The sequence below is a fragment of the Delftia sp. K82 genome, assembly GCF_002193035.1.
Taxonomy (GTDB): Bacteria; Pseudomonadota; Gammaproteobacteria; order Burkholderiales; family Burkholderiaceae_C; genus Comamonas; species Comamonas acidovorans.
In genome coordinates, this window is the sequence record NZ_MYFL01000003.1 from 655,029 (window position 1) to 710,923 (window position 55,895).

Below are 55,895 nucleotides of genomic sequence, written 5' to 3' on the forward strand. Positions count from 1 at the left end.
CGCGGCGGGGGCGCCCAGCCGAAGGCGTCGTCCCCCTCCGCGAAGCGAGAAGGGGGAAGCGGCGCAGCCGCTCAGGGGGTCAGATCAGCGATTTAGCGTTGTCCAGCACGAAGTCGCATGCCTTTTCCTTGAGGTCGCCCTTGAGCTTGTCGATGCTGAAGCTCTTGCCGTTGGAGCCGGTGACCAGGCCGCCCAGGCCGTTCTGGAATCCCGTGTCCTTGGGCTCTTCCTGCTTTTGCATGCCCAGCTTGCCCAGCAACTGGTCCTTGACCTGGGCCGCCTTGTCGGCATTGAGGTAGTTGTTCTTCATGCAGTAGGAGATGACGCCTGCCGCATTGCCGGCCGTGGCCGAGGGGCTCAGGCCCAGGGCGGACAGCGCACCCGCACCGCCTGCCCCCGCACCCAGCATGCCGCCGAGGCCGGAGCCGGCGCCTTCGCTGCTGGCCGCCTTGTCACCGCCCAGCCCGGAGGCCTGGCGCAGCGAGTCGCCCAGGCCCGACGCCTGGGCAGGCAGGGCGCCCAGGCCCAGCATGGCGCACAGCAGTGCGCTGGCAATGGATGTCTTCATGGATGCTTCCTTTCCGCGGCAACCCGCAGGCTCGATACAGGGCCTGAAATTAGCACGCCGTGCGGCGCAGACCTGTGCCCGATTGCAAACCTTTGCCAGAGCGGGCCGTGGCGGTCTTTCGCGTTTTCACTAGCTGTCAAAGCCGTTGGCCTGTCCATGATGGCCGCACGCCAATGGCGGGCCGCAGGCGGCGGTCTTGTTATTTGGAAATGGCTTTTAAGTATAAAAATCAATTCAACAAGCTGTAAAAGTTATTTACAGTGGGGCGCACCTATATGGCCCGCTTCTTGCGGCGTCCGGGCTGCTGCGTCGCATGACCGCCGCCATTCCAATCAATCCACAGGGGAGCAGACAAATGATCATGAAGATTCTGGGCAGTTCTTTGCTGGCCGCAGGCCTGTTGACCTCGGCCGCGCTGGCCCAGGCCGAGACCGTGCGCTGGGCGCGGGGCTCCGATCCGACTTCGCTGGACCCGCATGCCTTCAACGTGGGCACCAATTTCGTGCTGCTGCACCAGATCTACGAAACCCTGGTCATCCGCTCGGCCGACGGCAAGCTGGTGCCCACGCTGGCCACCTCGTGGAAGATGACCTCCGACCCGTCGGTCTGGGAGTTCAAGCTGCGTCCCAACGTCAAGTTCCATGACGGCACGCCGTTCACGGCGCGCGACGTGGTCTTCTCGCTGAACCGCGCCAAGGGCGAGAACGCCCAGGTCAAGTCCCTGCTGTCCTCGATGGAGGAGGCCAAGGCCGTGGACGATCTCACGGTGCAGGTGAAGACCAAGGGCCCGAACCTGATCTTCCCCGACAACCTGACCAACCTCTTCATCATGAGTGAGAAGTGGTCCAAGGCCAACGGCGCCGAGACCACGCAGGACACGGCCAGCAAGACCGAGAACGGCGCCACGCGCGCGGCCAACGGCACGGGCGCCTATGTGCTGGCCAGCCGCGAGGTCGATTCGAAGACGGTGATGAAGCTCAACCCCGACTACTGGGGCAAGGGCCAGTTCCCGCTGCAGGTGACCGAGCTGATCTACCTGCCCATCAAGTCCCCGGCCACGCGCGTGGCGGCCCTGCTGTCGGGCGAGGTGGATTTCGCCCAGGACATTCCCGCGCAGGACGTGGCGCGCCTGAAGCAGGACAAGCGCCTGCGCATCAATGAAGGCCCCGAGAACCGTTCCATCTTCCTGGGCCTGAACGTGGGTGCGGCCGAGCTCAAGAGCAGCAACGTCAAGGGCAAGAATCCGCTGGCCGATCCCAAGGTGCGCCAGGCCATTGAGCTGGCCATCGACCGCGATGCGATCAAGCGCTCGGTGATGCGCGGCCTGTCGATTCCCACGGGCGTGATCGCGCCGTCGTTCGTCAATGGCTACGACAAGGCCTTTGCGGCCTATCCCAAGGCGGATGCCGCCAAGGCCAAGCAGCTGCTGGCCGAGGCGGGCTACCCCAACGGCTTCACCATCACGCTGAACACGCCCAATGACCGCTATGTGAACGACGAAGCGATTGCCACAGCGGTGGCGGGCTTCCTGGGCCGCATCGGCATCAAGACCGAAGTCTCGGCCCGGCCGATCGCCATGCACAGCGTCTCGCTCACCAAGGCGGACAGCGACTTCTACCTTTACGGCTGGGGCGTGCCCACCTATGACTCGGCCTACATCTTCGACTTCCTGGTGCATACGCGCGGCAAGGACAGCCGTGGCGCGCAGAACGCGACGCACTACAGCAATGCCGATGTGGATGCCAAGATCCTGTCCCTGTCCTCGGAGAGCGACAAGGCAAAGCGCGATGCCACCATCAAGAGCATCTGGGAGACGGTGCAAAAGGAGCGCTTCTACATTGCGCTGCATGACCAGGTGATCCACTTCGCGTCCGTGCCCCGGATCAATGTGCCCGTGCACCCGGACAACGCGCTGCACTTCAAGTTCGTCAAGTTCGAGAAGAAGTAAGCACCGATGCTGGTCCATCTGCTGCGCCGGCTGGGCCAGTCCGCCCTGGTCCTGCTGGCCGTTTCCTTTGTCTCGTTCATGGTGTTCCGCCATATCGGCGATCCCACGATCAGCCTGCTGGGCGAGGACGCGACGGTTGCCGAGCGCGAGGCGCTGACGGAAAGCCTGGGCTTCAACAAGCCCGTGCCCCTGCAGTACCTGGGCTACGTGGGCAAGGTGCTGCAGGGCGACCTGGGCATCTCCTACCGGCTCAAGCGCCCCGTGACCGAGATCATTGCCGAGCGCCTGCCCGCCACGCTGGAGCTGGCGATGACGGCGGCGCTGTTCGCCCTGGTCATCGGCGTGGCGCTGGGCGTGTATACGGCCATACGGCGCGAGGGCTGGCTGAGCCGCTCGATCATGACGGTGTCGCTGGTGGGCGTGTCCCTGCCCACCTTCCTGATCGGCATCGCCCTGATCTACCTGTTTGCCGTGGAGCTGCGCTGGCTGCCGTCCTTCGGGCGCGGCGAGACGGTGAAGCTGGGCGGCTGGGAGACCGGGCTGCTGACGGCTTCGGGGTGGTCGGCGCTGATCCTGCCGGCCATCACATTGGGCTTCTACAACATGACGCTGATCATGCGCCTGGTGCGCGCCGAGATGCTGGAGGTGCTGCGCGCCGACTACATGCGCTTCGGCCGTGCGCGCGGGCTGCGCGAGCGCGACCTGTACTTTGGCCATGCGCTGCGCAATACCCTGATTCCCGTGATCACCATCGCGGGCCTGCAGATCGGCTCGCTGATCGCCTTTGCCATCGTCACCGAGACCGTGTTCCAGTGGCCCGGCGTGGGCCTGCTGTTCATCTCCTCCATCCAGGGCGTGGACGTGCCGCTGATCGCCGCCTACCTGATGTTCATCGCGCTGCTGTACGTGGGCATCAACCTGCTCGTCGATTTCCTGTACGTGATCGTGGACCCCCGCTTGAGAAACCGATGACCGATTCCGCCAAACAAGCAATCCCTCCCACGGGCTGGCGCGCCAGCGACTCGCCGGTCAAGCGCGCCTTTGCACGCTCGCGCCTGGTGCAGGCGGCGGCGCTGGTGCTGGCGCTGATCGTGGCGGCCACGCTGCTGTCGCCCTGGCTGGCCTGGCAGAACCCCTTCGATCCGGCCAATCTGGACCTGATGGATGCCTTCACGCCGCCGGGCCAGGCGGGCACCAGCGGCACGCTGTACGCGCTGGGATCGGACGACCAGGGCCGCGATGTCTGGAGCGCCATCCTCTACGGGCTGCGCATGTCGGTGCTGGTGGGCGTGTCGGCCGTGGGGCTGTCCCTGCTGATCGGCGTGCCGCTGGGCCTGATCTGCGGCTATGCGGGCGGCTGGTTCGACACGCTGATGATGCGCATCGCCGATGTGCAGCTGACCTTTCCTGTGATCCTGGTGGCGCTGCTGGTCTTCGGCATCGCACGCGGCCTGCTGCCCGAGGGCTACCGCGACGACATGGCGGTCTTCGTGATCATCGTGGCCATCGGCCTGTCCGACTGGGTGCAGTACGCACGCACCGTGCGCGGCGCGGTGATGGTGGAAAAGCACAAGGACTACGTGCTGGCGGCCCAGCTCATAGGCCGCAGCCGCGTGGCCATCCTGGTGCGCCACATCCTGCCCAACTTGCTGGCGCCCATCCTGGTGATCGCCACCATCAGCTTCGCGCATGCCATCGTGGCCGAGTCCACGCTGTCCTACCTGGGCGTGGGCCTGCCGCCCACCCAGCCTTCGCTGGGCACGCTGATCCGCATCGGCCAGGGCTTCCTGTTCTCGGGCGAGTGGTGGATATTGCTGTTCCCGTCGCTGGTGCTGCTGGCGCTGGCGCTGTCCGTCAACCTCGTCGGCGACTGGCTGCGCGACGCACTGAACCCCAAGCTGCAATGAGCACGACACAAGAATCCGGGCAGCCCCCTGCACACCCTCCGGTGCTGAGCGTTCGCGGCCTGTCCGTCACCTTCGACACCTACAAGGGCCCCGTGCAGGTGCTGGACGATGTGTCCTTCGACATCGCGCCCGGCGAGATCCTGGGCGTGGTCGGCGAGTCGGGCGCGGGCAAGTCCATGACGGGCGCCGCCGTGATCGGCCTGATCGAGCCGCCGGGCCGCATCTCGGCCGGCACGGTGCAGCTGCGCGGCGAGCGCATCGACATGCTGCGCGGCGAGGACCTGCGGCGCATACGCGGCCGGCGCATAGGCTCCATCTTCCAGGACCCGCTGACCAGCCTGAACCCGGTCTACACCGTGGGCCGGCACCTGGTGGAGACCATCCGCACGCACCTGCCCGTCTCCGAGAAGGAGGCTGAAGCCCGCGCGCTGGCCCTGCTCGAAGAGGTGGAGATCCCGCAGGCGCGCGAGCGCATGGCCCAGTATCCGCACCAGTTCTCGGGCGGCATGCGCCAGCGCGTGGCCATCGCCCTGGCGCTGTGCGCCGAGCCCGAACTCATCATTGCCGACGAGCCCACCACGGCGCTGGACGTATCCGTGCAGGCGCAGATCATTGCCCTGCTGCGCCGTGTGTGCAAGGAGCGCGGCGCGGCCGCCATGCTGATCACCCACGACATGGGCGTCATCGCCGAGACGGCCGACCGCGTCATGGTCATGTACCAGGGTCGCGTGCTGGAAACCGGCCCCGTGCGCCAGGTGCTGGACGCGCCGCAGCAGCCCTACACCCAGGTGCTGATGGGCGCCATTCCCAGCGTGCACCACCGCGTGCAGCGCCTGCCCGTGCCCGAGGTGGGCGGCGGCCCGGCCGCGCCCGCCGTGCCCTGGCAGCCCGGGGCCGGTGCGCAGGAGCCCGCGGCTGCCCTGCTGGAGGTCAGGGATCTGTGCAAGGAGTTCGACCTGTCCAGCGGCTGGCTGGCCCGTCTGCTGGTGCGTGAGGACAAAAAGATCCTCAAGGCCGTGGACGGCGTCGGCTTTTCGATCCGCAGGGGCTCCACCTTCGGCCTGGTCGGTGAGTCCGGCTCGGGCAAATCCACGGTGGCGCGCATGGTGGCCGGGCTGACGCCGCCCACCAGCGGCACCGTGCTGTTCGACGGCGTGGACAAGTGGAGCCCGGCCGCCCAGACCGTGGCCATGCGCCGGCGCTTCCAGATGATCTTCCAGGATCCGTATGCCAGCCTGAACCCGCGCTGGACCGTGCAGGAACTGATTGCCGAGCCCCTGCAGGTGCTGGCCCTCACGGCCGGCAAGGACGAGACGGCCGAGCGCGTGCAGGAGGCGCTGCGCCGCGTGCGCATGAAGCCCGATGATGCGCGCAAGTACCCGCACCAGTTCTCGGGCGGGCAGCGCCAGCGCATCGCCATCGCGCGCGCCCTGGCCAGCCGGCCCGAATTCATCATCTGCGACGAGCCCACCTCGGCGCTGGACGTCTCGGTCCAGGCCCAGGTGCTCAACCTCATGCGCGACCTGCAGGAGGAGTTCGGCCTGACCTATCTGCTGATCAGCCACAACCTGGCCGTGATCCGCCACATGTGCGACGACATCGGCGTCATGCAGCGCGGCCGCTTGGTCGAGGCCGGAGAGGCCGGCGCCGTGCTCGATGCACCGCAGCATGCATACACGCGCGCGCTGATGGCTGCCGTGCCGGATATGGAGCATGTGCACTGAGGCACTGCTTCAAGCGCCGTCACCATGCAAAAAAGGCCTGCGGATGCAGGCCTTTGCTTTGGGGGCGCGATGGCTTACCGGGCGGGTGCTGGCGTGGCCGGCACGGCCTGCGCTGCAGGTGCCGCCTGGGCCGGCTGCTGCGCCGGCGCGCCACCCTGCTGCACCGGTCCGATGGTGGTGCGCACCACGCGCGAGCCCTTGGGCGGGTTGGGGAAGCCGGTCAGCGCGGCGTCGAACAGGATGCCGAAGATGGCCGGGTCGTCGGTCCACACATCCTGGCGCTGGGCCGAGGTCTCGTAGACGATCTGCTGCGTGGTGGCGTTGCGCATCACGATGCTGACGGCGCGGTAGTACTCCAGCGGCGGGCCGTCGAACATGAAGCTGCCGCCAAAGCCCATGCCCCAGCCGCGCCCGTAGCCCACGCCCCAACCCCAGCGCGGGCCGCCCCAGCGGTCGTAGTAGGGCCAGGCGGCGTAGTCGCGCGCATAGCGTGCGTCGGCACCGATCTGCACGATCAGGCTGGCCCGGGAGTCGTCGCGCTGCAGGCCCACGCGGCCCAGGGCCTGCTGGGCCTGGGATTCGATGGCCGCGAAGTGCGTCTGCGCCTCGCGTTGCGAGGGCAGCACTTCCAGGCGGTAGGTGGGCGGCGCGGGCAGGGCGCCCAGCGTGGAATAGCTCTGGACGGTGCTCTGGACTTCGCGCACGCTGGCGCAGCCCGTGAGCAAGGCCGTGGCCACGATGGCCAGGACATGGATGCAGCGCAGCTTCATGGTGTACTCCTTGGTCGAAAAAAGGCCCGTTTGCACGGGCCTTGGTTGGAGTGGGGCGATTGTTATAGGTTCAGCCGTCAGGACGACAGTTGTACCACCTGCAGGCCGGGCAGTGATGCGGAGACGGGCATCTCTTCATGGTCGAAGGCCATGTCGCCGTTGGGGTCGGCAATGCCGGTGGCCTTGGCGTTCTTGAAGTCGTGCAGCTCGGGGTCCATCATGTGCGTGGTCACGATGTGGCCCATGGCGCGGAACATGCTTTCCACGCGGCCCGGGAATTTCTTGTCCCATTCGCGCAGCAGCTCGCCCACGGCCACGCGCTGCAGGCCGTCCTGGCTGCCGCAGAGGTTGCAGGGGATGATGGGGAAGTTCTGGTACTGGGCCCAGCGGACGGTGTCCTTCTCGGGCACGTAGCACAGCGGGCGGATCACCACATGCTTGCCGTCGTCCGAGACCAGCTTCGGGGGCATGCCCTTCATGCGGCCGCCGTAGAACATGTTGAGCATCAGCGTCTGCACGATGTCGTCGCGGTGGTGGCCCAGGGCCACCTTGGTGCAGCCCAGCTCGTCGGCCACCTTGTACAGGATGGCGCGGCGCAGGCGCGAGCACAGGCCGCAGGTGGTCTTGCCCTCGGGCACGACGCGCTTGACCACGCTGTAGGTGTCCTGCGTTTCGATGTGGTAGTCCACGCCGATGCTCTTGAAGTACTCGGGCAGCACATGGTCGGGAAAACCGGGCTGCTTCTGGTCGAGGTTCACAGCCACCAGCTCGAACTTCACGGGCGCGCGCTTTTGCAGCTTGCGCAGCACGTCCAGCATCGTGTAGCTGTCCTTGCCGCCCGACATGCAGACCATGATCTTGTCGCCTTCCTCGATCATGTTGAAGTCGGTGATGGCGCGGCCCACCTCGCGGCACAGGCGCTTTTCCAGCTTGACCTGCTCGCGCTCGATCTTGATGCTGTTCTTGGGTTCCTCTAAATCGGAGGTAGCGATGTCAGAAAAATCTGGATTATTGAACATGGTGGGTATCCTTTAGTCAATCGCTTCATGAGGTTTTGCTGCTTCTCGAGGAATAGATTTGCGCTCACTAAGAACTATAGGCCATGGAAGCAGCAACGCCCAGCTACGGATGTGTGATAGGCCGGAAATTCCGGTGACCGGAAACTCTTCTGGGCTCGGAAGGTGGCGTGTGAGGAAAATACGATCCCACATCTGAGTGAAGACGCCAAAATTTCTATCGTAGTGATGCTCTTCAATGGAGTGGTGAATTCTGTGGTATGCAGGTGTGATAATGATTTTTTCCAGCATTCCGAATCTGAAAGATACATTCCAGTGCATGAATATTCCATTGAGTGACATTAATATGGCGACCCACAATGGCATATTCTTGGTACCTCCCATCAGGAATATCAGCGGAGCAGTGATGATGAAAAATCGAAAACCCTCTTCAAGCCAGTGATGGCGTCCTACTGTGGTAGCTGAGGTGTTGACATCCGAGTGATGCACCATGTGGTAGCGCCACAGAAATGGAATCTGGTGCTGTGCTCTATGTAGCCAGTAGTAAAGGAAGTCAAAAAATGCGATATATGCAATCCATAGCAGGATTTGTCTGATTGGAGTGTGAGCCCATTTTCTGGCTTGGAGGATATCTGTTGGAATATAAGCTTCCAAAAATGGAATAACGGAGCTGAGAGCCGTAGCTCCGATGGCTAAGCCTAGTGGTAGGTAAATAATATTGGAGAGAATGGTGGGCCAATGCGATTTCTTCCCAGGTTTTAGGATTTCAAGAAATGTGGCAACAGCAAGTACGGGCCACCATGCTTTCAGGGCAGATAGTACGTTATTAAAATCATTTAAGAAATCTGTAAGCATATCCATGGTGGCATTTTATTTGGTATTTGATTGGTTGCCATTTGGGAAGATTCTGAAAAATCGACCTGCAAGAAAATTTATCTGTCTTTGGTCGCTATCCCACACAGCGGCAGACGGCCATCACGCCAGATGGGGGCATGAAACAACTACCATTGTCCGGTTTCGATGCGAATGGCCACTTCGCAGTCTTCAAAGATTTCCAGCTTGGCGATTTTCACGCGCACGCCCAGCACGCCGGGCAGCTGCATCAGGCGCTGGGCCAGCTTGCCGATCAGGCTCTCCAGCAGGTTGACGTGCTCGGCCGTGCATTCATCGATGATGATCTGGCGCACCTTGCGGTAGTCCAGCACATGCAGGATGTCGTCGTCGCGCGGCGCCAGCGGTTGGGTGCCCAGGCTCAGCTCGGCATCGACCTGGATGGGCTGGGGCATCTGTTTTTCGTGGGCGAGGATGCCCAGGTTGGCGTCGAAGCGCAAACCCGTGAGCGTCAGGATCTGTTGTCCGGTGGCGGAGTGCATGGGGAAAAGCCGTGGAGTGTTTGGGGTGGCGCGCGCGGGCGCCTACATCATGGAAAAGTCGCGTTCGAAGCGCTGCAGGTGCTGGCCGCCATCGACCAGCAAGGTGGTGCCGGTGATGGACTGGTTGTCCAGCGCAAAGCACACGGTGGCAGCCACGTCGGCCGCGCTGGACGAGCGGCCCAGCGGGCTGAGGCGGTGCAGCGACTCGAAGCGCTCCTGGCTCAGCATGTGGCTGGTCAGCGTCAGGCCCGGGGCCACGCCGACGACGCGCACGCGCGGTGCCAGCGCCAGCGCCAGCATGGTGCCGGCGGCCTCGAGAGCCGCCTTGGACAGCGTGTAGCTGAGGAAATCGGGGTTCTGGTTCCAGAGCTTCTGGTCCAGCATGTTGATCACGGCGCCGCTGGCATGCTCCTCTCCGGCGGCCACGCGCTCTTCGATATGGGCATGCAGCGCCTGGGCCAGCAGGATGGGCGCGCCAGTATTGCTGCGCAGATGCGCTTCCAGCGCCACGTAGCTGAAGCTGCCGGCGTCGTCATGCTCGAACAGCGAGGCGTTGTTGACCACGGCGTCCAGGTGGCCGAAGTGCGCCACGGCGCGCGGCACCAGCGAGCGCACCGAATCCTCGTTGAAGAAATCGGCATCCAGGGCGGCGCTGTCGCCGGCCAGTTCAGCGCAGGCGGCGGCCGTCTCCAGCGCCTCGTCGTGCGAGTCGCGGTAGTGCACGGCCACTTGCCAGCCGGCGCTGGCAAGCGCGAGCGCGATGTCGCGCCCCAGGCGGCGGGCCGCGCCGGTCACCAAAACGGTGCGTGTTCGGGCAGGTGTGGACATTCGAGGACAATGTACGGATCGTGACGACAGAACCCTCAATTTTAACGGCCGCCCTGCAATCCCGTGTTGCGCAAGAGATTGCGTCCTCTGGAGGCTGGCTGGCTTTCGACCGTTTCATGGCCCTGGCACTGTACGAGCCGGGCCTGGGCTACTACGCCAATGACACCGCCAAGTTCGGGCTGATGCCATCGTCGGGCAGCGATTTCGTGACCGCGCCCGAGATGTCCCCGGTCTTCGGCCAGTTGCTGGCCGCCCAGGTGGCCGAGGCGCTGCAGCGCACGCATACCCGCGAAGTCTGGGAGTTTGGTGCCGGCACGGGCGCGCTGGCGCTGCAGGTGCTGGACGAGCTGGCCGCCCTGGGCGTGCGGCCGGACCGCTACACCATCGTCGATCTGTCGGGCACGCTGCGCGCGCGCCAGCAGCTCAGGCTGGTGAAGTACGAAGGACTGGTGCACTGGGCTGATGCCCTGCCCGAGCGGCTCGAAGGCGTGGTCATCGGCAACGAGGTGCTGGATGCCATGCCCGTGCAGTTGCTGGTGCGCAAGGCAGGTGTCTGGCACGAGCGCGGCGTGGTGCTGCAGCCGGACGGCAGCCTGGGCTGGGAAGACCGGCCCACGCAGCTGCGCACGCCCATGGAGATCGAGGGCGAGCACGACTACCTGACCGAGATCCATCTGCAGGGCGAGGCCTTCATCCGCACGCTGGGCGAGCGCATGGCGCGCGGCGCTGCCTTCTTCATCGATTACGGCTTCGGCGAGTCCGAGTACTTCCATCCGCAGCGCCACATGGGCACCCTGGTCTGCCACCGCCTGCACAAGGTGGACGACGACCCGCTGGCCGAGGTCGGCCTCAAGGACATCACGGCCCACGTGAACTTCACGGGCACGGCCGTGGCCGCGCAGGAGGCGGGCTTCGAGGTGCTGGGCTATACCTCGCAGGCCCATTTCCTCATCAACTGCGGCCTGGGACCCAAGCTCGACGCCCTGGCCCAGGGCCCGCGCGCCATGGCCACCAAGCTGATGATGGAGCACGAGATGGGCGAGCTGTTCAAGGTCATCGGCCTGGCCAAGGGCGTGGAGCCCTGGGACGCCATGGGCTTTGTGCGCGGCGACCGCACGCACCGCCTGTAGCCGCCGGCCAGAGCTCCGCCCCGGGCCTCAGCGCTGGACGCTGCGGCCGTTGCTCACCTCGTAGGCCGTCTGGTCCTTGAGGTTGATGCGGTAGATCTCGCGCGTGACGTTGCCCGAGAAACCCAGCTCCACGATGGACAGGTTCTCGAACGTGGTCGTGAAGCCGCCGGGCAGGATGCGGTTCAGGCGCGCGGCGGTCTCGCCCATGGCGCGCTCGATCTCGGGCGTGAAGGTGGCTTCGCTGTAGACCAGGGTGTTGTGCGGGTTGTGGCTGCGCACCTCCTTGCCGGCCTGCACCTGGTTGATGCCGCTGACGCCCACGCTTTGCACCATGGCCTTGGCCGAATCGTTCATGCGGGCATAGACGGGCCCCGTCACGCGCGGCAGCGGGCCGTCGCGCAGCGGTGCCATGGCGGCGGTGGCGCGGGTGTTGAAGTCCATCATGGCTTCGTAGGCCGGGCCGGACTTGACGATGCCCAGGTCCAGCCACCACGGCTTGCCGGCGCCCTTGGCGGCCTCGGTGGTGTAGAAATTCTTCAGGTGCACGTCCTGCAGCACGGGCGGCAATGCCGGCAGGGCGGCCAGCATCTTGCGCGGCGTGGTCGGGTCGGCGCTGTGGATATGCACCACGGTGACATGGGGCAGGTTGAAGGTGTTGGCCTCGGCCACCAGCTTCAGGCGCAGCAACTGCTCGTGCACCACGGGCGTGACCTGGCTGTCCATGATGGCCGTGGCATCGGCCGGCAGTCGGTAGACTAGGCCATAGGTGGCCTGGTGGGCGCGGAAATCGCTGCGCTGCAGGGCGCTGTTGTCGATGGCGCCCGACGCTGCGGCTGCCGTGGTGGGGGCCGGAGCGCTGGCGCAGGCCGCCAGCAGGGCGGCAGGCAGGATGGCGATAAGAAGGCGCCTGGATGTGTGTTGCATGGTGGGGTTGTCTTGTTGCGGCATGGAGCCATGGAAGAAGGGGGCTTGTCGCGAATGGTCCCGAAGCCTCCCGCCACGGGACTTTCCCAATGTAGGACGCTCATGTGTCCCGCCCATGACGCGCCGCCGCCGTACACTCGGCGCCATGATCCGCTGGCTCCTCGTCATCTTCCTGGCCCTGCTGCTGTTCAATGGCCTGCACGCCTGGCTGGAGCGCATAGGCCTGGGCCGCCTGCCGGGCGACTTCCGCTTTCGCCTGTTCGGCCGCGTGATTTTTCTGCCCATTGCCAGCACCGTGTTGCTCAGCGTGATTGCCGCCCTGATCGCCAAGCTGGTCTGAGCATGGCTTGAAGCATGGGCGCAGCGCCCGTATATGCATGCAATTGCCCCCATGACTCGCCAACAAGAGGCCGCCCATGTCCGACAAGCTGCATTTCGTCTGCCCCCATTGCCACACCACCAACCGCATTGCGGCCGACCAGCTCGGCAGCGCGCCTGACTGCGGCAGCTGCCACCAGCCGCTGGTCACCGGCCAGCCCGTGGCGCTGGATGCGCAAAGCTTTGCCAGGCATGTGGGGCGCAGCCAGGCGCCGGTGGTGGTCGATTTCTGGGCGCCCTGGTGCGGCCCCTGCCGCATGATGGCGCCGGCCTTCGAGCAGGCGGCGCAGGCGCTGGCGCCCGGCGTGCAGCTGGCCAAGCTCGATACCGAAGCCCATCCCCAGGCTGCCGCGCCCTGGAACATCCGCAGCATCCCGACCATGGTGGTGTTCAAGGAAGGGCGCGAGATCGCCCGTGTCTCCGGTGCTTTGCCGGCCGGCGAGATCGTGCGGTGGGTGCGTTCGGTCGTCTGATTTCTCTGCGGGCCCAAGGTCGGGTGCCTTCAGGCCCGTCCTCAGGCCTGCACTTCGCCCGCTTGGTAGAAGCAATAGCCGCTGTTGCGCAGCGTCTTGACGGGTAGTTGCTGGCCGCTGGCCTCCTCCACCTTGCGGCGCAGCCGGCGCATCTGGGTGTCCAGGCGGCGCTGGTCGTAGACCAGGTAGTCGCCGCCCAGGGCCTGCACGATCTTTCGGCGGCTCACCTCGGTGCCTGCCTGGCCCATGAGGCACTGCAGCACCAGCAGGTCCTGCTGGGAGAGCGCCACTGGCGGGGCCGATGGGGGCAGCAGTCGGCTCGGACCCAGCTGCAACAGCCAGCGCGCCTGGCGCTGCTGCAGGCCCAGGCGGCGCACCAGCGCGGCCAGCGTGGCCTCCAGCTCGTCCAGATCACAGCCTTTGCCCAGATAGTGGTCGGCTCCGTTTTCCAGGCCGTCGATGCGGTTGGCGCTGGTGTTGTGCGCGCTGAACACGATGATGCCCAGTTGCTGACCCTGCTGGCGCAGGCGCTGGATTAGGGCCAGGCCGCTGCCATCGGGCAGGCCGATGTCGATGATGGCCAGGCGGTGGCGCCGGGCGTCGAAGTGGCGGTCGAACTCCTGCAGGCTGGCAACGCATTGCGGCGCGTAGCCCAGGCCCTCCAGGAATTCACCCAGTTCATGGCGCAGCACGGGCTCGTCTTCGAGCAGGATCACATCAAGCATGGGGGAAGGGGGCTGAGCGGCGAGGCCGGGAGGCTGGTGTACGCTGGCGGCCCTGTGGTGGACCTCCGATGCGATATTACCGTGCAACCCTCCTGCTGCTGGCCTGGCTGCTGTGTCCGCTGCTGACCCAGGCCCAGGCGCTCCTGCTGAACCCCGATGTGCCCATGCTGGAGACCGCCGGTCAGTGGCAGCGGCTCGATGACGCTGCTGGCCTGCTCGACGCCGGGCAGGCCGACGCCGCCCCTGGATGGCAGCCGCTGCCCGGTCACCTGAACGCCAGCTTCACGCAGGCTGCGGTCTGGCTGCGCATGCCGCTGCAGGTGGAGCAGCCCGGCAGCTGGATGCTGCTGCTGGGCAATGCCCTGCTGGATGAGGTGGAGGTCCACGTGCGCAGATCCGGTGGCCCCTGGCAGCTGCTGGGGCGCAGCGGCGAAGAAGTGCCGCGCCACGCCTGGCCGGTGGACTACCGCAGTCCGGCATTCCAGTTCGAGCCCCCTGCTGCCGGGTCTTACGAGTTGCTGGTGCGCCTGCGCGCGCGCAACGCGCTCGTCACCCGCATCGATCTGTGGCAGCGACTGGCGTTCGACAACCACACGCGGCGCGAGGCCCTGTCTTTCGGCCTGTATTTCGGGCTGTACCTGCTGTTGATCGGCGTGCAGCTGGTGTTCTGGCTGGGCACGCGGGCCCCCTTGAGCGGCCTGTTCCTGGCCTATCTCAGTGTCTGCGTGCTCAATGAGGTGGTATCGCTGGGGCTGGTGCAGCAGTTGACGGGCCTGCCCGGGTTCTGGAGCGACCGCCTGCTGGGATGCGGCATTGCCGCCGCCCTGGCGATCTCCATGCAACTGGCCTGCAGGCAGCTGGACCTGGCGTCGCTGTATCCGCGGCTGGTGCGCCAGATCGTGCCGCTGCTGTGGCTGTTCAGCCTGTGCTGCATGCTGCTGGTGGTGTCGGGGCACTACTCGGCGGGCATGATCCCGGTGCAGGCCATGACCCTGCCGCTGGCCCTGGGCTTTCTCGCGTTCGCCTTTTGGCTGTGGCGGCGCGGCCATGCCCCGGCACGGTTCTTCATGCTGGCGTTCGGCATCTTCTATGCCGGCGTGCTGATCTCTTTTCTGCGCAACCTGGGCTGGCTGCCCATGAATGCGCTGACCGCGCTGGTGTCCACGCATGCGTCCGCGCTGGGCACCATGGCGCACATGCTGCTGCTCAGCGGCTGGATCATCGGCGGATACGAGCACAGGCGCCGCGTTCGAGAGCGGGAGCAGGTGCTGCTGGAGGCCGAGCTTGTGCAGCGCCAGTTGCGCGAGAGTGAACTCAGCGAGGCGCTGGTGCTGGAGCGCAGGGTCCGCCAGGAGCAGCGCGACTTTGTCGCCATGGTCTCGCACGAACTGCGCACACCGCTGGCCATCATCCTGACCAGTGCGCAGCAACTGGCGCGCAATCTGGCGGCACCGCCCGACAAGACGCTGGCACGCAGCCGCAACATCCGCGAAGCCGCCCAGCGCCTGCTGGCGCTGGTAGACGACTGCCTGGCCGACGACCGCATGGCCGACCCGCAGCCCCATGCCGAGCCACGCCTGCAGCCCTGCGACCTGCATGCGCTGGTAGATGGCTTGTGCCTGGACTTTGCGCCCGGCCGCATCGTCTGCCACCTGGGCGGGGGCACGCAGCAACTGATCACCGATGCCGGCCTGCTGCGCATCGCGCTGCGCAATCTGCTGGCCAATGCAGACCGCCACACGCCCGAGGGCGAATCGGTCCGCCTGGACGTGACCAAGCAGGGTGAGGGTCTGGAGATCCAGGTCTCGAATCCCTCCGAGCCCATTGCCCAGGCGGACCAGGACCAGTTGTTCGAAAGGTATTACCGTGGCCTCAACGCCCAGCACCGGCCCGGCGCCGGGCTGGGGCTTTACCTGGTGCGGCGCATCGCCGAGCGGCTGGGCGGCAGCGTGGCCTTGTTGACGGCAGGAGGCGAGCAGCCCGTGTGCCTGCGACTGGTCCTGCCCGTGGCGCGAGCCTGATTCCCGTGTGTGGTGGCCTTTGCGCTCAGGCCGCCTGCGCCAGCCAATCGGCCACGGCCTGCGCGCGGGCTGCCTGCACAGCCTCGCCTATGGCCTTGCCCTGTTTGCCGCGCGCGGCGGCCTGGGCCGCGATGTCCGAGGTGGAGATGGACAGCGCGGCAGCCAGCGCATCGCGCAGGCGGGCGCGCTGGGGGTAGGGCCGGTCCTCGAAACCCAGGCGCCCCCGCGCATCGCATTCACAGGCTGCAAGGGCCTGCTCGAAGCGCGCGGGCTTGCGGATGGCGTCGCAGCGCTCCAGCAGGCGCACGATGGCGGCGCCGTTGAGCTCGCCGCTGCGGTGGATGTTGCCGTGCTCGCGCGCCACCACGTCGCCCAGTTCGCGGCAGTCGGTGGGCACGCGCAGCCGCTCGCCCACCTTTTCGGCCAGGCGGGCGCTGCGGTGCTCGTGTCCTATGTGGCGCGGCAGCACATCGGCCGGGGTCGTGCCCTTGCCCAGGTCGTGCACCAGGCAGGCGTAGCGCACGGGCAGCGGGGTGTCCAGCTGCGCGGCCATGTCCAGCACCATCATGGCGTGCACGCCGGTATCGACCTCGGGGTGGTATTCGGCGCGCTGGGGCACGCCCCACAGGCGCTCCAGCTCGGGCAGCAGCACGGCCAGCGCGCCGCATTCGCGCAGCAGCTCGAACATGCGCGAGGGCTGGCGCTCCATCAGGCCCCGGCTGATCTCCTGCCAGACGCGTTCGGGCACCAGGGCATCCACCTCGCCGGCGGCCACCATCTCTTGCATCAGGGCCATGGTTTCAGGTGCCACCGTGAATTCGTGGAACCGTGCCGCAAAGCGCGCCACGCGCAGGATGCGCACCGGGTCTTCGCGAAAGGCATCGGTCACATGGCGCAGCACCCGGGCCTGCAGATCGGCCTGGCCGCCGTAGGGGTCGTCGATGGCGCCTTTGCCATCCCAGTCCGGGGGGGCGGCCATGGCGTTGATGGTCAAGTCGCGCCGGGCCAGGTCCTGCTCCAGCGTGACGTCGGGCGCCGCCTGGACGACGAAGCCGCGGTAGCCCGGCCCGCTCTTGCGCTCGGTGCGCGCCAGGGCGTACTCCTCGTGGGTTTCGGGATGCAGGAAGACGGGGAAGTCCCGCCCCACGGGCATGAAGCCACGCTCGGCCATCTGCTCGGGCGTGGCGCCGACCACGACCCAGTCGCGGTCATGCACGGCCCGCCCCAGAAGGCGGTCGCGCACCGCGCCGCCCACCATGTACACCTGAAATTCGCTCATCCCGCAATGGTACGGCCTGGGCGGTGACATGATGGCGGGCTGCACCGGGCGCCGAGGGGCGCCGCATGCCCATTTTCCATTTGGAGACAAAACCATGGCTTGGTCCTTTAGACCGCGTGTTCCCGCCCTGATCCTGGGCCTGGCGGCTGCCGGCCTGCTGTCCGCAGCCGGCGCCGCACCGCTGGCCGACACCACCCGGCAGGCGGCCCGTGCCAGCCTGCATGAATGGGTAGAGGTGCTGGCCCTGCCCAACGACGCCAGTGTGCCGGCCGACATCCAGAAGAACGTGGCCTGGTTTGCCAAGGCCTTCGAGCGGCGGGGCTTCGAGGTAAGGCAACTGGCCAATGGCGACAAGCCCATGCTCATGGCCACGTTGCCGTCGGCTGGGCCCGGGCGCAAGACCGTGCTGTTCTATGCCCACCTTGACGGCCAGGCCGTCAAGCCCGAGGAGTGGCAGCAGGCCAGCCCCTGGCAGGCCACGCTCAAGCAGCGCCAGCCGGACGGCCGCTGGGCCGCACTGCAGCTGGAGCAGCTGTACGGCGAGCAGCCCGATCCGCAGTGGCGCGTTTTTGCGCGCTCGTCATCGGACGACAAGGCGCCCATCGTCATGCTGCTGGCGGCGCTGGATGCGCTCAAGGCCCAGGGCAAGCAGCCGGGCGTGGACATCAAGGTGCTGCTGGATTCCGAAGAGGAAAAGGGCTCTCCCACGCTGGGCCGCGTGATCGGCGAGAACCTGGGCGCGCTGAAGTCCGACGCCATGGTGGTGCTCGACGGCCCCATGCACGCCAGCAACCGGCCCACCCTGGTGTTCGGCAACCGGGGCATTGCCCAGGCCACGCTCACTGTCTATGGAGCCAGCCAGGAACTGCACAGCGGCCACTACGGCAACTACGCGGCCAATCCGGCCCAGACCCTGGCGCGCCTGCTGGCCAGCATGAAGGGCGATGACGGCAAGGTGCTGATCCAGGGCTACTACGACGGCATCGAGTTCGATGCGCAGGCACGCGAGGTGATGCAGGCCGTGCCCGACGACGAGGCCGCCCTGCGCAAGCGCCTGGGCATTGCGAAGGCCGAGGCCGTGGGACGCAACTACCAGGAGTCCATGCAGTACCCCTCGCTGAACGTGCGCGGCCTGCAAAGCGCCGAGGTGGGCAGCAAGGCCCGCACCGTGGTGCCCTCCGTGGCCGTGGCCGAGATCGACATGCGCACCGTGCCCGAGACGCCTCCCGAGCGGCTGGAGAAGCTGTTGCGCACCCATATCGAGGCGCAGGGCTTCCATCTGGTCGATGGCCCGCCCACGGCCGAGCAGCGTGCCAGCCACCCCAAGCTGGCCACCCTCAGGCTGGGCGGTGTATCAGCCTCCGGCTCTGCCGTTCGCACACCGCTGGACGCCCCTGTCGGCCAGTGGCTGCGCAAGGGCATGAACAAGGCCTGGGACAGCGACCCGGTGCAGATCCGCATGATGGGCGGCACCGTGCCCACGGGCGCGGCCGTGCAGGCGTTGAAGATTCCCTTCGTCATCGTGCCCCTGGTCAATGCCGACAACAACCAGCACAGCTTTGACGAGAACATGCGCCTGGGCAACTACTTCGATGGCGTGCACAGCCTGGTGCATCTGCTGGTCGAGCCTTTCTGACAGGCGGCAGACTGGCAGCAGACAGGAGGCACTCAGCCCGCTGCAGCCGTGCGGTACGGCTCCTCGAACGGCCGGAAATCATGCTCGGCCAGTGCGCCCTGCACCCAGTCCTGCACGCCCGGCAGGGCGCGCACGCGGCGCACATAGGCGTCGATGGCCGGTGCCACGGGCAGCTCATAGGTCGCCAGGCGCATGCACACGGGGGCGAAGAAGGCATCGACGATGCTGAACTGGTCGTACAGCATGGGGCCGCTGGCCGTGGACAGCAGCGGTTGCCACAGCTCGGACAGGTGCTGCACATCGTCGCGCAGTGCGACGTTTTCTGCCCATAGCCGCGCGCCGACCTCGGGCAGCTGGGCCTCGATGTTCATCGGGCACAGCGAGCGCAGGGCGCCGAAGCCGCTGTGCATCTCGGCGCAGAGGCTGCGCGCGCGGGCGCGGTTCAGCGCCAGCGTGGGCCACAGGTGCTTTTCGGGGAATTTCTCGGCCAGGTACTCGCAGATGGCCAGGCTGTCCCAGATGGCCATGCCTTCATCCATGAGCACAGGCACGCGGCCCGAGGGCGAGAGCGCGCGGGCGCGCTGCTTGAAGGCGGACTGCTCCTCGAAGCTGTCAAAGCGCAGCATGACCTCTTCGAAAGCGATGCCGGCCTGGCGCATCAGCACCCAGGGGCGCATGGACCAGGACGAATAATTCTTGTTGCCGATATAGAGCGTGAGCATGGCCGCAACCTCCGCGATAGGCCCTACAGCTTAGCAAGCATGGCAGGAAAACCCATGTAGGAGCCGGGCGCTGCCTGGGCGCGCTCTAATGCGTGCCATGCAAAACGATAGCTCTTCTCCCCAGGCGCCAGCGGCGCGCCACACGGCTGCGCTGGTCCTGTTTTCCGGCGGCCAGGATTCGACCACCTGCCTGGCGCAGGCGCTGTCGCTGTACGAGCGCGTCGAGACCCTCGGTTTTGACTACGGCCAGCGCCACAGCGTGGAAATGCAGGTGCGCCAGCAGGTGCGCGAGCGGCTGGCCAGGGACTTTCCCCAATGGGCTCCGCGCCTGGGCGATGACCATGTCCTCTCGCTGGACGTGCTGCAACAGATCGGCGGCTCTTCCCTGACCGAGGACGTGGCCTTCGCCATGCAGGCCGACGGCCTGCCCAACACCTTCGTGCCCGGGCGCAACCTGCTGTTCCTGACCCTGGCCGGCGCGCTGGCCTACCGGCGCGGCCTGTCGGTGATCGTCACCGGCGTCTGCGAGACCGACTACTCTGGCTACCCCGACTGCCGAGACGACACCATGAAGGCCATGCAGCTCGCCCTGAACCTGGGCCTGGAGCGGCGCCTGCGCATCGAAACGCCCCTGATGTGGATAGACAAGGCCCAAACCTGGCAAATGGCCCACGACCTGGGCGGCGACACCCTGGTGGACCTCATCCAGCGCGACACCCACACCTGCTACCAGGGCACGCGCGAGACACTGCACGACTGGGGCTACGGCTGCGGCACCTGCCCCGCCTGCGACCTGCGCGCCCGCGGCTGGACCCAATGGCGGGCTGCCTGCTCCCCCTGAGCGGCTTACGCCGCTTCCCCCTCTCTCGCACGCGGGAGGGGGACGACACCCTCGGTGCGGGGCGGCCCTTCCTCGGTGTCTCTGGTTCGGGTCGCGCCAGTTTTATCCGCCGCAGTTAAATCGGCCAGACGACTCCGTGGTCGTTCAAGATGGCGTCCAGGGGCAGGTCGTGCGGCTCGGGCTCGAACTCGTCCACATAGCCGCAGCCGTAGCCCAGGCCCACGGTGAAGGGCTTGGGCTGCAGTTCGGCCAGGGTGCGGTCATAGAACCCCCCGCCATAGCCCAGGCGGTAGCCGCCGGCCGCGTAGCCCACGCAGGGCACGAACAGCAGGGTGGGGGTCAGGGTTTCGGTGTCCTTGGGCTTGGGAATGCCGTAGGCATCCTCTTCCATGGGACAGCCCGGGTACCAGGCGTGAAAGCTGAGTGTCTTACGCTGCTTGTCAATCACCGGCAGTCCGATTCGGCGCCTTTGTGGGGTACCCTGTAGCTCGCCATCTTCCTTCCAGCGGTGAAGCGCGGGCAGCGGATCGAACTCTCCCTTGATCGGCCAATAGGCGCCGATCACGGTGTCGGGCCGCTGGATCAGCCAAAAGCGCATGACCTGTTGCAGCGCGTCGGCGCGCTGCAGTCGGTCGGGAAGATTGAGGCGCTGGTCTATCAAGCTGCGGCGCAGGGCTGCTTTGTCCATCAGATAATTTCCTCCATGCACTGGCTGAAGATTTTGACACCGCTTTTGGCGGCTTCCCTCTGGACCACCGCAGCCACGCCTGCGCTGGCGCAAAACCGTGGCGACGATGTCTTGCTGGAAATGCAGCAGGCCTTCCGCAAAGGCGACAAGGCCAAGCTCACGCAGCTGCTGCCTTCTGCGCGTGGCCATGTGCTCGAACCTTGGGCCGCGTACTGGGAACTCAAGGCCCGGCTGGATGAAGCCAGTGCCGATGAGATTCTGGGGTTTTTCAAGCGCTGGCCCGGCACCTACCAGGAAGACAGGCTGCGCAACGACTGGCTGCTGCTGCTGGGGCAGCGCCGCGACTGGGGCATGTTCGACCAGGTGCATGGTGCGTTTCGCATGCGCGATGACCGCTCCGTCAGCTGCTACGCCCTGCTGATCGACAGCATCAAGGGCCAGCCTGCTGCCAACCTGGGCCAGCAGGTGCGCGACCTGTGGTGGGCCCAGCGCGACGCCGACGACGGCTGCACCTACGCCGCCGGCGAGCTGTACGCGGCCAAGCAGATCAGCGAACCCGAAGTCTGGCGCAAGGCGCGCCAGGCGGCCGAGGCCAATCGCCAAAAGGCCACGCGCGATGCGGTGGCCATCGTCGCTCCCGAGGCCTTGCCCCAGGTGGCACAGGTCTTTGCCTCGCCCGCCAAGTACCTGGCCGGGCAGACGCGCGTGCGCGGTGCCGTGCCCAAGGAGCTGGCGCTGCTGGCGTTGATCCGCATGGCCTCCAGCGACCCGGCGGCGGCGGCCACCCAGCTGGAAGGCGGCTGGGGTGCCCGGCTGACCGCCGAGGAGAACAACTGGGCCTGGGGCGTGATCGGCAAGCAGGCAGCACTCAAGCTGCAGCCCGAGGCGGCGACCTATTTCGGCAAGGTGCGCAAGGACGGCGATCTCAGCGACGAACTGCTGGGCTGGAAGGTGCGTTCCGCGCTGCGCGCCGGCGACTGGCGCACGGTGCGCCGCGCCATCGACGCCATGGGTGCCGAGCGTACCGATCCCACCTGGACCTACTGGAAGGCGCGTGCCCTGCTGTCAGGCCGCCCCAGCGAGCAGGAGCGCTCCGAGGCGCGCCAACTGCTGGAGGACATGGCCGGCCCCGGCAGTTTCTACGAGCAGCTGGCGCTGGAGGATATCGGCCAGCGCGTGGCGGCGCCACCTCCGCCTGCGCCGCCCACGGCACAGGAGAAGGCCGCCGCCCGCGCCAACCCCAGCCTGGTGCGCGGCCTCTACGCCATCCAGAACGGCCTGCGCAGCGAAGGCGTGCGCGAATGGAACTACGCCACCAACCTGCACCAGGCCGGCGGCATGAGCGACCGCGAACTGCTGGCCGCCGCCGATCTGGCCTGCCAGCAGCAGGTCTGGGACCGCTGCATCAACACCAGCGAGCGCACCCGCAGCTTTGCCGACTGGAATCAGCGCTTTCCCATGCCTTTCCACGACACGGTGCTGGCGCGCTCGCGCTCCATCGGCCTGGACCCGGCCTACGTCTATGGCCTGATCCGCCAGGAAAGCCGCTTCATCATGGATGCCCGCTCGGGCGTGGGCGCCTCGGGCCTGATGCAGGTCATGCCGGCCACGGCCCGCTGGACGGCGCGCAAGATCGGCATGACGGACTTTTCCCCGTCCATGATCAATGACCGCGAGGTGAACATCACCATCGGCACCGCCTATCTGAAGTTGGCGCTGGACGATTTCGACGGTTCCATGGCGCTGGCTGCGGCCGGCTACAACGCCGGTCCCGGCCGCCCGCGCAACTGGCGCAACGGCCCGGTGCTCGACGCCGCCATCTGGGCCGAGAACGTGCCCTTCACCGAGACGCGCGACTACGTGAAGAAGGTGCTGTCCAACACCACCAACTACGCGGCGCTCATCACGGGCCAGCCCCAGTCGCTCAAGAGCCGCCTGGGCACCATCGGCCCCCGCGACGCAGCCACGCCCGACCCCAGCAAGGACCTGCCCTGAGCCGCACTTGACATTCCTGCGGGGTGTAGCGTTGCCTGGCGTTGCTACACTTGGTTACCGACAGGCGGGCCGCATGCCGCGGCCCCGGATACCGCAGGGGTTTCAACAATGACAACAACATGGAGCCGCACGGCCTGGGCCGCGCTGGGTCTTGCATGGGCGTGCACGGCGGCAGCGCAGCCGGTCTACAAATGGGTGGATGCCGAAGGGCGCACGCATTACGGATCGCAGCTGCCCACCGACCAGGCCGATGCCGGCCAGATCAAGGTATCGCCCAATGGCAGCTCGGGCGCAGGCTCGGGCCGGTTTGGCGAGGAGCGCAATCCCGACGGCACGAAGAAGCTGCCCAAGCAGGTGCGCGAGATGGCGGACGGCGTGGCCAAGGGCCTGAGCAAGGTCGACTCCAAGGAGGTGCCGCTGAACTGCGCCGCCGCCGTGGACAACATCCGCAGCCAAGTGGACACCATGGTCGAGAACGGGCAGAAGAACGTCAAGGGCGGCTACATCACCCAGGCGCAGTTCGATGCAACCGCGGGCAAGTTCCGCGAGGCGCGCACGCACGCCACCGTGGCCGACTGCCAGGCCTCCACGGGCCGCTCCAAGGCCATGTACCAGTGCATGTCCAACAGCTACAACCACCTGATCGGCTGTGCCGAAAAGCACAAGCCCTGAAGCGATCCGATCCCTCAGGTCTCCGCCCACATGCGCAGCAGGTTGTGATATTGGCCCGCGAGGCTGAGGGTTTCATCGGTCTCGCCCAGTTTTTCGCGCAGGCGCTGGATGGTCTGGTCCATCTCGAACAGCATGGCGCGGCGTGTGTCGTCGCGCACCATGCTCTGCGCCCAGAAGAAGGAGCACACGCGCTCGCCCCGGGTGACGGGCTCCACGCGGTGCAGGCTGGTGGAGGGATAGAGGATCAGGTCGCCGGCCGGCAGCTTGACCTCGTGCGTGCCGTAGGTGTCCACCACGACCAGCTCGCCGCCGTCGTAGTCCTCGGGATCGCAGAGGAAGAGGGTGCAGGACACATCGGTGCGCATCCACTGCTGCGCGCCTGGCAGGCGCCGCGCCGCACCGTCCACGTGCAGGCCATAGGTTTCACTGTCCGCATAGCGGTTGAACAGCGGCGACATGGTGCGTGCGGGCAGGGCGGCACTGAAGTACAGCGCATTGGCCGCCAGCGCCTGCTCGATGATGCGGCCCTGCTCCAGTGCCACGGGCGAGTCTTCGGGCAACTGGCGGTTGCGCTTGACCCGGGCGCCCTGGCTGCCTGCCGTGGCACGGCCATCCACCCAGTCGGCGGCATCGATGGCTGTGCGGATGGCAGTGACCTGCTGGCGCGTGAGCACGTCGGGAATGTGCAGCATCATGGTGCGGGTCCTCCTCGCATGGAAAAAGCCCCGGCGGGGCCGGGGCGGTACAGAGATTGTCGGCGCTCTGCGCGCGGCAAGGCCGGCGCAGCGGCCCGTCTTGCATCCACTCAGAAGCGGAAGTTCGCGGACACGCGCACGGAGCGCGGTGTGCCCGGGAAATAGCGGTAGCCGCTCTTGTTGATGGCGCCCACGTATTCCTTGTCGAACAGGTTGTAGAAGTTCAGCTGGATGTCGGCGTTCTTGTTGATGCGGTAGCTGGCCATGGCATCGAAGACCCAGTAGGCATCGGTGAAGTTGGGCGTGCCCACGGCGCCGTCGGTGCCACGCTTGAGTCCGCCCGAGTAGCGCGCCCCGCCAGCCAGCGTCAGGCCGAACGGGAACTGGTAGCTGGTCCACAGCGAGAAGGCGTTCTTGGGCGTGTAGGTCAGGCCGCTGGAGCCGTCCTGCGCCACGGTGGCACCTGTGTCCACCTTGGTGTTCTGGATGGTGTAGCCCGCCGTCACGCCCCAGGCCGGGCTGATCTGGCCCGTGGCGCCCAGCTCCAGACCCTGCACGATCTTCTTGCCGGTCTGTCCCACGGTGCCGTCAGGGTTGGTGACGATCTCGTTGGTGATCTCGGTGCGGAACAGCGCGCCTGTCAGCAGCAGTCGCTTGTCCATCAGCTCCCACTTGGTTCCCAGCTCGGCGGTCTTGGCCTTTTGCGGGTCCATGTTGGGGTTGTTGGCGTTGTTTGCGGCCGTTGACAGCGTGAAGTTGGCACCGCCCGGTGGCTGCTGCGACAGGGCGTAGTTCACGTACACGCTGCCATTGGGCGCGGGCTTGTAGAGGCCGCCGATCTTCCAGCTCAGCAGGGTGTCGGAGGCCTCCAGGCCCACGGCGCTGGGCAGCACGGTGCCTGCAGGATTGCTGCCGCAGGCCGGGCCGCTGCGGCCGCCGCAGACGGCGCGTGCGTCGTACTGCGTCTTGTAGCGGTCCAGGCGCAGGCCTGCGTTGGCCTGCCATTGCTCATTGAACTTGAGCGTGTCGAAGGCGTACAGCGCGAAGGTGTCGGTCGAGCCCTTGCTGTCGGCGCCGTTGCGCGACCAGTTCAGGCCGGAGCTGGGCACCTGCGGGTCATAGAGATTGGCATCGGGCCAGGCGCCTGTGGTGCCCGTGCCGTAGTTGCTCTGCTTCTCGCGCGTGATTTCCACGCCGGTGCTCAGCTCGTGGCGCACGCTGCCTGTCGCCAGCTTGGTCGTCAGGTTGGTCTGGTTGGTGACGATGTCGTTGACCTGGTTCTTGAAGGTCGGCAGGCTGCGCGCCACGGTCCAGTTGGCGGGGTTGCTGCTGTTGTTGGCGGACAGCGTCATGAAGGCCGTGAGCAGGTAGTCCTGCTTGGTGCGGCCCCAGCGCGTGGTGTTGCGCAGCGTGGTGTCGGGCGTGAAGTCGTGTTCCACGCGCAGCGTGACCATGTCGGCCGTCACATCGTCGTGGTCGGCGCTGGTGCCGTAGAAGCGGCTGGGGTCCACGGGGCGGCCCGCGTTCAGGCGCGCGTCGGTGTTGCTGTAGCCGGGCAGGCCGATGGTGGGCACGCCGCCGTCCGGCACATTGCTTTGCTTGACGTGCAGCACGTTCAGGTAGGTGCGCGTGTCGGTGTTCAGTCCGAAGGCGAACGACGGTGCGATGCCCCAGCGGTCGTTGGCCACGCGGTCGCGGCCGGCGACGCCGGCGTCCTGCACCATGGCGTTGAGCCGGAAGGCCGCGCCGCCCATGCCGGTCAGGCTCTTGTTCCAGTCCACGGTGGAGCGCTTGTAGCTGCCCGAACCCGCGCCCAGCGAGGCGCCGAAGCTGTCGGTCAGGCTGGGCTGCTTGGTGACCATGTTGATGGCACCGGTGGGGGCACTGCGGCCGTAGTCGGTGCTGGCCGGGCCCTTGGTGACTTCCACCTGCTCGGTGTTGAACACGTCGCGCGAGATGGAGCCCACGTCGCGCACGCCATCCACATAGATGCTGTTGGAGGTGTCGAAGCCGCGCATGTAGATGGCATCACCCGTGCTGGTGTTGCCGTTCTCGCCCGCGTAGAAGGTGCCTGCGCCGGGCACGTTGCGCAGCGCCTCGGTCAGCGTGGTGGCGCCTTGTTCCTGCAGCACCTGCTCCTTGATGACGGAGATGGTCTGCGTGGTGTCCACCAGCGGCTGGGTGAATTTGGGAGAGGAGACCTGCGCGGGCTCGTAGCCGGTGCTGCGTGCGCCTTCTACGGTCACTTCCTTGAGGCTGGGCGCGGTCTTGGCACTGGGCGGCTGCGTCTGGGCCAGGGCTGGCATGCCCAGCGTGGCCAGGGCGGCGGCTGCCGCGATGATGCTGGCCGACGGCGAGCGGCCAGCGCTGTCGTGTTTGCGGCTTTTGATATACGAGTTGGAGTTCGCCATGGTTGAACGGAAATCGGAATGGGCAGTGAACATGCTGGCTTGCTGGCCGGCGTTGCGCGGGCGGCTGGAGAGCTGTCTCGGCGTTCCGGTGCTGGCTGGATCAGGCTGTTTTGCCTGGAGTGAGAATGGTAATGATTCTTAATAAAAATATAAGAATAATCTGATAGCCGTATGGATGGCAGTTGCCACCCGGCAACAGCCCTGCATCAGAACTTCAGCGTGGCGACCAGCCTGGCCGAGCGTGCCACGCCCGGGATGTAGCGCGCGCCGTTGTTGTTCAGGCTGGCGATGTAACGCTGGTTGGCGAGGTTGTAGACGTTCAGCTGCAGGCTCAGGTTCTTGCTGAGCTCCCAGGCCATGAAGGCGTACAGCGCAAGGGTCTTGGTGTGGCCTTCGTTGATCTGGCCGGTAATAGCGGATGTCCTGGCCCGTGATCGCGTCGCTGACGCCCGGATCGTAGAGATTGGCGGGCGCCAGGGCGCCTGCGCCCGTACTCGGAACCCGAGGCGCCCTTGACGATCTCGATGTCCTCGATGTTGAAGGTGTCGCGCACCGGGCTGCCCAGGTTGCGCACGCCGTCGATGAAGATGCTGCCCGTGGTGCCGCAGCCGCGCAGTGCTTGCGGCCGGTGATGTGATTGGCGTGGTTTGCGTCTATCGCAGATCTGTTTCGTTCAGGCGTTGTGAACCCATTCGCCCTCGCGCTGCGCCGCGCCCGATTGCACCAGCGCATCCACCAGCGTGCGGCTCCAGTGCTCGGCGGTCTCGTGGCTGAAATAGCCTGCGTGCAGCGTGCCGAAGTAGGGCGTGGCGGCCAGCCAAGCCAGCAGATCGGTGGTGCGTATGCGCTGCCAGTCCAGCAGCCGGTACTTGAGCAGCACCTTGGCCGCGTAGAGCGCGTGGCGCTCGGGTGCGCGCACAAAGCCGTCCAGGCGGCGGCGCGCCGTGTCCAGCGCGGCGGCCACGCCGGTGAAAACGCCGCCGTGGCCGGGGACGATGGTGAGCGGTGCCAGGCCTTCGATCACGTCGAGCGTGGCGGCCACTTCGTCGAAGGCGCTCAGGCCCTCGATCTCGGGGAAGACCACGCCGAAGCCGTTTTCCCAGAGTGCGTCGGCCGAGATCAGGGTGCGGCTGGCGGGCTCGAACAGGATGATGGAGTGCGGATCGTGCCCGGGCGCGGCATGGATCTGCCAGTCGCGCCCCGACAGCCGCACGCTGGTGCCGGGCTGCAGCACGCCGGTCAGCGCAAATTGCGGGCATTCCTGGCCGGTGGGCGTGTAGCTCAGTGCAGCGGGGTTCCAGTCGCGCACGAAGGCGGCCTGGCCCGGTGCGGCGTAGGTCCGGGCCTGCGGCCAGTGCGCCTGCAAGGCAGCATTGCCGCCGCAGTGATCGCTGTGCAGATGGGTGTTGAGGATGCGTGCCAGCGGTTGGCCGGCCAGCGTCTGCTCGACCAGCAGCACGGTCTGCCCGGCATGGCTGACGTAGCCGGTATCGACCACGGCAGCGCCGTCGTCCTGCGGGTCGTCTACAGGAACATCGGCATCGGCGGCGAAGACGATGTTGTTGGCCGACAGCCAGCCGCGCTCCAGCACGGTCATGCCGGGGGGCAGCGCGGCGCTGTCGCTGGTTGGGGCGGAGGTTGTCATGAGGAGGCGAGGCGGCTTTTGCCCGAGGCTAACAGCCGCAGGCAGCCACGGCTGACGCGTGGGCTACAGCTGCGGCCGTGCGGGTTTCAGGCGGGATCGCGCAGGGCGCGCCTGAGGATCTTGCCTACGTTGGTCTTGGGCAGTTCGTCGCGGAACTCCACCGTGCGCGGGCGCTTGTAGCCGGTGAGCTGGTCATGGCAAAAGCGCATCACCTGATCCTCGGTCAGTGCCGGGTCGCTGCGCACCACGTAGACCTTGATGGCCTCGCCCTGGCGCTCGTCGGCCACGCCCACGGCTGCGCATTCGAGCACGCCGGGGCACATGGAGATCACGTTCTCCAGCTCGTTCGGATAGACGTTGAAGCCGCTGACCACCATCATGTCCTTCTTGCGGTCGATGATGCGGGTGAAGCCCTCCTGGTCCATCACGCCGATGTCGCCGGTGCGCATGTAGCCGTCGGCCGTGAAGGCCTTGGCGGTTTCGTCGGGCTGGTTGTAGTAGCCGCGCATGACGTTGGGGCCCTTGATGCACAGCTCGCCGGCCTCTCCCATGGGCAGGTCGCGGCCTTCGTCGTCCTTGATGGCGATGGAGATGCCCGGCAGCGGCAGGCCGATGGTGCCGCTGAAGGAGGTGGTGATGACGGGGTTGTTGGTGCCGATGGCGCAGGTCTCGCTCATGCCCCAGCCTTCGATCATCACGCTGCCCGTGACCTGTTGCCACTGGCGCGCCGTGCCCTCGCTGGCGGCCATGCCCCCGGCCTGCGACACGCGCAGTTGCGAGAAGTCCAGCTCGCGGAACTGGGCGTTGTTGAGCAGGGCGTTGAACAGGGTGTTGACGGCCGGCAGGATGTGGAAGGGCCGTTTTTGCAGCACCTTGACGAACTTGGGGATGTCGCGCGGATTGGGGATCAGGCTCAGGCTGGCGCCCATGCGCATGGCAAACAGGCTCACCGTGAGCGCGAAGATGTGGTACAGCGGCAGCGCCGCGATGATGTGCGTGTCCTGGGCCTTCACGCGGCCATGCAGCGCGGGCGTGAACCAGGCATGGGCCTGCAGCGTGGCGGCCACGATGCAGCGGTGGGTGAGCACGGCGCCCTTGGACAGGCCCGTGGTGCCGCCCGTGTACTGCAGAAAGGCCACCGAATCCAGCCCCGCCTGGCTGGGCCGCAGCTCTTTCTGGGCGCCGCGCGCCAGCGCCTGGGAAAAGGTCGTGACCTCGCGCACCGTGCCGCCTGCGCCGTCCAGCGGCAGGCTGTAGGCCGGCACCATCTTGGCCAGGTGGCGCACGGCGAAGGTGATCCAGCTGCCATACATGCCGCCCAGCAGATCGCCCATGGCCGTGACGCAGACATGGCGTATGGCGCTGCGCTCGATCACGTCGGCCAGGGTGTGGGCGAAGTTCTCCAGGATGATGATGGCCGTGGCGCCCGAGTCCTTGAGCTGGTGCTCCAGCTCGCGCGGGGTGTACAGCGGATTGACGTTGACGCAGGTGTAGCCGGCGCGCAGCACGGCCGCCATGCTGACGGCGAACTGCGGCACATTGGGCAGCATGATGGCCACGCGCGCATCGGGCTCCAGGCCCAGCCCCTGCAGCCAGGCGCCCAGGCGGGTGGACAGCTGGTCCAGCTCGCGGTAGCTCATCCAGCGGTCCATGCAGACCGAAAAGGGCAGGTCCGCATGCTGGGTGAAGGCCTCCTCCAGCAGGTGTGTGAGCGAGCGGTATTGCTCGGGATGCACCTCATGAGGCACATCGGCGGGATAGTTCTTGAGCCAGGGCGCAGCGTCCATGCAGGGTACCTTGGGTTGCTGGGAAGACAGGGGGACAGCGAAGTTGCAGGCGCCGGTCGGCCGGCCACCGCTGCGGCCGATTCTGGTCAGGCGGGTGCTTTGCGGTCTACACGGGGTTGTCCTAGGGCCTGTGCTACGTTGGTTTCTTTTTTCATTGGGGACGGGCTGCCGTGAACGCACGCATTCTGCAAATGGTGGCGCTGGGCACGCTGGCGGGCGCCGCGGCCTGGCTGGCATGGTGGTGGCCGCGTTCACCCGGGCTGGCGCTGGCGGGGGCGCTGCTGGGCCTGTGCTGGCCAGGCCTGCACCTGGGCCTGCAGATGCTGCTGATGCGCCGCGTGGTGCGCAGGGCGGGCGCGCCCGTGCCGTCATGGCGCACGGTGGTGGCAGCCTGGCTGGCCGAGTGGCGGTTGGCCGTGCAGGTGTTTGGCTGGCGGCTGCCGTTTCGCGCCCGTGCCCAGGCCGATGGCTGGCCTGAGGGCGGCACCACCGGCCAAGTGGGTGTGATGGGCCAGGTGGGCGTGGTGCTGGTCCACGGTTTCTTCTGCAACCGCGCGGTCTGGGCGCCCTGGCTGCGGCGGCTCAAGAAAGGCGGCATTGCCTGCGCTGCCATGACGCTGGAGCCGGCGCATGGCGCATCCATCGACGCCATGGTGGCCGACCTTGACGCCTGCGCGCGCCGCATGGCCCAGGCCACGGGGCGCGCTCCGCTGATCGTGGCGCACAGCATGGGCGGCCTGGTGGTGCGGGCCTGGCTGGGGCAACTGTCGGCGCAGGAGCGCCCGCAACTGGCGGCCCATGTGGTGACGCTGGCCACCCCGCACCGTGGCACCTGGATGGCGCGCTTCGCCCATGGCCTGCCGGCGCTGCAGATGCGCACGGACAGCCCCTGGTTGCAGCGCCTGGGGCCGCCGCCCTCGGACGTGCCCTTCAGCTGCTGGTGGAGCTGCTGCGACAACATCGTCTTTCCATTCCCCGTGGCCACGCTGCCGGGGCAGGATGCGCACCGCCTGGACGATGTGGCCCACGTGCAGCTGGTGTTCGACGAGCGCGTCTGGCGCTTTTGCCTGGCGCTGCGCGAGCGGCTTCAGGCTGCAGATTCCTGCAGCGCCGTTTCCTACAGAGCGACCTCGCCCGGCAGCAGCGCATCTGCCGCGACGGTGGGCTGATCGCGCAACTGGCGGTACAGCGGCTCGAAATCGGCGGCCGTGAGGTCGAACAGCTGCTGCAGGTCGTCGATCACGAAGTAGGTGTGCTGGTAGGTGTCGATCTTGTAGAGCGTGCGCATGGCGCGCTCCAGCGACAGCGGCAGGCGCTGGGGCTCGGGGCTGCGCACCGAGTAGTTGAGTTCACCCGAAGAACTCAGAATGCCCGCGCCGTAGGCGCGCAGGCCGCCCTGCTCGCGGATCAGGCCGAACTCGATGGTGTACCAGTACAGGCGCGACAGCATCTCGCAGGCGCCCAGCTCGGCCGCCTTGAGCCCGCCCTGGCCGTAGGCCTGGATGTAGTCGGCGATGACGGGGTTGAACAGCAGCGGCACATGGCCGAAGAGGTCGTGGAAGACATCGGGCTCGACGATGTACTCGAACTCCTCGGGCTTGCGGATCCAGTCCGTGACCGGGAATTTGCGATTGGCCAGCAGCGAGAAGAAGGGCACCTCGGGAATCAGCCCGGGCACGCCGACGATCTCCCAGCCCGTGGCGCGGCGCAGGCGCTCGTTGACTTCCTCGAAGCGCGGAATGCGGTCCTTGGCGCCCAGCGAGGGCAGGGCGTCGATGAAGTGCTGGCTTGCCAGGCCCGGCAGCAGGGCGGACTGGCGCTCGTACAGGCGCCGGTAGGTGTCGTGGTCGGCCTCGGTGTAGGCGTCGTAGTCCTGCGCGCAGGTGTAGTCGTCGCTGGCGCGGCTGTAGTCGCCGCGCGGGGGGCGGTCGGCCTGGCCGTAGACCACGGGTGCCACACCGGGGGCGTGGGCGGGGGCGTGGGACGAGGTGGGGGTCGCTGCGGTGCTCATCATGGTGCTCTCCAAGGATCTTGTCATTGCCGCCCCGGGCCGGGGGCAGGCAAGGCACCTGCGCGGCTCAGAGCTGGCGGATTCGGGCGGCCTGTACCAGCAGGCCGTATTTGCTGTGCTCGGAACGCACAAAGCGCGCGAACTCCTGCAGTTGCAGTTCTTCGGGCAGCACGCCCATGGCGGACAGGGTGTCCTGCACCGGGCGGCTGCGCATGGCCTGCGAGAACGCGGCGGCATGGCGCTGCGCCTGTTCCGCGGGCCAGCTGGCCGGCGCAAACAGGCCGAACCAGTTGGCCATGTTGAAGCCCTGCACCGTGTCGTTGAGGCTGGGTACCTCGGGCAGCAGGGGCGCGCGCTCCAGCGTGGTCACGGCCAGGGCCTGCAGCCGCCCTGCGCGGATATGCGGCAGCGAAGACGCCAGGCTGTCGAACAGCAGGTCGGCCGATCCGTCGAGCAGGGCCGACAGTGCCGGCTGCGTGCCGCCGAAGGGCAGGTGCAGCAGCGGCAGCCGCGTGAGCATCTGGTACATCTCGCCCGACAGGTGGCCGCTGCTGCCCGGCCCGCCCGAGGCATAGCGCAGCGGCTGGCGGTGCTTGGCAAGAAAGCGCTGCAGGTCCAGCGGCGTGCGTATGCGCCACTGGCGTGCCAGATCGCTGCGCATGACCAGCACATTGGGCATGCGCGCCACCAGCACCAGCGGCTGGAAGTCGCGCAGCGGGTCGTAGCCCAGCTGGGGCTGCAGCCAGGGCAGCACGGCATGGGTGGCGGCCGCGCCCATCAGCAGCAAGCGGTCCTGGGCCGTGGCCTGGGCGACCATGTTGGAGCCCTTGGCGCCGCCGTCGCCCGGCACATAGAGGATTTGGATGGCTCCCAGCTTCGCGGTGCTGGCCTCCACCAGCGGCCGTGCCGTGCGGTCCAGCGGGCCGCCGGCCGCATAGGGAACGATCAGGGTCAGGGAGTCGGACTTCGCATCGCGCGTCTGGGCGGCGGAGGGCTGCTGGGCCTGCGCCGCCGCAGGCAGCCAGGGCAGGGCGGCCAGTGCTGCCAGCAGGCTGCGCCGCGCCAACCGGGCCGACGGCTGCGGGCCGGCTGGCGCAGGCGCTCGGGCATGGCGTGACATGGCGCGGTTGGCGTCGTGGCGGGGCGTCATGGCGTGAAGCGAAATGGAGGCGATCCCCGCAGTATAGGCAGCGTGGGCAGGCCGGAAGGCGTGGACGATGCATGTCCCGTTGGCGCTTGACTGTTTGCGCGCAGGCCTGGGCGGCAGCCTGGTTCAGCGGGGCATTCATGGGGATCTCCGGCCAGTTCAATGCAGGACAGTCGGACGGGCGCCATGGCCGGCGCCTGCGTCTTCTCGATCGGTGCTGTCACTGTAGGCGGGAGGGGCTTCAGCTTTTTGCCGTTTGCCCGTGGAGGGAAAATGCGAAATGCATGAAAATTGCGGAATTCTTTCGTTTATCGCAATTTAACTGGTTAATTCGGGTTAACCCTGAAGAAATCCGTACTTATTTACGAGTCCACCGCCATGAGCGCCACGCACAACATCGACAAACTGGATCGGGCCATTTTGCGCCGCCTGCAGGCCAACGGCAGGGAAACCTATGACGTCATCGGGGAGCAGGTCGGCCTGTCTCCCAGCGCCGTGCTGCGCCGGGTCAAGCGCCTGGAAGACGGCGGTGTGATCGATCGCTACGTGGCCCTGGTCCAGCCCGAGACGGTGGGCCTGGGGCTGACCGCCTATCTCAACGTGCGCCTGGAAAAGTACACCGAGACCAGCAAGCGCAACCCCATGGACGTGTTCCGCGCCAGCGTGCAGACTTGGCCCGAGGTGGTGGAGTGCGTGTCACTGACCGGCGAAATGGACTACCTGATGCGCGTGGTCGTGGCCGATATGCAGCACTACACGCGCTTCGTCATGGACACCTTGCTCAAGCACCCCAGCGTGCAGGACTGCAAGACCAGCTTCGTGATGGACCGGGTGAAGGTGACCACGGCGGTGCCTCTGTAGCCACGAAGGCTCGGACAGGGGCCTGGCTGTCGAGAAGTGCAGGGAGGGAAAATTGGTTTGCATGCCAAAACCTTACGGTTTTGTTGCATTGCAATATCTCCGTTGCTCGACATCGGGTTTTTACCTATATTTGAGCCATGAATGCATCCAAAGACTGGTTGAAGGCGTCCTGGCAGGCCGGCCGGGACATGTTGCGTGCGAGCGCAGGCCAGCCGCACCGTCCCGATGGGCGCTCCGCGTCCATGGTGCCCATTCGCTCGCTGGGCCCGTCCCACCGCGAGCGCGTGGTGGCGCATTTGCTCAAGCTCGATGAAGGCGACCGCTACCTGCGCTTCGGCTATGCCGCCAGCGACGAGCAGGTCCGCCGCTATGCCATGCAGCTCGACTTCGAGCGCGATGACATCTTCGGCATCTACAACCGCCGTCTCGAACTGATCGCCATGGCGCACCTGGCCTTTGCCTCGCATCCCGAGCACAAGAGCTGCGCCGAATTCGGCGTCTCCGTGCTCAAGCAGGCACGTGGCCGTGGCTATGGCGGGCGCCTGTTCAACCGCGCCGTGATCCATGCACGCACCAAGGGCGTGTCCATGATGTTCATCCACGCGCTGTCGGAGAACACGGCCATGCTCAGGATTGCGCGCAAGGCCGGCGCCACCATCAAGCGCGATGGTTCCGAATCCGAGGCCTACCTGCAACTGCCGCCCGCGGGCATCGACACGCACATGGCGTCTCTGATGACCGAGCACATCGGCGAGGTGGACTACCAGTTCAAGAAGCAGGCCAAGCAGTTCTGGGATTTCCTGGCCGACGTGCAGGAAATCCGCCGTGGCGTGCAGGATGGCCGCCACCAGGCCGGCGAATAAGCGCAAAACGCCGCAAGGGGATTTGGCGCAGCGCATGCAGGGGTGACGGAGCAATCCGCTATCCTTGCAGCTTGTTTCACTACCGCACGTCCTGCACTCCAAGACAGTGTCCGACCCCCATCCTGCGCGCTCTTCCGAGAAGGAAAGCAAGCGAAGCTTCCTGCAAAAGGTGGCCGAGTTCATTCACCCGGCCCCCGACTCTCCCGACGAGCTGATCGAGACCCTGGCCGACGCCGAGGACAATCAGGTCATCGGCCCCGAGTCGCGCGTCATGCTCGAACGCGTGATCCGCATGGCCGACATGACGGCCGGCGACGTCATGGTCGCAGCCCCTCGCATGGACCTGGTCAACATCGACGCGCCGTTCGATGAATTGCTGCACCAGGTCATCACCACGGCCCATTCGCGCTTCCCGGTCTACCAGGGCGAGCGCGAGAACATCATCGGCATCCTGCTGGCCAAGGACCTGCTCAAGCTGCAGCGTTCGCCGGACCTGAACATCCGCGCCCTGCTGCGCCCCGCCGCCTTCGTGCCGGAGAGCAAGGGCCTGAACGATCTGCTGCGTGAATTCCGGGGCAACCGCAACCACCTCGCCGTGGTCATCGACGAGTTCGGCCGCGTGGCGGGCCTTGTGACCATCGAGGACGTGCTGGAGGAAATCGTCGGCGAGATCGAGGACGAGTTCGACATTCCCGAGGACGAGGGCGACATCTTCGCCCTGGCCGACAACAGCTACCGCGTGGCGGGCGACACCACCATCGAGCATGTGAACGAGACCTTCGAGGTCGCTCTGCATGCCCGCGATCCCGACGATGAGTTCGACACCATCGGCGGCCTGATCGCCCACGAAATGGGCCATGTGCCCAAGCGCGGCGAGCAGATCCATCTGGCGGGCCTGGAATTCACCGTGCTGCACACCAAGGGCGGCGCCGTGCGCTGGTTCAAGGTGGTGCGCGATCCCGCTGCCGACAGCCTGCTGCGCAGCTGAGCGCTGCGCCTGAATCTGCCCTTGGCTGGACCTCTCTCACCCGAGACCTACCTCTTTTTGCGCACAACCGGCCGATGCCCCTGTCCAGTTCTTCCGCTTTCTCGCAAGACGGCCGGCGCATGGGCCGGTTCGCCCATGGCGTGCTGCTGCTTGTGGCCGGTGCAGCGCAGGCCCTGTCACTGGCCTGGCCCTGGGCGCGCGGGCAAGGTGACGGGCCGCTGAGCCTCATCGGCGGCTATGGCCGCCCGCTGTGGTGGCTGCAGATTCTGTCGCTGGCCGTGCTGGCGCGCGCCCTGCAGACGGCGCAGCGTCCGGCCCAGGCGGCAGGGCGTGCCATGCTGTTCGCCACGGCCTGGCTGGTGGCCACCTTCTGGTGGCTGTTCATCTCCATGCATGTCTATGGCGGCCTGCCTGCGCCGCTGGCCGTTGCCGCCGTGCTGGCGCTTGCGGCGTTTCTGGGCAGCTACTACGCGGTGGCAGCCTGGGGTTGGCAAAGGCTGCGCCCTGCTGGTGCGGCGGGTGGCGCGCTGCTGTTTTCCGCCGTCTGGCTGCTGGCCGAGCTGGCGCGTGGCTGGCTGTGGACCGGCTTTCCCTGGGGCGCGGGCGGTTATGCCCATGTGGAAGGCCCCTTGTCCGTGCTGCCGCGCTGGATTGGCGTCTATGGCACGGGCGCCGTGGCGGCCTGGCTGGCATATGGGCTGGCTGCCTTGCTGGACAGACAGGGTCTCCGGCCCGTCCGCCTGGTGGTCACTGCAGCGGCGCTGGTCCTGGCCTGGGGCGGGCTGTGGTGGCTTCGCGATGCCGCCATCAATGCACCGTCGGCCGAACGGCCGGCGCTGAGCGTGGCCTTGCTGCAGGGCAATATCCCGCAGGATGAGAAATTCGAGGCCGGCAGCGGCATTCCGCTGGCGCTGGGCTGGTACGGGCGCGAGCTGCGCGCGGCCACCGCGCAACTGGTCGTGGCGCCTGAGACGGCCGTTCCCCTGCTGCCCCAGCAACTGCCCGAGGAATACCTGGACCTGCTGCGCGAACCGTATCTGAAGAAGGACGGCCGGCAGGCAGCGCTGCTGGGCATTCCCCTGGGGTCGGAAGAGGCTGGCTACACGAACTCGGTCGTGGGCTGGCAGCCCGGCCAGATCCAGGACTACCAATACGACAAGCACCATCTGGTGCCCTTCGGGGAGTTCATCCCGCCGCTGTTTCGCTGGTTCACGCAGATGATGAACATACCGCTGGGCGACTTCAACCGCGGCGCGCTGGGCCAGGCTTCCATGGCCTGGGCCGGCGAGCGTCTGTCGCCCAACATCTGTTACGAGGATTTGTTTGGCGAGGAGTTGGGTGCGCATTTTGGCAACGCGGCGAAGGCGCCGACGGTGCTGGTGAATTTCAGCAACATCGGATGGTTTGGCGACAGCGTGGCCATCGACCAGCATCTGGCCATCAGCCGCATGCGCGCGCTGGAATTCGAGCGTCCCATGCTGCGCGCCACCAACACCGGCGCCACGGTTGCCATCGACCACCGGGGTGTGGTCACGCAGGCGCTGGTGCCTTACGAGCGCGCCGTGCTGCAGGCCAGCGTGCAGGGGCGCGAGGCCTTGACGCCATTCGCGCGCTGGGTGCACGCGGCAGGTCTGGTGCCGCTGTGCCTGGCTGCATTGGCGGTGCTGGCTGTGGCGTGGATCAGGCGCCGCAAGCGGCCGGTGCAAGGGCTGTAGCCAAGGCCCGCGACCTGGGTCGGCGTGGCTTTTGTGGCAGAGTTTTGATGCGGCCTCGGGGTTTTGTTGCAGTCTGGCAACGTTCAACCCCGATAATGCGCGGCTGCATGGTCCGCTGCGGGCCGCACCCATTCAGAGATAGAGGTGGCGTCAGTGCCGCCGTGGAGCAAGTTAGACAATGGCCGATTCTTTTTCGTATGAGCAACTGATCGCTTCGGGCGAAGGCAAGCTGTTTTCCGCAGACAGCGGACGTCTTCCCCTGCCTCCCATGTTGATGTTCGACCGCATCACGCACATCGACACCGATGGTGGCGCCCACGGCCTGGGCAAGATCGTCGCCGAACTCGACATCAAGCCTGATCTCTGGTTCTTCGATTGCCATTTCCGGGGCGATCCCGTCATGCCCGGCTGCCTGGGCCTGGACGCCATGTGGCAGTTGATCGGCTTTTACCTGACCTGGCTGCGCCTTCCCGGCCGTGGCCGCGCCCTGGGCGCCGGCGAGGTCAAGTTCACGGGCGAAGTGGGTCCTGACGTCAAGCTGGTGACCTACGAAATCAACATCAAGCGCGTGATCAAGCGCAAGCTCAACATGGCCATCGGCGATGCACGCCTGCTGGCCGATGGCAAGGAAATCTACGTGGCCAATGACCTGCGCGTGGGTCTGTTCCTGCGCGAGGGTGAAGGCCAGGGAACGGCAGCATGACCAAACGTCGCGTAGTCATCACCGGCGCGGGCATTGTCTCGTGCATCGGCAACGACCTCGATACCGTGGAGACCTCGCTGCGCGAGGGCCGCACGGGCATCAAGGCCATGCCGAAGTTCACCGAACTGGGCATGCGCAGCCAGGTGGCCGGTGTGCCGGAGATCGACGTCGAGGCACGGATCGATCGCAAGCAGCTGCGCTTCATGGGCGATGCGGCAGCCTATGCGCAGATCGCGCTGGAAGATGCCATCGCCCAGGCCGGCCTCACGCCCGAGCAGGTCAGCCATCCGCGCACGGGCCTGATCATGGGCTCGGGCGGCGGCTCGCCAGCCAACCAGATCGAGGCGGCTGACACATTGCGCGAGAAGGGCATTCGCCGCGTCGGTCCCTACCAGGTCACTCGCTGCATGAGCTCCACGGTGTCGGCCTGCCTGGCGACCAATTTCAAGGTCAAGGGCATCAACTACTCCATCACCTCGGCCTGCTCCACCTCGGCGCACTGCATCGGTGCTGCGGCACAGCAGATTGCCTGGGGCATGCAGGACGTGATGTTTGCCGGTGGCGGCGAAGAGCTGTCCTGGGGCATGGCCCTGCTGTTCGACGGCATGGGCGCCATGTCCAGCAAGCACAACGACCAGCCCGAAAAGGCTTCGCGCGCCTATGACGCCAACCGCGACGGTTTCGTGATCGCAGGCGGCGGCGGTGCCGTGGTGCTGGAAAGCCTGGAGCACGCCCAGGCCCGGGGTGCGAACATCCTGGCCGAAGTCGTGGGCTTTGGCGCCACCAGCGATGGCGAGGACATGGTCGCGCCCTCGGGCGACGGCGCCATCGCCTGCATGCAGCAGGCCCTTGAAGGCATCGAAGGCGGCGTGGACTACATCAACACCCACGGCACCTCCACGCCTGTGGGCGACATGCAGGAAGTGCGCGCCATGCGCGCGCTGTTCGGCGACCAGGTGCCGCCGTTCTCCTCCACCAAGTCGCTGACCGGCCACTCGCTGGGCGCGACCGGCGTGCAGGAAGCCATCTACTGCATGATCATGATGAACAAGGGCTTCATCGCAGGCTCGGTCAACGTGGACACGCCCGATCCGGCACTGGGCGACATGCCCCTGGTCACCCGCACGCGCGATGCCCAGTTGAACACCGTGCTGTCCAACAGCTTCGGCTTTGGCGGCACGAACGCCTCGCTGGTGCTGCGCCGCTGGCAGGGCCAGTGAACACGCCCTGGTGTGTAAAAGGCGTGTCCTGAAGGAAAAAGCCCGCCTCCTGCGGGCTTTTTTACTGGTGAGCGCCGACAATGCCCAGGTCGCGCGGGAGGCAGCACCCCATGCTGCTGCCGGATCCCCGCCCCAAGAACAATGAAATTTTGCAAGGTTGAACCATGATTCTTGTCACAGGCGGCGCTGGCTTCATCGGCGCCAATTTCGTGCTGGACTGGCTGGCTGCCGGCGATGAGCCGGTGCTCAACGTGGACAAGCTCACCTACGCCGGCAACCTCAAAAGCCTGGAGAGCCTGCAAGGCGATGCGCGCCATGTGTTCGTGCAGGCCGACATCGGCGATGGCGAAGTCCTGGCCCGACTGCTGGCCGAGCACCAGCCGCGCGCCGTGGTCAACTTCGCGGCCGAGAGCCATGTGGACCGCTCCATCCATGGCCCCGAGGACTTCATCCAGACCAACGTGGTCGGCACCTTCCGCCTGCTCGAAGCCGTGCGTTGCTACTGGAGCGCGCTGGATGCCGAGGCCAGGTCGGCCTTCCGTTTCCTGCATGTGTCCACCGACGAGGTCTACGGCAGCCTGGCGCCTGCGGCACCGGCCTTCACCGAAGACCATAACTACGAGCCCAACAGCCCGTACTCGGCCAGCAAGGCCGCCAGCGACCACCTGGTGCGCGCCTGGCACCACACCTACGGCCTGCCCGTGCTGACAACCAACTGCAGCAACAACTACGGCCCGCTGCACTTCCCCGAGAAGCTGATCCCGCTGATGATCGTCAACGCCCTGGCCGGCAAGCCGCTGCCCATCTATGGCGACGGCATGCAGGTACGCGACTGGCTTTATGTGCGCGACCACTGCAGCGCCATCCGCCGCGTGCTGGAGGCCGGCAGGCTGGGCGACACCTACAACGTGGGCGGCTGGAACGAGAAGCCCAACGTCGAGATCGTGAACACCGTCTGCGCCCTGCTCGACGAGCTGCGCCCCAAGGCCGATGGCACCAGCTACAGCGCACAGATCACCTATGTGAAGGACCGCCCCGGCCATGACCGGCGCTATGCCATTGACGCGCGCAAGCTCGAGCGTGAACTGGGCTGGAAGCCTGCCGAGACCTTCGAGACCGGCATCCGCAAGACCGTGCAGTGGTACCTGGACAACCCCGAATGGGTGGCCGATGTGCAGTCCGGCGCCTACCGCGAATGGGTCAGCCGCCAGTACACGGAGGGAGCCGGCGCATGAAGCTGCTGCTGCTGGGCCGCAATGGCCAGGTGGGCTGGGAGCTGCAGCGCAGCCTGGCGCCACTGGGCGAGCTGATTGCGCTGGACCGCCAGGGCGACGCTGGTGGCCAGGGCCTGTGCGGCGATCTCTCGCGCCTCGATGAGCTTGCACGCACCGTGCGCGCTCTGCGCCCCGATGTCATCGTCAATGCTGCGGCCCACACGGCCGTGGACAAGGCTGAAAGCGAGCCTGACCAGGCGCGGCTGCTCAACGCGCTGGCACCCCAAGTGCTGGCCCGCGAGGCGGCGCAGACCGGTGCACTGCTGGTGCACTACAGCACGGACTATGTCTTCGACGGCAGCGGCAGCGCCGCACGCACGGAGACCGAGGCCACGGCGCCGCTGTCCGTCTATGGCAGCAGCAAGCTCGAAGGCGAACAACTGATCCAGGCTTCGGGCTGCCGCCACCTGATCTTTCGCACCAGCTGGGTCTATGCGGCGCGCGGCGGCAACTTCGCCAAGACCATGCTGCGCCTGGCCCAGGAGCGCGAGGCGCTGAGCGTGATCGACGACCAATGGGGCGCACCGACGGGCGCGGACCTCATCGCCGACGTCACGGCCCATGCCATTCGCCAGCTGCAGCGCCAATCCGGCGACCAGGGTCTGTACCACCTGGTGGCCGGTGGCGAGACCACCTGGCACGCCTATGCCAGCCACGTGATCGCCCGCGCCCGCGAACTCGCGCCCGACCGGCCCTGGAAGGTGCAGCGCATAGCTGCCGTGCCCACGAGCGCCTTTCCCACCCCGGCGCAGCGTCCGAACAATTCCCGGCTGAACACCGACCGGCTGCAGCAGACCTTCGGCCTGCGCCTGCCCCACTGGCAGGCCGGCGTGGACCGCATGCTGCAGGAAATCATCTGAGCGCTGTCTCGCGACTCAGCACGAACGACAGGACCCACCCCATGAACGCGCAACGCAAAGGCATCATCCTCGCTGGCGGCTCCGGCACCCGCCTGCACCCGGCCACGCTGGCCATCAGCAAGCAGCTGCTGCCGGTCTACGACAAGCCGATGATCTACTACCCGCTGAGCGCCCTCATGCTCGCGGGCATCCGCGAAATCCTCGTGATCAGCACCCCGCAGGACACGCCGCGCTTCGAGCAATTGCTGGGCGACGGCTCGCAGTGGGGCCTGAAACTGGAGTACGCCGTCCAGCCCAGCCCGGATGGCCTGGCCCAGGCCTTTTTGATCGCCGAAGATTTCCTGGCCGGCGCCCCCAGCGCCCTGGTGCTGGGCGACAACATCTACTACGGACACGATTTCCCCCGCCTGCTCGAACGCGCTGACGCGCGCAGCGAAGGCGCCACGGTGTTTGCCTACCATGTGCAGGACCCGGAACGCTATGGCGTGGCCGAGTTCGATGCCCAGGGCCGGGTTCTTTCCCTGGAGGAAAAGCCCAAGCAGCCCAGGAGCAACTACGCGGTCACTGGCCTGTATTTCTACGATAACCAGGTCGTTGAGCTGGCCAAGTCCATCAAACCCTCGGCGCGCGGCGAGCTGGAAATCACCGACCTCAACCGCCTGTACCTGGACAAGGGCCAGCTCAATGTGGAGCTCATGGGCCGTGGCTATGCCTGGCTGGACACGGGCACGCATGACAGCCTGCTGGAAGCAGGACAGTTCATCGCCACGCTGCAGCAGCGCCAGGGCCTGAAGGTGTCATGCCCCGAGGAGATCGCCTTCCGCCAGGGCTGGATAGATCGCGCCCAGCTCGAGACGCTGGGCCAGGCCTTGGCCAAGAATGGCTACGGCCAGTACCTGCTGCAGATCCTCAAGGAAAAGGTGCACGCATGAAGGCAACACCCCTGGCCATCCCCGAGGTGATGCTGATCGAGCCCAAGGTGTTTGGTGACGATCGCGGCTTTTTCCTCGAAAGCTTCAACCAGCAGGCCTTCAGCCAGGCCACGGGCACGGACCACCAGTTCGTGCAGGACAACCACAGCCGCAGCAAGAAAGGCGTGCTGCGCGGCCTGCACTACCAGCTGCCGCCGCATGCCCAGGGCAAGCTCGTGCGCGTGGTGCGCGGCGCCGTGTTCGACGTGGCCGTGGACATCCGCAAGGGCTCGCCGACCTTCGGACAATGGGTGGGCGCCGAGTTGACGGAAGACAACCACCGCCAGCTGTGGGTGCCCCCAGGCTTTGCCCACGGTTTCGTGGTGCTCAGCGACAGCGCCGACTTCCTCTACAAGGCCACGGCCTTCTACGCGCCCCAGGCCGATCGCGGCATTGCCTGGAATGACCCTGTCATCGGCGTGCAATGGCCTCAACTGGACGTGGAGATGTCGCTGTCGGACAAGGATCTCAAGCAGCCGCTGCTGGCGGATGCCGAGCTGGCCTGAGCCGGTTTACATCTGGTCCGGCAGCACACCGCCCGGCACGGCTTCCTCCAGAAAGCCGGCGATCAGCCGGGCCTGGCGGCGTTCGCGCAGGCAGTACAGGTATTCGGGCAGGCGCGGCACGGGGCCGGCGAAGGGCAGGACGACGATGTCGGGGTGGGCCGAGGCTTCATGCCGGGCGAAGACGCTGATGCCCATGTCGCGGATCACGGCCTCGCGGATGGCTTCGCGGCTGGCGATTTCCATGATGTGGCGCGGTGCCAGGCCGGCGGCGGCCAGCATCTGTTCGGTGAGCTGGCGCGTCATGGAGCCGCGCTCGCGCAGGATCAGCGTGTCGTGCACCAGATCGGACGCCTGCACCATGGTGCGCTGCGCCAGCCGGTGGCTGCGGTGCACCAGCAGGGCCAGCGGGTCCTGGCCCAGCTCCACGCGCAGCAGGCGAGGATCGCTCTCCAGGTGTGACGAGGTCGCCAGGTCCACCTGGTAGTCCACCAGCGCCTGCACCATCTGGCGCGAGTTGCCGCCCACGATGGCCACTTCCACCCGCTCGAAGCGCCGCTGGTAGCGCTTGACGATGTCCAGCACGTAGTAGGGCGCCGTCGCGCCTATGCGCAGCTGGCCCTGGCTGGCATCGCCCGAATGGCGCAGCGCCGACTCCAGCTGAATGGTCTGCAGCAGCAATTGCTCGACCTGGGGCAGCAGGCGCAAGCCGGCATCGGTGATGGACAGCCGTCCGCCCTGGCGATGGAACAGCTCCACGCCGTAGTGCTCTTCCAGCGCGCGGATCTGGGTGGTCACGGTGGGCTGGCTCAGTGCGAGCTGGCGCGCGGCTTGCGTGATGCTGCCAAGGCGGGCGACCCAGAAAAAGGACTTGAGCTGCGTGACGAACATGGCGGGGTTGGAGGGAGGGGGGCGGCTCCATATTTCACCATGTCGCCGCAGCCCGAAGGCCTGCGGTGGCCGGGTATGTCCCGGGAAAAAACTCCTGGGCCCAAAGGCACACTTCTTGCATACCAGTTTGCGTGCCAGTTTGTGTGCCAGCTGATCATGGTTTTCGGCTGGTCTTGTGTCAGTGATTACTCGTGGTCAAGGAGCGCATCAATGGACATCCGCAACCCCTCGCCAGGTCTCTACAACGAAGATCTGGCGCCCACCAGGGACCGCCGCTGGGGCGCCTTCAGCATCTTCAACGTCTGGACTTCGGACGTGCACAGCCTCTGGGGCTACTACCTGGCGGCCAGCCTGTTTCTGCTGTGCGGCAGCTTCGTCAATTTTCTGATCGCCATCGGCATCAGTTCCCTGGTCATCTTTTTTCTGATGAACCTGGTGGGCTATGCGGGCGAGAAGACCGGCGTGCCCTACCCGGTGCTGGCGCGTGCCTCGTTCGGTGTCTGGGGAGCGAATCTGGCGGCGCTGGTGCGCGCCGTCGTGGCCTGCTTCTGGTATGGCGCGCAGACGGCGGCCGCCTCGGGCGCCATGGTGGCGCTGATGGTGCGCAATGACGCCCTGCTGTCCTTCCACCAGACCACGCACTGGCTGGGCCATTCGGGGCTGGAGGTGATCTGCTACGTGGTCATCTGGGCCTTGCAGCTGCTGATCATCCAAAGGGGCATGGAGACCGTGCGGCGATTCCAGGACTGGGCCGGGCCTGCCGTGTGGATCGCCATGCTGGTGCTGGCCATCGGGCTGTGCGTGAAGGCCGGCGGCTTCAGCTTCGACCACGGCATTCCCATGGATGTGCTGCTGGACAAGACCAAGGATGCGGGGGTGAGCGGCGCGCCGGGCAGCTTCTGGGCGCTGATGGCCGTGGGCGCGACCTGGATCACCTACTTTGCGGCGCTGTACCTGAACTTCTGCGACTTCTCGCGCTATGCGAAGAACAAGGAGGCGGTCGCCAAGGGCAACCTCTGGGGCCTGCCCGTGAACCTGATCGCGTTCTCGCTGGTGGCCGGCATCACCACGATTGCGGCCTTCAAGGTCTATGGCGAGGTGCTGCTGCACCCCGAGCAGATCTCGGCCAAGTTCGACAGCTGGGTGCTGGCCCTGCTGGCGGCCGTCACCTTTGCCGTGGCCACGCTGGGCATCAACGTGGTGGCCAACTTCGTCTCGGCGGCCTTCGATATTTCCAACGTGTTTCCCAAGCGCATCGACTTCAAGCGCGGCGGATACATCGCCGCACTGATCGCCCTGGCTCTCTACCCCTTTGCACCATGGGAGGGCGGCGCTGCCCACTTCGTGAACGCCATCGGCGCCACCATGGGGCCGCTGCTGGGCATCATCCTGGTGGACTACTACCTGGTGGCCAAGGGCAACATCAACGTGGCCGCGCTGTATGACGAGCATGGCGAGTACCGCTACGAGGGCGGCTGGAACGTCAACGCGCTCATCGCCACCGGCATCGGCAGCGTGTTCTCCACCATCCTGCCCAACTTCACCAGCCTGCTGCCGGTCTGGTGGGGCACCTACGGCTGGTTCTTCGGCGTGCTGATCGGCGGCAGCGTGTACTGGGTGATGGCCACGCTGCGCCCGCGCCGCATTCCGGCCGCGGCCTGAGGAGGCCGCCATGTCCGAGCCGCAGGATGCGCCGGCCACCGGGCCGGCCTTGATCGCCGAGCGTGTCATGCGCTCCATCGTCGAGCGCAAGCTGCGCCCTGGCGAACGCCTGGGCGAAAAGGAACTGGCCGAGGTCTTCGGCGTGAGCCGCACCATGGTGCGCGAGGCGCTGATGCAGCTGCAGGCGCGAGGCTTCGTCGAGGTGCGCTCGCGCCAGGGCTGGTACGTGGTCGAGCCCTCGTTCGAGGAAGCCCAGGAAACCTATGCCGCGCGCCGCGTGCTGGAGTCCGGCATGCTGCGCGACGCGGGCCGGCCGCTGCAGGCGGCCATACGCACGCTGCGCGAGCATGTGGCGCAGGAGCGCGGCGCCATCGCCGAGGCCGACAACGCCGGCCAGCGCAGCGTGCTGCTGGCCGACTTCCACGTCTGCCTGGCCGAGCAGATGGGCAACCGCTTTCTCACGGCCATGATGGCCGACCTGTCGGCGCGCACCACCCTGGTGTCTGCGCTGTACCAGTCGCAGACCGAGGCACAGCACTCCAATGCCGACCACGAGGCCATCGTCGATGCGCTGGCGGCCGGCGACATGGCGCGCGCCGAGCAACTGATGCGCGAGCACATCGACGCGCTGGCCGCGCGGCTGGATGAGAACCTTGCCCACCGCGCGCGCCTGCAGGACCGGCTGCTGGATGCGCTGCAGCCCCAGGCGGCCCAGGCGGCCCAGGCAACGCGCACAGGCAGGGGCAAGCCGCGCGGCTGACGAGACGGGGTGGGCGATGGGTGGGGCACCCAAATCCGCCAATACCCGCTTCGCCAAATTTCCGTTGTGTGACACGGGCGTTTCACCTGCGCTTCCTAAAGTGGGTGTCAGAGGTGGTGAACCTGCCACCTGTCCACGAACCCACAACGGAACTGCCACGCCATGCGCCACACCCTTGCCTCCCTGGGCCGCCGCCTCGCCATTGCCTCTGCGGCGCTGACCGTCGCCTCCTTCGCCACCCTTGTCCACGCGGCCAAGACAGAGCTGCTGGTCTACAGCGCGCTGGAGGCCGACCAGATCAAGGCCTACAAGAGCGGCTTCGAGAAGACCCATCCCGAGATCGAGCTCAAGTTCGTGCGTGACAGCACGGGCATCATCACGGCCCGCCTGCTGGCCGAGAAGGCCAATCCCCAGGCCGACGTGATCTGGGGCGTGGCCGCCACCTCGCTGATGCTGCTGGACAAGCAGGGCATGCTCCAGCCCTACGCGCCCAAGGGCCTGGACAAGGTGCGCGCCAACATGCGCGATCCGCGCGCGCAGCCGACCTGGGTGGGCATGGACCTGTGGTCCTCGGCCATCTGCTTCAACACCGTGGAAGCCGGCAAGCGCAAGCTGCCGGTGCCCGCCAGCTGGGCCGACCTGATCAGGCCCGAGTTCAAGGGCACGATCACCATGCCCCACCCGGCCTCCAGCGGCACGGGCTACCTGATGGTCGCGGCCTGGCTGCAGATCATGGGCGAGGAAAAGGGCTGGGCCTACATGGACGGCCTGCACCAGAACATGGGCGTGTACACGCACAGCGGCTCCAAGCCCTGCCGTCAGGCGGGGGCCGGCGAGTTTCCCGTGGGCCTGAGCTTCGAGTACCGCGCCAGCAAGACCAAGAAGGACGGCGCGCCCATCGACATCGTCTTCCCGCAGGAAGGCCTGGGCTGGGACGTGGAGGCCACGGCCATCCTCAAGACCAGCAGAAAACAGGAAGCCGCCAAGGCGCTGGCCGACTGGGCCGTCACGCCCGAGGCCAACAAGCTGTACGCCGCCAACTTCGCCGTGCTGGCCCTGCCCGAGGCGCAGGAGAAGCTGGAGTTCATTCCTGCCGATCTGGAAAAGCGGTTGGCGAAGAACGATTTCAACTGGGCCGCCGATAACCGCGACCGCATCCTGGCCGAGTGGAGCCGCCGCTACGAAGCCAAGGCAGAGAAAAAGTAAGCCGGAGCCACGCCATGCTGCGCATAGACCATATCGCCAAGCGCTACCGCGAGCAGCAGGTGCTGCGCGGCATTGACCTGAACGTGGAGGCGGGCGAGTTCGTCAGCCTGCTCGGCCCTTCGGGCTGCGGCAAGACCACGCTGCTGCGCATCGTCTGCGGCATCGACATGCCTGACGAGGGCAGGGTGCTGTTCCAGGGCGATGACATCACGCGCTGGCCGGCCGCACGCCGTGGCTTTGGCGTGGTGTTCCAGAGCTATGCGCTGTTTCCCAATCTCACGGCCGCGCAGAACGTGGCCTTCGGGCTGAACGGGCAGCCTGCGGCGCAGGCGCGCGAGCGTGTGGCCGAGATGCTGTCCCTGGTGGGCCTGGGCGCGCAGGCCCAGCGCTACCCGGCCCAGCTGTCGGGCGGCCAGCAGCAGCGCGTGGCCCTGGCCCGTGCGCTGGCGCCCCGGCCGCGCCTGCTGCTGCTCGACGAGCCGCTGTCCGCGCTGGACGCCCAGGTTCGCACCGAGCTGCGCAGCGAGATCCGCCAGTTGCAGCGCCAGCTGGGTATTGCCTCCATCATGGTCACGCACGACCAGGAAGAGGCCTTGTCCATGGCCGACCGCGTGGTGCTCATGCACCAGGGCCGCATCGAGCAGCAGGGCTCGCCCGAGCAGCTCTATGCCCGGCCCGTGAGCCAGTTCGCGGCCGGCTTCGTGGGCCGCATGAACCTGCTGCCGGCCACGGCCGAATCGGCGGACCAGGTGCGCATCGGCGAGGCCAGCCTGCGCTGCGCGCTGGCCGGTTTCGAGCCTGGCGCTGCCCTGCTGGTGGGCGTGCGGCCCGAGAGCGTGGTGCTGCACCCGGCCCAGCCCACGGCATTGGCCAACCTGTTCCGCGCCCGCGTGGTGGAGACCTCCTTCCTGGGATCGATGGCCCTGGTGCGCCTGTTCAGCCCCACGCTGCAATGCCAGGTGGACGCCCAGTGGCCCCTGCGCCACGACGTGGGCCTGCCCGACTGGCTGCAGGGCGAGGTGCTGATGGAGCTACCCGCCGCTGCGCTGCAGCCGCTGGCGGCGCCCGATGCGAGGAAGGCCGCATGAGCGCGCATCCCATGGACACGGCCATTTCCGTGCCTGTGCCCGTGCCCGTGCCCGTGCCGGTGGACCGCTCCGTTCCCGCCCGCCGCAGCGCACCTGCAGGACCTGTGCGTCCGCGCGAGCGCAGCGCAGGCTGGGAGCGCTGGTGGCTTGGCGCCCTGGTGCTGGGCGCGCTGGCCTGGCTGCTGGCCACCATCGCCCTGCCGGTCGCCAGCCTGCTGGGCAGGAGTTTCTGGGACGATGCGGGCCGCTTCACGGGCCTGGCCCAGTTCATCACCTATGCGCGCATGCCGGGCGTGGCGCAATCGCTGTTCAACAGCCTGTGGCTGTCGGCCGTGAGCAGCACGGTCTGCGTGCTGCTGGCCTATGTCTACGCCTATGGCGTGGTGCGCAGCTGCATGCCGCTGGCGCGCTGGTTCCGGGGCCTGGCCCTGGTGCCGTTGCTGGCGCCCTCGCTGCTCATGGCCATCAGCCTGATCTACCTGTTCGGCAGCCAGGGCCTGCTCAAGGGCTGGCTGCAGGGTGGCTCGGCCTACGGTCCCTTCGGCATCATCGTAGGCTCGGTGCTCTGGACCTTTCCGCATGCGCTGATGATCCTGTGCACCACGCTGGCCTCGGGCGATGCGCGCCTGTACGAGGCGGCCGCCACGCTGGGCGCCAGCCGTTGGCGCAGCTTTCGCCAGGTCACGCTGCCGGCCAGCCGCTACGGGCTGATGATTTCCTGGATCGTGGTCTTCGTGCTCGTGGTGACCGACTTCGGCGTGCCCAAGGTCATTGGCGGCAACACGGCCATGCTGGCTACCGATATCTACAAGCAGGTCATCGGCCAGCAAAAGCTGTCCATGGGTGCCGTGGTGGCCATGCTGCTGTTGGTGCCGGCCGGCCTGGCCTTTGCGGCAGAGCGCCATTTGCGTGCGCGGCAGGCGGCGACCATGGGCGTGCGCTCCGTGCCGCTGGTGCCCCAGCCCCATGCGCCGCTGGACCGCGCGTTGCTTGCGTACTGCGCGCTGGTGGCGCTGGCGCTGCTGGCCGTCATGGGCACGGCCGTGCTGGCCTCCCTGGTCAGCTACTGGCCCTACAACCTCACGCTGACATTCAAGAACTACCGCTTCGACATGATGGACGGCGGCGGCTGGGCCAGCTATGGCAACTCGCTGTCCATGGCGCTGGCCACGGCGGTGGTGGGGGCGGTGCTGAGTTTTGTGACCGCCTACCTGGTGGCCAAGCCCCAGCGCTGGGCACGCACGCGCCAGTGGCTGCATGCCGTGGCCACGCTGCCCATGGCCGTGCCGGGGCTGGCGCTGGGCCTGGGCTACATCCTGTTCTTCAATGCCCAGGGCAATCCGCTGCATTTTCTGTACGGCAGCATGGCCATCCTGGTGCTGTGTTCGGTGGCGCATTTCTTCTCGGTGGCGCACATCACGCAACTGGCCGCGCTGCAGCAGCTCGATGCCGAATACGAGCGCGTGGCCGATTCCCTGGGCGTGGCCTTCTGGACGCTGCTGTGGCGCGTGCACCTGCCGGTGTGCATGCCCGTAGTGATGCAGGTGGCCGGTTACTTCTTCGTCAACGCCATGACCACGGTGTCGGCCGTGGTGTTCCTCTACTCGCCCGAGACCACGCTGGCCTCGGTGGCCGTGCTGGCCATGGACGACGCGGGCGACACCGCGCCGGCCGCCGCCATGGCCACGCTGATCTTTGCCACCGCCGCCACGGGCCGGCTGCTGATCGCGGCGCTGGATGCCTGGGTGCAGCGGCGCACGCAGCGCTGGCGCCAGTGCTGATTCCTTCTCTCTTCCTCCCTCCGTTTTTTCCCATGAAGAACTACGACCTGATCGTGGTGGGGGCCGGCATTGTCGGCCTGGCCCACGCCTATGCGGCTGCGCGCCGTGGCCGCAGCGTGCTTGTCATCGAGCGCGACGCGGCCTGCATCTCCGCCTCCATCCGCAACTTCGGCTTTGTGACCATCACGGGGCAGCAGGCCGGTGCCCACTGGCGGCGTGCCATGCGCTCGCGCGACACCTGGGCCGAGATAGCGCCGCAGGCCGGCATCGAGGTCGTGCACCGCGGCCTGTGGCTGACGGCGCGCCGCCCCAGCGCCGAGGCTGTGCTCCATGCCTTCCTGAGCACGGCGATGGGCGAGCGCTGCGAGCTGCTCACGCCGGCCCAGGCCGCCGAGCGCCATCCTGCACTGCGTACCGAGGATTTGTCCGCCGTGCTCTACAGCCCGCATGAACTGCGCGTGGAGTCGCGCACGGCCATTGCCCGGCTGGCGCAGTGGCTGGAGCAAGCCATGGGCGTGGATTTCCGCTTTGGCGAGGCCGTGCTCGACGTGGCCGCGCCCCGGGTGCGTAGCACGCGCGCCAGCTACCACGGCGAACGCGTGGTGGTCTGCAACAACGCCGACCCGGGCGGCCTGTTCGCCGGCCTGTGGGCGCCGCACCGCATCCAGCTGTGCCAGCTGCAGATGCTGCGCGTGCGGCCGCAGCCGGGCTTTCGGCTCAAGGGCTCGGTCATGGGTGACCTGAGCATGGTCAGATACGAGGGCTACAGCGCCCTGCCCGAAGCTGCCGCGCTGCGCGCCGAGCTGGAGCGGGAGGAGGGCGAGAGCCTGGCCCACGGCATCCACCTGATCGCCGTGCAAAGCGCGGACGGCAGCCTGGTGGTGGGCGATTCCCACCACTACGGCGCAGCGCCCCAGCCCTTTGCCAGCGAAGCCGTGGACCGGCTGATGCTGCGCCACATGAACGAGGCCCTGAACCTGCGCGATGCGCAGGTGGTGGAGCGCTGGGTGGGCGTCTACCCGAGTGCGCAGGACGCGCCCTGCGTGGTGCATGCGCCCGACGAGGCCACGCGCGTGGTGGCGGTCACCGGAGGTTCCGGCGCGAGCACCGCCTTCGGGCTTGCCGAAGAGGTCTGGAGCGCGTGGTGAGCGGCAGCCGGCCTACTTGCCGAACATCACCCACAGCAGCGCCAGCACCATGATCGTGGCCAGCACGGCCAGCGTGATCTTGAGGGCGCTGTAGGGGCGCTCGCCCGCGATCTGACCGGTGTAGCCGTTGGCGATGATCTGGAAGGTCTTGCTGCCGTAGGTGTAGCCCACCAGCCAGACCGGCACGAGGATGTGCTTGAAGGTGCGGCCCTGGTACTCGCGCTGCATCTGCAGGTTGCGGTAGGTGTCGCCGGGCACCTGGCGCGCGCACAGGGCGCGCAGCTGCTCGTCCATGTCCTGCACGTTGACCTGGGCGGCCTTGCCCAGGTCGATCTGGTAGCGCTCCACCGTCCAGCCGCGCACGAATTCCGGCGTGTAGGGCTTGAGGTCGGTGGTCGTGGGAAAGGGCTCCACCTGGCGCAGCAGGTTGGCGTGCACGCCCACGGTGCCGGGCACCAGTTCGTCGTCGAAGAAATGAGCGAGGCTGCCCGAGGCCGGCTCCCAGCGTACATGGCGCACCTGGCGCGTCTGCACGTTGCCGTTGCTGTCGCGGTAGGACTCGGTGGTGTAGTAGTAGAAGCCCGCCTCGGCCTGCCAGTCGGCGCTGGCGTGGGCGTCGAAGGTCCAGTAGGGCAGGTAGACGCCGTGCAGCGTGTCGGTCAGCGCGGCGGACTTCAGGCGGTTGGGCGCGAACCAGCGGCTGCCATACCACTGGCGGATGCGGTCGCGGATCTGGCCGTCGCTGATCTTGAAGGGCAGGATGCTCTGCGGCGTGATGGCATCGCCCTGGTCCTCATGGGCGACGATGGAGGGCGAGCCACAGAAGTCGCAGCGCTGGGCCACGGTGCGGTTCACGAAGACCGAGATGGCACGGCAGTTCTGGCACTGGACCTCGTAGCGGTCCTCCGTGCCCCAGCCCCGGCCGGACTTTGGGTTGCGCAGCGCCTCGGCCAGGTCCTGCTCGACCACATCGCGGCCCAGTTCCTCGCTCCAGGGCACCGTGGTGCCGCAGTACGGGCACTTGAGCGCCTGGGCCTGGGCATTCCATTCGAGGTTGGCGCCGCATTCGGGGCAGGGGTGCTTGCGCACCATGGCGGGCGCGGCGGCTGCGGCCTCCCAGGAACCGGAGGCGGGGGAAGTCGAGGTGCTGGAGGAACTGGAGGAGGGCGCGCTCACGGCATCGGTCCTGGAAAACGGGACGCGGCGCCAGGCAGGGCCTGGCGCCGCAAAGGGTCAAACCACGGAAATGTCAGCCGCGCAGGAAGTCATCGAGTGCGGCTTGCGCAATGCGCCACTGGCTGCCGATCTGGCGCGCCTTGAGGTTGCCGGCCTGGATCTCGGCCAGCACATCGGCCTCGCTCACACCCAGCACCTGGGCCGCCTGGGCCGGGGTCAGCACCTGCAGTCCACCTGCGGCGGGCGCTGCGGGGGCCTGGGCCGCCTGTGCGGCAGCGGGCGAGAACGGATCGGACGCCTGGCCATGGCCGGCCGGTGCGCCACCGGCACCGCCGCCGCTTTGCATGCTCTTCATCATCTCCTGCGCCATGCCGAAGCCCATGGCCATGGTGGCGGGCAGGGTGGCTGCGGCAGCACCTTCGCCGCCCGTGGTCATGGCCTGGCCCATCTGGTATTTGACGTAGTCGTTGAGGTTGCCGATGGCCGTCATGCTGGAGCGCTTGTCGATGGCCTGCTCCACCTCGGGCGGCACGGACACGTTCTCCAGCACGAAGCTGGTGATCTCCAGGCCGTACTTGTCCGTCATGGCCGGGTTGATCAGCGGCAGCAGCGCATCGCCCAGCTCGCCATAGCGCTGGGCCACGTCCAGCACGGGCACCTGGGCCTTGGCCAGCGACTCGGTGAACACGCTGATGATGCGCGAGCGCATGGTGTCGGCGAACTCATCGATACGGAAGTTCTGGTCCGTGCCTGCCACTTCCTTGAGGAACTTGGCCGGCTCGACGATGCGGAAGTCGTAGGTGCCGAAGGCGCGCAGGCGCACGGCGCCGAAGTCCTTGTCGCGCACCATCACGGGGTTGGAGGTGCCCCACTTGTTGCCCGTGAACAGGCGCGTGTTGATGAAGTAGACATCGCACTTGAACGGCGAGTTGAAGCCGTACTTCCAGCCCTGGATGGTGGACAGGATGGGAATGTTCTGCGTGGTCAGCGTGTGCTTGCCGGGGCTGAATAGGTCGGCGTATTGGCCGGCCGAGACGAACTGCACCTGCTGCGACTCGCGCACGATGAGCTGGGCGCCGTTCTTGATTTCCTTGTCGTCATCGGGCCAGCGGTAGGAGAGCGTGTCGCGCGAGTCATCGGTCCACTCGATGATCTCTATCAGTTGCTTGGTGATGATGTTCATCAGGTTCATGGCAGGCTCCGGGGCGGTGGTGGTCCACGACAAAAAAGGTCAATGGGCCATTCTAGGGGGCGTGCATGGCGGCGTGGCGATCGGCCACCGGCCGCTGCCCTGGTGAATTGTCAAAAAATGATCCTGCCGGGCCTTGCAAGGCCTGTTTCCAGGCGGTCACGCGCCATGGCCTTTGCCTGTATGCACTGCGTGCTCCGTTTTTTGATGCAGATCGCGTGGCGGCGCTGCCGGCGTGGGGCCGCAGGCCGGCAGCACGGCGCAGGGCCGGGCGGCGCCTTAAAATCGTCGTTTGCGCGGCGCGAGCCGCCTCTCATTCACCGGCGCGGCCCCGGCCTGCGTGCGACGCCTGAAACAAGTCATGCTCACTTTCCAACAAATCATCCTCAAGCTGCAGTCCTACTGGGCCGACCAGGGCTGCGCGCTGCTCCAGCCCTATGACATGGAAGTGGGCGCGGGCACCTCGCACACCGCCACCTTCCTGCGCGCCCTGGGCCCCGAGCCCTGGAAGGCCGCCTACGTGCAGCCCAGCCGCCGCCCCAAGGACGGCCGCTATGGCGACAACCCCAACCGCCTGCAGCACTACTACCAGTTCCAGGTGGTGCTCAAGCCCGCGCCCGACAACATCCTGGAGCTGTACCTGGGCTCGCTCGAAGCCCTGGGCTTCGATCTGAAGAAGAACGACATCCGCTTCGTCGAGGACGACTGGGAGAACCCCACGCTGGGCGCCTGGGGCCTTGGCTGGGAAGTCTGGCTCAACGGCATGGAGGTGACGCAGTTCACCTACTTTCAGCAGGTCGGCGGCATCGACTGCAAGCCCGCCACGGGCGAGATCACCTACGGCCTGGAGCGCCTGGCCATGTACCTGCAGGGCGTGGACAACGTCTACAACCTGACCTGGACCGACGGCCTGAGCTACGGCGACGTCTACCACCAAAACGAGGTGGAGCAGTCCACCTACAACTTCGAGCATTCGGACGCCGACTTCCTGTTCACTGCCTTCGGCGCCTACGAAAAGCAGGCCAACCACCTGATCGGCGAACAGCTGGCGCTGCCGGCTTACGAGCAGGTGCTCAAGGCCGCCCACACCTTCAACCTGCTCGATGCGCGCGGCGCCATCAGCGTGACGGAGCGTGCCGCCTACATCGGCCGCATCCGCAACCTGGCCCGCGCCGTGGCCAAGGCCTATATGGACAGCCGTGCACGCCTGGGCTTCCCCATGGCGCCCAAGGCCCATGCCGACGAAGTGCTGGCCGAGCTGGCCAAGGCCGCCGAACAACAGGGCAAGAAGGCCGCCTGAGGCGGACACCGCTGCACCGAGAGAACACCAGACCATGAACGCATCGAATCTTCTTGTTGAACTGTTTGTCGAAGAGCTGCCCCCGAAGGCGCTGCAAAAGCTGGGCGACGCCTTTGCCGGCGTGCTGTTCGAGCAGCTCAAGGCCCAGGGCCTGCTGGCCTCCAGCGAAGCGCGCCTGACGGCCTATGCCTCGCCGCGCCGCCTGGCCGCCCACATCACCGAAGTCCTGCCCCAGGCCGAGGACAAGGCCGTGTCGCAAAAGCTCATGCCCGTCTCCGTGGGCCTGGACGCCGACGGCAAGCCCACGCCCGCCCTGATCAAGAAGCTGGCCGCCCTGGGTGCCGGCGAAGAAGCCGTTGCCGGCCTGACCCGCCAGGGCGAAGGCAAGGCCGAAGCCCTGTTCCACGCCTCCACCGTGCGCG

General features: G+C 66.9%; 53 protein-coding genes (1 of these 53 only partly in view). 31 read left to right on the plus strand and 22 right to left on the minus strand.

Features of this window, described 5'->3' with window-relative positions; genetic code table 11:
• Positions 1–79: 79 nt before the first annotated feature.
• A complete protein-coding gene (locus tag KDK82_RS19850) occupies positions 80–568 on the minus strand; it encodes a DUF2501 domain-containing protein (protein ID WP_088165992.1) in 489 nt (162 codons plus the stop codon).
• A 355-nt stretch (positions 569–923) separates the two neighbouring features.
• Between KDK82_RS19850 and KDK82_RS19855 the strand changes: the two genes are divergently transcribed.
• From KDK82_RS19855 to KDK82_RS19870, 4 genes are read left to right on the plus strand one after another with little or no spacing between them, the layout of a single operon-like run.
• On the plus strand, positions 924–2,516 hold the full coding sequence (locus tag KDK82_RS19855; RefSeq protein WP_012203170.1) for an ABC transporter substrate-binding protein: 1,593 nt from the start codon (positions 924–926) through the stop codon (positions 2,514–2,516).
• A 6-nt stretch (positions 2,517–2,522) separates the two neighbouring features.
• A complete protein-coding gene (locus KDK82_RS19860; RefSeq protein ID WP_012203171.1) occupies positions 2,523–3,488 on the plus strand; it encodes an ABC transporter permease in 966 nt (321 codons plus the stop codon).
• Entirely contained in the window at positions 3,485–4,423 is a 939-nt protein-coding gene (locus tag KDK82_RS19865) for an ABC transporter permease (protein WP_088165993.1), read from the plus strand. The genes KDK82_RS19860 and KDK82_RS19865 overlap by 4 nt, the downstream gene beginning before the upstream one ends.
• Positions 4,420–6,147, plus strand: a complete 1,728-nt coding sequence (locus KDK82_RS19870; RefSeq protein ID WP_088165994.1) for an ABC transporter ATP-binding protein — start codon at positions 4,420–4,422, stop codon at positions 6,145–6,147. The genes KDK82_RS19865 and KDK82_RS19870 overlap by 4 nt, the downstream gene beginning before the upstream one ends.
• A gap of 74 nt (positions 6,148–6,221) precedes the next feature.
• Here KDK82_RS19870 and KDK82_RS19875 read toward each other — a convergent pair whose 3' ends face one another.
• The 5 genes from KDK82_RS19875 to KDK82_RS19895 form a co-directional block, all read right to left on the minus strand.
• On the minus strand, positions 6,222–6,917 hold the full coding sequence (locus tag KDK82_RS19875) for a DUF4136 domain-containing protein (protein ID WP_088165995.1): 696 nt from the start codon (positions 6,915–6,917) through the stop codon (positions 6,222–6,224).
• Positions 6,918–6,994: 77 nt separating this feature from the next.
• Entirely contained in the window at positions 6,995–7,936 is a 942-nt protein-coding gene (gene ttcA / locus KDK82_RS19880) for a tRNA 2-thiocytidine(32) synthetase TtcA (RefSeq protein ID WP_088165996.1), read from the minus strand.
• Between the two features lie 12 nt (positions 7,937–7,948).
• Positions 7,949–8,794 carry a sterol desaturase family protein gene (locus KDK82_RS19885; protein WP_088165997.1) on the minus strand — a complete coding sequence of 282 codons (846 nt, stop codon included), beginning with the start codon at positions 8,792–8,794 and terminating at the stop codon, positions 7,949–7,951.
• 140 nt (positions 8,795–8,934) lie between these two features.
• Entirely contained in the window at positions 8,935–9,306 is a 372-nt protein-coding gene (locus tag KDK82_RS19890) for a dihydroneopterin aldolase (protein WP_013804281.1), read from the minus strand.
• 42 nt (positions 9,307–9,348) lie between these two features.
• Positions 9,349–10,134: an SDR family oxidoreductase gene (locus KDK82_RS19895; RefSeq protein WP_034390196.1), complete on the minus strand. Its 786-nt coding sequence runs from the start codon at positions 10,132–10,134 to the stop codon at positions 9,349–9,351.
• Positions 10,135–10,250: 116 nt separating this feature from the next.
• Between KDK82_RS19895 and KDK82_RS19900 the strand changes: the two genes are divergently transcribed.
• Entirely contained in the window at positions 10,251–11,264 is a 1,014-nt protein-coding gene (locus tag KDK82_RS19900; RefSeq protein WP_088165998.1) for a class I SAM-dependent methyltransferase, read from the plus strand.
• 27 nt (positions 11,265–11,291) lie between these two features.
• Here KDK82_RS19900 and KDK82_RS19905 read toward each other — a convergent pair whose 3' ends face one another.
• The gene (locus KDK82_RS19905; protein WP_088166347.1) at positions 11,292–12,188 is read right to left on the minus strand and encodes a hypothetical protein; all 897 of its coding nucleotides are present in this window, start codon (positions 12,186–12,188) and stop codon (positions 11,292–11,294) included.
• A gap of 145 nt (positions 12,189–12,333) precedes the next feature.
• Here KDK82_RS19905 and KDK82_RS19910 point away from each other — a divergent pair, with 145 nt between their 5' ends.
• Both KDK82_RS19910 and trxC read left to right on the plus strand, forming a co-directional pair.
• On the plus strand, positions 12,334–12,528 hold the full coding sequence (locus KDK82_RS19910; RefSeq protein ID WP_012203183.1) for a DUF2905 domain-containing protein: 195 nt from the start codon (positions 12,334–12,336) through the stop codon (positions 12,526–12,528).
• A 76-nt stretch (positions 12,529–12,604) separates the two neighbouring features.
• Positions 12,605–13,039: a thioredoxin TrxC gene (trxC, locus tag KDK82_RS19915; protein WP_012203184.1), complete on the plus strand. Its 435-nt coding sequence runs from the start codon at positions 12,605–12,607 to the stop codon at positions 13,037–13,039.
• Between the two features lie 41 nt (positions 13,040–13,080).
• Here the strand turns inward: trxC and KDK82_RS19920 are convergent, their stop codons facing one another.
• Complete coding sequence (locus tag KDK82_RS19920) at positions 13,081–13,764, minus strand: response regulator transcription factor (RefSeq protein ID WP_013804275.1); 684 nt, start codon at positions 13,762–13,764, stop codon at positions 13,081–13,083.
• Positions 13,765–13,832: 68 nt separating this feature from the next.
• Here KDK82_RS19920 and KDK82_RS19925 point away from each other — a divergent pair, with 68 nt between their 5' ends.
• Positions 13,833–15,785 carry a sensor histidine kinase gene (locus tag KDK82_RS19925; protein ID WP_088165999.1) on the plus strand — a complete coding sequence of 651 codons (1,953 nt, stop codon included), beginning with the start codon at positions 13,833–13,835 and terminating at the stop codon, positions 15,783–15,785.
• 25 nt (positions 15,786–15,810) lie between these two features.
• Here KDK82_RS19925 and KDK82_RS19930 read toward each other — a convergent pair whose 3' ends face one another.
• Positions 15,811–17,064, minus strand: coding sequence for a multifunctional CCA addition/repair protein (locus KDK82_RS19930; protein WP_012203187.1), 1,254 nt, complete (start codon positions 17,062–17,064; stop codon positions 15,811–15,813).
• A gap of 94 nt (positions 17,065–17,158) precedes the next feature.
• Between KDK82_RS19930 and KDK82_RS19935 the strand changes: the two genes are divergently transcribed.
• Positions 17,159–18,700: a M20/M25/M40 family metallo-hydrolase gene (locus tag KDK82_RS19935; protein WP_088166000.1), complete on the plus strand. Its 1,542-nt coding sequence runs from the start codon at positions 17,159–17,161 to the stop codon at positions 18,698–18,700.
• Positions 18,701–18,732: 32 nt separating this feature from the next.
• On the opposite strand, the gene KDK82_RS19940 is transcribed toward KDK82_RS19935, so the two are convergent.
• Positions 18,733–19,422 (minus strand): glutathione S-transferase family protein, encoded by a 690-nt coding sequence (locus tag KDK82_RS19940; RefSeq protein WP_012203189.1) that lies wholly within the window; start codon positions 19,420–19,422, stop codon positions 18,733–18,735.
• A gap of 97 nt (positions 19,423–19,519) precedes the next feature.
• Between KDK82_RS19940 and queC the strand changes: the two genes are divergently transcribed.
• Entirely contained in the window at positions 19,520–20,263 is a 744-nt protein-coding gene (gene queC / locus KDK82_RS19945) for a 7-cyano-7-deazaguanine synthase QueC (RefSeq protein ID WP_179217950.1), read from the plus strand.
• Between the two features lie 115 nt (positions 20,264–20,378).
• On the opposite strand, the gene KDK82_RS19950 is transcribed toward queC, so the two are convergent.
• Positions 20,379–20,951 carry a 5-formyltetrahydrofolate cyclo-ligase gene (locus KDK82_RS19950; protein ID WP_088166002.1) on the minus strand — a complete coding sequence of 191 codons (573 nt, stop codon included), beginning with the start codon at positions 20,949–20,951 and terminating at the stop codon, positions 20,379–20,381.
• 15 nt (positions 20,952–20,966) lie between these two features.
• On the opposite strand from KDK82_RS19950, the gene KDK82_RS19955 reads away from it, so the two are divergent.
• On the plus strand, positions 20,967–22,946 hold the full coding sequence (locus tag KDK82_RS19955) for a lytic transglycosylase domain-containing protein (protein ID WP_088166003.1): 1,980 nt from the start codon (positions 20,967–20,969) through the stop codon (positions 22,944–22,946).
• 108 nt (positions 22,947–23,054) lie between these two features.
• Positions 23,055–23,618: a DUF4124 domain-containing protein gene (locus KDK82_RS19960; protein ID WP_088166004.1), complete on the plus strand. Its 564-nt coding sequence runs from the start codon at positions 23,055–23,057 to the stop codon at positions 23,616–23,618.
• A 14-nt stretch (positions 23,619–23,632) separates the two neighbouring features.
• Here the strand turns inward: KDK82_RS19960 and KDK82_RS19965 are convergent, their stop codons facing one another.
• The 6 genes from KDK82_RS19965 to KDK82_RS19985 form a co-directional block, all read right to left on the minus strand.
• The gene (locus KDK82_RS19965) at positions 23,633–24,313 is read right to left on the minus strand and encodes a Fe2+-dependent dioxygenase (protein WP_088166005.1); all 681 of its coding nucleotides are present in this window, start codon (positions 24,311–24,313) and stop codon (positions 23,633–23,635) included.
• A gap of 110 nt (positions 24,314–24,423) precedes the next feature.
• On the minus strand, positions 24,424–26,724 hold the full coding sequence (locus tag KDK82_RS19970) for a catecholate siderophore receptor Fiu (protein WP_088166006.1): 2,301 nt from the start codon (positions 26,722–26,724) through the stop codon (positions 24,424–24,426).
• Between the two features lie 206 nt (positions 26,725–26,930).
• On the minus strand, positions 26,931–27,083 hold the full coding sequence (locus KDK82_RS32850; protein ID WP_179217951.1) for a TonB-dependent receptor: 153 nt from the start codon (positions 27,081–27,083) through the stop codon (positions 26,931–26,933).
• Positions 27,056–27,388, minus strand: coding sequence for a TonB-dependent receptor plug domain-containing protein (locus KDK82_RS33465; RefSeq protein ID WP_088166007.1), 333 nt, complete (start codon positions 27,386–27,388; stop codon positions 27,056–27,058). Before KDK82_RS33465 ends, KDK82_RS32850 begins: the two co-directional genes overlap by 28 nt.
• Before the next feature lie 9 nt (positions 27,389–27,397).
• On the minus strand, positions 27,398–28,369 hold the full coding sequence (locus KDK82_RS19980) for an MBL fold metallo-hydrolase (RefSeq protein ID WP_088166008.1): 972 nt from the start codon (positions 28,367–28,369) through the stop codon (positions 27,398–27,400).
• A gap of 86 nt (positions 28,370–28,455) precedes the next feature.
• Positions 28,456–30,156, minus strand: a complete 1,701-nt coding sequence (locus tag KDK82_RS19985) for an AMP-binding protein (protein WP_034390222.1) — start codon at positions 30,154–30,156, stop codon at positions 28,456–28,458.
• Positions 30,157–30,326: 170 nt separating this feature from the next.
• Here KDK82_RS19985 and KDK82_RS19990 point away from each other — a divergent pair, with 170 nt between their 5' ends.
• On the plus strand, positions 30,327–31,325 hold the full coding sequence (locus KDK82_RS19990) for a triacylglycerol lipase (protein ID WP_088166009.1): 999 nt from the start codon (positions 30,327–30,329) through the stop codon (positions 31,323–31,325).
• On the opposite strand, the gene phhA is transcribed toward KDK82_RS19990, so the two are convergent.
• Positions 31,274–32,170 carry a phenylalanine 4-monooxygenase gene (gene phhA / locus KDK82_RS19995; RefSeq protein ID WP_088166348.1) on the minus strand — a complete coding sequence of 299 codons (897 nt, stop codon included), beginning with the start codon at positions 32,168–32,170 and terminating at the stop codon, positions 31,274–31,276. The genes KDK82_RS19990 and phhA overlap by 52 nt on opposite strands.
• 64 nt (positions 32,171–32,234) lie before the next feature.
• Positions 32,235–33,317: a tripartite tricarboxylate transporter substrate binding protein gene (locus KDK82_RS20000; protein WP_081816118.1), complete on the minus strand. Its 1,083-nt coding sequence runs from the start codon at positions 33,315–33,317 to the stop codon at positions 32,235–32,237.
• Between the two features lie 375 nt (positions 33,318–33,692).
• Here KDK82_RS20000 and KDK82_RS20005 point away from each other — a divergent pair, with 375 nt between their 5' ends.
• The 10 genes from KDK82_RS20005 to rfbC all read left to right on the plus strand — a co-directional run bounded on the left by KDK82_RS20005 (position 33,693) and on the right by rfbC (position 43,275).
• Complete coding sequence (locus KDK82_RS20005; protein WP_012203199.1) at positions 33,693–34,175, plus strand: Lrp/AsnC family transcriptional regulator; 483 nt, start codon at positions 33,693–33,695, stop codon at positions 34,173–34,175.
• A 137-nt stretch (positions 34,176–34,312) separates the two neighbouring features.
• The gene (locus tag KDK82_RS20010; RefSeq protein WP_013804260.1) at positions 34,313–35,038 is read left to right on the plus strand and encodes a GNAT family N-acetyltransferase; all 726 of its coding nucleotides are present in this window, start codon (positions 34,313–34,315) and stop codon (positions 35,036–35,038) included.
• Between the two features lie 106 nt (positions 35,039–35,144).
• Positions 35,145–36,026 carry an HlyC/CorC family transporter gene (locus tag KDK82_RS20015; RefSeq protein ID WP_013804259.1) on the plus strand — a complete coding sequence of 294 codons (882 nt, stop codon included), beginning with the start codon at positions 35,145–35,147 and terminating at the stop codon, positions 36,024–36,026.
• A 74-nt stretch (positions 36,027–36,100) separates the two neighbouring features.
• Positions 36,101–37,741 carry an apolipoprotein N-acyltransferase gene (gene lnt / locus KDK82_RS20020; protein WP_088166010.1) on the plus strand — a complete coding sequence of 547 codons (1,641 nt, stop codon included), beginning with the start codon at positions 36,101–36,103 and terminating at the stop codon, positions 37,739–37,741.
• A gap of 178 nt (positions 37,742–37,919) precedes the next feature.
• Positions 37,920–38,444 carry a bifunctional 3-hydroxydecanoyl-ACP dehydratase/trans-2-decenoyl-ACP isomerase gene (gene fabA / locus KDK82_RS20025; protein WP_012203203.1) on the plus strand — a complete coding sequence of 175 codons (525 nt, stop codon included), beginning with the start codon at positions 37,920–37,922 and terminating at the stop codon, positions 38,442–38,444.
• Positions 38,441–39,664 carry a beta-ketoacyl-ACP synthase I gene (gene fabB, locus KDK82_RS20030; protein WP_088166011.1) on the plus strand — a complete coding sequence of 408 codons (1,224 nt, stop codon included), beginning with the start codon at positions 38,441–38,443 and terminating at the stop codon, positions 39,662–39,664. Before fabA ends, fabB begins: the two co-directional genes overlap by 4 nt.
• Positions 39,665–39,828: 164 nt before the next feature.
• Positions 39,829–40,899 (plus strand): dTDP-glucose 4,6-dehydratase, encoded by a 1,071-nt coding sequence (gene rfbB / locus KDK82_RS20035; protein WP_088166012.1) that lies wholly within the window; start codon positions 39,829–39,831, stop codon positions 40,897–40,899.
• Positions 40,896–41,798 carry a dTDP-4-dehydrorhamnose reductase gene (rfbD, locus tag KDK82_RS20040; RefSeq protein ID WP_088166013.1) on the plus strand — a complete coding sequence of 301 codons (903 nt, stop codon included), beginning with the start codon at positions 40,896–40,898 and terminating at the stop codon, positions 41,796–41,798. Before rfbB ends, rfbD begins: the two co-directional genes overlap by 4 nt.
• 41 nt (positions 41,799–41,839) lie before the next feature.
• Positions 41,840–42,730, plus strand: a complete 891-nt coding sequence (rfbA, locus tag KDK82_RS20045) for a glucose-1-phosphate thymidylyltransferase RfbA (RefSeq protein ID WP_088166014.1) — start codon at positions 41,840–41,842, stop codon at positions 42,728–42,730.
• Entirely contained in the window at positions 42,727–43,275 is a 549-nt protein-coding gene (rfbC, locus tag KDK82_RS20050; protein WP_088166015.1) for a dTDP-4-dehydrorhamnose 3,5-epimerase, read from the plus strand. The genes rfbA and rfbC overlap by 4 nt, the downstream gene beginning before the upstream one ends.
• Before the next feature lie 6 nt (positions 43,276–43,281).
• Here rfbC and KDK82_RS20055 read toward each other — a convergent pair whose 3' ends face one another.
• On the minus strand, positions 43,282–44,163 hold the full coding sequence (locus tag KDK82_RS20055; protein ID WP_034398134.1) for a LysR substrate-binding domain-containing protein: 882 nt from the start codon (positions 44,161–44,163) through the stop codon (positions 43,282–43,284).
• Between the two features lie 210 nt (positions 44,164–44,373).
• Between KDK82_RS20055 and KDK82_RS20060 the strand changes: the two genes are divergently transcribed.
• From KDK82_RS20060 to KDK82_RS20085, 6 genes are all read left to right on the plus strand, one after another.
• Complete coding sequence (locus KDK82_RS20060; RefSeq protein WP_071954321.1) at positions 44,374–45,825, plus strand: NCS1 family nucleobase:cation symporter-1; 1,452 nt, start codon at positions 44,374–44,376, stop codon at positions 45,823–45,825.
• Between the two features lie 10 nt (positions 45,826–45,835).
• On the plus strand, positions 45,836–46,585 hold the full coding sequence (locus tag KDK82_RS20065; protein ID WP_012203211.1) for a GntR family transcriptional regulator: 750 nt from the start codon (positions 45,836–45,838) through the stop codon (positions 46,583–46,585).
• 162 nt (positions 46,586–46,747) lie between these two features.
• Positions 46,748–47,791, plus strand: coding sequence for a putative 2-aminoethylphosphonate ABC transporter substrate-binding protein (locus KDK82_RS20070; RefSeq protein ID WP_088166016.1), 1,044 nt, complete (start codon positions 46,748–46,750; stop codon positions 47,789–47,791).
• Positions 47,792–47,805: 14 nt separating this feature from the next.
• Positions 47,806–48,879, plus strand: a complete 1,074-nt coding sequence (locus KDK82_RS20075) for an ABC transporter ATP-binding protein (RefSeq protein ID WP_063327309.1) — start codon at positions 47,806–47,808, stop codon at positions 48,877–48,879.
• On the plus strand, positions 48,876–50,660 hold the full coding sequence (locus KDK82_RS20080) for a putative 2-aminoethylphosphonate ABC transporter permease subunit (RefSeq protein WP_088166017.1): 1,785 nt from the start codon (positions 48,876–48,878) through the stop codon (positions 50,658–50,660). Before KDK82_RS20075 ends, KDK82_RS20080 begins: the two co-directional genes overlap by 4 nt.
• 32 nt (positions 50,661–50,692) lie before the next feature.
• On the plus strand, positions 50,693–51,808 hold the full coding sequence (locus tag KDK82_RS20085) for a TIGR03364 family FAD-dependent oxidoreductase (RefSeq protein WP_088166018.1): 1,116 nt from the start codon (positions 50,693–50,695) through the stop codon (positions 51,806–51,808).
• 12 nt (positions 51,809–51,820) lie between these two features.
• Here the strand turns inward: KDK82_RS20085 and KDK82_RS20090 are convergent, their stop codons facing one another.
• On the minus strand, positions 51,821–52,984 hold the full coding sequence (locus KDK82_RS20090; protein ID WP_088166019.1) for a zinc ribbon domain-containing protein: 1,164 nt from the start codon (positions 52,982–52,984) through the stop codon (positions 51,821–51,823).
• Positions 52,985–53,057: 73 nt separating this feature from the next.
• Positions 53,058–54,176: an SPFH and helix-turn-helix domain-containing protein gene (locus KDK82_RS20095; protein WP_088166020.1), complete on the minus strand. Its 1,119-nt coding sequence runs from the start codon at positions 54,174–54,176 to the stop codon at positions 53,058–53,060.
• Between the two features lie 358 nt (positions 54,177–54,534).
• Between KDK82_RS20095 and glyQ the strand changes: the two genes are divergently transcribed.
• The gene (gene glyQ, locus KDK82_RS20100; RefSeq protein ID WP_012203218.1) at positions 54,535–55,473 is read left to right on the plus strand and encodes a glycine--tRNA ligase subunit alpha; all 939 of its coding nucleotides are present in this window, start codon (positions 54,535–54,537) and stop codon (positions 55,471–55,473) included.
• Between the two features lie 34 nt (positions 55,474–55,507).
• On the plus strand, positions 55,508–55,895 hold the 5' portion of the coding sequence (gene glyS / locus KDK82_RS20105; RefSeq protein WP_065345368.1) for a glycine--tRNA ligase subunit beta. It continues 1,724 nt past the right edge of the window; only the first 388 of its 2,112 coding nucleotides appear in the window; its start codon is at positions 55,508–55,510; the stop codon falls past the right edge of the window.

Coding starts and splice junctions, on each gene's coding strand:
- KDK82_RS32850 (WP_179217951.1), bottom strand. CDS start 27,083: ATGGCCTGGGAGCTCAGCAAGAACCTGAGCCTGCAGCTGAACGTCTAC.
- KDK82_RS19860 (WP_012203171.1), top strand. CDS start 2,523: ATGCTGGTCCATCTGCTGCGCCGGCTGGGCCAGTCCGCCCTGGTCCTG.
- KDK82_RS19930 (WP_012203187.1), bottom strand. CDS start 17,064: ATGAGCGAATTTCAGGTGTACATGGTGGGCGGCGCGGTGCGCGACCGC.
- KDK82_RS19920 (WP_013804275.1), bottom strand. CDS start 13,764: ATGCTTGATGTGATCCTGCTCGAAGACGAGCCCGTGCTGCGCCATGAA.
- KDK82_RS20055 (WP_034398134.1), bottom strand. CDS start 44,163: ATGTTCGTCACGCAGCTCAAGTCCTTTTTCTGGGTCGCCCGCCTTGGC.
- lnt (WP_088166010.1), top strand. CDS start 36,101: ATGCCCCTGTCCAGTTCTTCCGCTTTCTCGCAAGACGGCCGGCGCATG.
- KDK82_RS19870 (WP_088165994.1), top strand. CDS start 4,420: ATGAGCACGACACAAGAATCCGGGCAGCCCCCTGCACACCCTCCGGTG.
- trxC (WP_012203184.1), top strand. CDS start 12,605: ATGTCCGACAAGCTGCATTTCGTCTGCCCCCATTGCCACACCACCAAC.
- KDK82_RS19960 (WP_088166004.1), top strand. CDS start 23,055: ATGACAACAACATGGAGCCGCACGGCCTGGGCCGCGCTGGGTCTTGCA.
- KDK82_RS19875 (WP_088165995.1), bottom strand. CDS start 6,917: ATGAAGCTGCGCTGCATCCATGTCCTGGCCATCGTGGCCACGGCCTTG.
- KDK82_RS19955 (WP_088166003.1), top strand. CDS start 20,967: ATGCACTGGCTGAAGATTTTGACACCGCTTTTGGCGGCTTCCCTCTGG.
- rfbD (WP_088166013.1), top strand. CDS start 40,896: ATGAAGCTGCTGCTGCTGGGCCGCAATGGCCAGGTGGGCTGGGAGCTG.
- fabB (WP_088166011.1), top strand. CDS start 38,441: ATGACCAAACGTCGCGTAGTCATCACCGGCGCGGGCATTGTCTCGTGC.
- phhA (WP_088166348.1), bottom strand. CDS start 32,170: ATGATGAGCACCGCAGCGACCCCCACCTCGTCCCACGCCCCCGCCCAC.
- KDK82_RS20075 (WP_063327309.1), top strand. CDS start 47,806: ATGCTGCGCATAGACCATATCGCCAAGCGCTACCGCGAGCAGCAGGTG.
- rfbC (WP_088166015.1), top strand. CDS start 42,727: ATGAAGGCAACACCCCTGGCCATCCCCGAGGTGATGCTGATCGAGCCC.
- KDK82_RS20065 (WP_012203211.1), top strand. CDS start 45,836: ATGTCCGAGCCGCAGGATGCGCCGGCCACCGGGCCGGCCTTGATCGCC.
- KDK82_RS19925 (WP_088165999.1), top strand. CDS start 13,833: ATGCGATATTACCGTGCAACCCTCCTGCTGCTGGCCTGGCTGCTGTGT.
- KDK82_RS19885 (WP_088165997.1), bottom strand. CDS start 8,794: ATGGATATGCTTACAGATTTCTTAAATGATTTTAATAACGTACTATCT.
- KDK82_RS19910 (WP_012203183.1), top strand. CDS start 12,334: ATGATCCGCTGGCTCCTCGTCATCTTCCTGGCCCTGCTGCTGTTCAAT.
- KDK82_RS19950 (WP_088166002.1), bottom strand. CDS start 20,951: ATGGACAAAGCAGCCCTGCGCCGCAGCTTGATAGACCAGCGCCTCAAT.
- KDK82_RS19890 (WP_013804281.1), bottom strand. CDS start 9,306: ATGCACTCCGCCACCGGACAACAGATCCTGACGCTCACGGGTTTGCGC.
- KDK82_RS19980 (WP_088166008.1), bottom strand. CDS start 28,369: ATGACAACCTCCGCCCCAACCAGCGACAGCGCCGCGCTGCCCCCCGGC.
- KDK82_RS19970 (WP_088166006.1), bottom strand. CDS start 26,724: ATGGCGAACTCCAACTCGTATATCAAAAGCCGCAAACACGACAGCGCT.
- rfbB (WP_088166012.1), top strand. CDS start 39,829: ATGATTCTTGTCACAGGCGGCGCTGGCTTCATCGGCGCCAATTTCGTG.
- KDK82_RS20060 (WP_071954321.1), top strand. CDS start 44,374: ATGGACATCCGCAACCCCTCGCCAGGTCTCTACAACGAAGATCTGGCG.
- KDK82_RS20095 (WP_088166020.1), bottom strand. CDS start 54,176: ATGAACCTGATGAACATCATCACCAAGCAACTGATAGAGATCATCGAG.
- KDK82_RS20000 (WP_081816118.1), bottom strand. CDS start 33,317: ATGACGCCCCGCCACGACGCCAACCGCGCCATGTCACGCCATGCCCGA.
- KDK82_RS20070 (WP_088166016.1), top strand. CDS start 46,748: ATGCGCCACACCCTTGCCTCCCTGGGCCGCCGCCTCGCCATTGCCTCT.
- KDK82_RS20085 (WP_088166018.1), top strand. CDS start 50,693: ATGAAGAACTACGACCTGATCGTGGTGGGGGCCGGCATTGTCGGCCTG.
- glyQ (WP_012203218.1), top strand. CDS start 54,535: ATGCTCACTTTCCAACAAATCATCCTCAAGCTGCAGTCCTACTGGGCC.
- queC (WP_179217950.1), top strand. CDS start 19,520: ATGCAAAACGATAGCTCTTCTCCCCAGGCGCCAGCGGCGCGCCACACG.
- KDK82_RS19855 (WP_012203170.1), top strand. CDS start 924: ATGATCATGAAGATTCTGGGCAGTTCTTTGCTGGCCGCAGGCCTGTTG.
- KDK82_RS19895 (WP_034390196.1), bottom strand. CDS start 10,134: ATGTCCACACCTGCCCGAACACGCACCGTTTTGGTGACCGGCGCGGCC.
- KDK82_RS20080 (WP_088166017.1), top strand. CDS start 48,876: ATGAGCGCGCATCCCATGGACACGGCCATTTCCGTGCCTGTGCCCGTG.
- KDK82_RS19935 (WP_088166000.1), top strand. CDS start 17,159: ATGGCTTGGTCCTTTAGACCGCGTGTTCCCGCCCTGATCCTGGGCCTG.
- KDK82_RS19865 (WP_088165993.1), top strand. CDS start 3,485: ATGACCGATTCCGCCAAACAAGCAATCCCTCCCACGGGCTGGCGCGCC.
- fabA (WP_012203203.1), top strand. CDS start 37,920: ATGGCCGATTCTTTTTCGTATGAGCAACTGATCGCTTCGGGCGAAGGC.
- KDK82_RS20010 (WP_013804260.1), top strand. CDS start 34,313: ATGAATGCATCCAAAGACTGGTTGAAGGCGTCCTGGCAGGCCGGCCGG.
- KDK82_RS19985 (WP_034390222.1), bottom strand. CDS start 30,156: ATGGACGCTGCGCCCTGGCTCAAGAACTATCCCGCCGATGTGCCTCAT.
- KDK82_RS19900 (WP_088165998.1), top strand. CDS start 10,251: ATGGCCCTGGCACTGTACGAGCCGGGCCTGGGCTACTACGCCAATGAC.
- KDK82_RS19940 (WP_012203189.1), bottom strand. CDS start 19,422: ATGCTCACGCTCTATATCGGCAACAAGAATTATTCGTCCTGGTCCATG.
- rfbA (WP_088166014.1), top strand. CDS start 41,840: ATGAACGCGCAACGCAAAGGCATCATCCTCGCTGGCGGCTCCGGCACC.
- KDK82_RS19850 (WP_088165992.1), bottom strand. CDS start 568: ATGAAGACATCCATTGCCAGCGCACTGCTGTGCGCCATGCTGGGCCTG.
- KDK82_RS19905 (WP_088166347.1), bottom strand. CDS start 12,188: ATGCAACACACATCCAGGCGCCTTCTTATCGCCATCCTGCCTGCCGCC.
- ttcA (WP_088165996.1), bottom strand. CDS start 7,936: ATGTTCAATAATCCAGATTTTTCTGACATCGCTACCTCCGATTTAGAG.
- KDK82_RS20005 (WP_012203199.1), top strand. CDS start 33,693: ATGAGCGCCACGCACAACATCGACAAACTGGATCGGGCCATTTTGCGC.
- KDK82_RS19965 (WP_088166005.1), bottom strand. CDS start 24,313: ATGATGCTGCACATTCCCGACGTGCTCACGCGCCAGCAGGTCACTGCC.